This window comes from Streptodolium elevatio, from assembly GCF_040649515.1.
Lineage (GTDB): Bacteria > Actinomycetota > Actinomycetes > Streptomycetales > Streptomycetaceae > Yinghuangia > Yinghuangia elevatio.
Map to the genome: position 1 here is coordinate 1 of NZ_JBEZFP010000060.1, position 49,245 is coordinate 49,245.

At 71.0% G+C, this 49,245-nt stretch carries 41 protein-coding genes, 2 tRNA genes and 1 pseudogene; 35 read left to right on the plus strand and 9 right to left on the minus strand.

Annotated features, from left to right (window positions below; genetic code table 11):
- Positions 1-60: 60 nt before the first annotated feature.
- The 3 genes from AB0C36_RS22535 to AB0C36_RS22545 all read right to left on the minus strand — a co-directional run bounded on the left by AB0C36_RS22535 (position 61) and on the right by AB0C36_RS22545 (position 1,922).
- The gene (locus tag AB0C36_RS22535) at positions 61-549 is read right to left on the minus strand and encodes a glutathione peroxidase (protein ID WP_435839100.1); all 489 of its coding nucleotides are present in this window, start codon (positions 547-549) and stop codon (positions 61-63) included.
- A gap of 152 nt (positions 550-701) precedes the next feature.
- Positions 702-1,613: an NAD-dependent epimerase/dehydratase family protein gene (locus tag AB0C36_RS22540; RefSeq protein ID WP_358356672.1), complete on the minus strand. Its 912-nt coding sequence runs from the start codon at positions 1,611-1,613 to the stop codon at positions 702-704.
- 126 nt (positions 1,614-1,739) lie between these two features.
- Positions 1,740-1,922, minus strand: coding sequence for a hypothetical protein (locus AB0C36_RS22545; RefSeq protein WP_358356673.1), 183 nt, complete (start codon positions 1,920-1,922; stop codon positions 1,740-1,742).
- Between the two features lie 118 nt (positions 1,923-2,040).
- On the opposite strand from AB0C36_RS22545, the gene AB0C36_RS22550 reads away from it, so the two are divergent.
- Positions 2,041-3,291 carry an MFS transporter gene (locus AB0C36_RS22550; protein ID WP_358356674.1) on the plus strand — a complete coding sequence of 417 codons (1,251 nt, stop codon included), beginning with the start codon at positions 2,041-2,043 and terminating at the stop codon, positions 3,289-3,291.
- On the opposite strand, the gene AB0C36_RS22555 is transcribed toward AB0C36_RS22550, so the two are convergent.
- Positions 3,283-3,353, minus strand: a tRNA-Gly gene (locus AB0C36_RS22555). The two genes, AB0C36_RS22550 and AB0C36_RS22555, sit on opposite strands and share 9 nt — an antisense overlap.
- A gap of 146 nt (positions 3,354-3,499) precedes the next feature.
- On the opposite strand from AB0C36_RS22555, the gene AB0C36_RS22560 reads away from it, so the two are divergent.
- The 5 genes from AB0C36_RS22560 to clpX all read left to right on the plus strand — a co-directional run bounded on the left by AB0C36_RS22560 (position 3,500) and on the right by clpX (position 8,279).
- Positions 3,500-3,575: transfer RNA gene (locus tag AB0C36_RS22560), tRNA-Pro, on the plus strand.
- Positions 3,576-3,666: 91 nt separating this feature from the next.
- Entirely contained in the window at positions 3,667-5,028 is a 1,362-nt protein-coding gene (tig, locus tag AB0C36_RS22565; RefSeq protein WP_358356676.1) for a trigger factor, read from the plus strand.
- Positions 5,029-5,460: 432 nt separating this feature from the next.
- Positions 5,461-6,054 (plus strand): ATP-dependent Clp protease proteolytic subunit, encoded by a 594-nt coding sequence (locus AB0C36_RS22570; RefSeq protein WP_358356737.1) that lies wholly within the window; start codon positions 5,461-5,463, stop codon positions 6,052-6,054.
- 60 nt (positions 6,055-6,114) lie between these two features.
- The gene (locus tag AB0C36_RS22575) at positions 6,115-6,789 is read left to right on the plus strand and encodes an ATP-dependent Clp protease proteolytic subunit (RefSeq protein ID WP_358356678.1); all 675 of its coding nucleotides are present in this window, start codon (positions 6,115-6,117) and stop codon (positions 6,787-6,789) included.
- Between the two features lie 206 nt (positions 6,790-6,995).
- Complete coding sequence (gene clpX / locus AB0C36_RS22580; RefSeq protein WP_358356680.1) at positions 6,996-8,279, plus strand: ATP-dependent Clp protease ATP-binding subunit ClpX; 1,284 nt, start codon at positions 6,996-6,998, stop codon at positions 8,277-8,279.
- Positions 8,280-8,401: 122 nt separating this feature from the next.
- Here clpX and AB0C36_RS22585 read toward each other — a convergent pair whose 3' ends face one another.
- A complete protein-coding gene (locus AB0C36_RS22585) occupies positions 8,402-8,728 on the minus strand; it encodes a rhodanese-like domain-containing protein (protein ID WP_358356681.1) in 327 nt (108 codons plus the stop codon).
- Between the two features lie 77 nt (positions 8,729-8,805).
- Here AB0C36_RS22585 and AB0C36_RS22590 point away from each other — a divergent pair, with 77 nt between their 5' ends.
- Positions 8,806-9,462 (plus strand): TetR/AcrR family transcriptional regulator, encoded by a 657-nt coding sequence (locus AB0C36_RS22590; protein WP_358356683.1) that lies wholly within the window; start codon positions 8,806-8,808, stop codon positions 9,460-9,462.
- Between the two features lie 102 nt (positions 9,463-9,564).
- Here AB0C36_RS22590 and AB0C36_RS22595 read toward each other — a convergent pair whose 3' ends face one another.
- From AB0C36_RS22595 to AB0C36_RS22605, 3 genes are all read right to left on the minus strand, one after another.
- A complete protein-coding gene (locus AB0C36_RS22595; RefSeq protein ID WP_358356684.1) occupies positions 9,565-10,275 on the minus strand; it encodes a hypothetical protein in 711 nt (236 codons plus the stop codon).
- A 576-nt stretch (positions 10,276-10,851) separates the two neighbouring features.
- Positions 10,852-11,469, minus strand: a complete 618-nt coding sequence (locus AB0C36_RS22600) for a hypothetical protein (protein ID WP_358356685.1) — start codon at positions 11,467-11,469, stop codon at positions 10,852-10,854.
- A gap of 169 nt (positions 11,470-11,638) precedes the next feature.
- Complete coding sequence (locus AB0C36_RS22605) at positions 11,639-12,412, minus strand: hypothetical protein (protein WP_358356687.1); 774 nt, start codon at positions 12,410-12,412, stop codon at positions 11,639-11,641.
- Positions 12,413-12,644: 232 nt separating this feature from the next.
- Between AB0C36_RS22605 and AB0C36_RS22610 the strand changes: the two genes are divergently transcribed.
- The 19 genes and pseudogenes from AB0C36_RS22610 to AB0C36_RS22700 all read left to right on the plus strand — a co-directional run bounded on the left by AB0C36_RS22610 (position 12,645) and on the right by AB0C36_RS22700 (position 37,289).
- Positions 12,645-15,269, plus strand: coding sequence for a valine--tRNA ligase (locus tag AB0C36_RS22610; RefSeq protein ID WP_358356689.1), 2,625 nt, complete (start codon positions 12,645-12,647; stop codon positions 15,267-15,269).
- Between the two features lie 206 nt (positions 15,270-15,475).
- Entirely contained in the window at positions 15,476-16,852 is a 1,377-nt protein-coding gene (gene folC, locus AB0C36_RS22615; protein ID WP_358356691.1) for a bifunctional tetrahydrofolate synthase/dihydrofolate synthase, read from the plus strand.
- A gap of 3 nt (positions 16,853-16,855) precedes the next feature.
- Positions 16,856-17,179, plus strand: a complete 324-nt coding sequence (locus AB0C36_RS22620; protein ID WP_358356693.1) for a DUF4233 domain-containing protein — start codon at positions 16,856-16,858, stop codon at positions 17,177-17,179.
- A 79-nt stretch (positions 17,180-17,258) separates the two neighbouring features.
- A complete protein-coding gene (gene ndk / locus AB0C36_RS22625) occupies positions 17,259-17,669 on the plus strand; it encodes a nucleoside-diphosphate kinase (protein ID WP_358356694.1) in 411 nt (136 codons plus the stop codon).
- Between the two features lie 330 nt (positions 17,670-17,999).
- Entirely contained in the window at positions 18,000-19,019 is a 1,020-nt protein-coding gene (locus AB0C36_RS22630; protein WP_358356738.1) for a rod shape-determining protein, read from the plus strand.
- 121 nt (positions 19,020-19,140) lie between these two features.
- On the plus strand, positions 19,141-20,142 hold the full coding sequence (gene mreC, locus AB0C36_RS22635) for a rod shape-determining protein MreC (RefSeq protein WP_358356695.1): 1,002 nt from the start codon (positions 19,141-19,143) through the stop codon (positions 20,140-20,142).
- A 3-nt stretch (positions 20,143-20,145) separates the two neighbouring features.
- Positions 20,146-20,649: pseudogene (gene mreD / locus AB0C36_RS22640) on the plus strand (rod shape-determining protein MreD); the annotation flags it as partial.
- 84 nt (positions 20,650-20,733) lie between these two features.
- Positions 20,734-22,980, plus strand: a complete 2,247-nt coding sequence (mrdA, locus tag AB0C36_RS22645) for a penicillin-binding protein 2 (protein ID WP_358356697.1) — start codon at positions 20,734-20,736, stop codon at positions 22,978-22,980.
- A complete protein-coding gene (gene rodA / locus AB0C36_RS22650) occupies positions 22,977-24,242 on the plus strand; it encodes a rod shape-determining protein RodA (RefSeq protein WP_358356699.1) in 1,266 nt (421 codons plus the stop codon). Before mrdA ends, rodA begins: the two co-directional genes overlap by 4 nt.
- An 822-nt stretch (positions 24,243-25,064) precedes the next feature.
- The gene (locus AB0C36_RS22655; RefSeq protein ID WP_358356701.1) at positions 25,065-26,273 is read left to right on the plus strand and encodes a glycosyltransferase family 4 protein; all 1,209 of its coding nucleotides are present in this window, start codon (positions 25,065-25,067) and stop codon (positions 26,271-26,273) included.
- Between the two features lie 32 nt (positions 26,274-26,305).
- Positions 26,306-27,001, plus strand: a complete 696-nt coding sequence (locus tag AB0C36_RS22660) for a UDP-N-acetylglucosamine acyltransferase (RefSeq protein ID WP_358356702.1) — start codon at positions 26,306-26,308, stop codon at positions 26,999-27,001.
- A gap of 74 nt (positions 27,002-27,075) precedes the next feature.
- The gene (locus AB0C36_RS22665; RefSeq protein WP_358356703.1) at positions 27,076-27,318 is read left to right on the plus strand and encodes an acyl carrier protein; all 243 of its coding nucleotides are present in this window, start codon (positions 27,076-27,078) and stop codon (positions 27,316-27,318) included.
- Positions 27,311-28,078, plus strand: a complete 768-nt coding sequence (locus tag AB0C36_RS22670) for an SDR family NAD(P)-dependent oxidoreductase (protein WP_358356705.1) — start codon at positions 27,311-27,313, stop codon at positions 28,076-28,078. The genes AB0C36_RS22665 and AB0C36_RS22670 overlap by 8 nt, the downstream gene beginning before the upstream one ends.
- Complete coding sequence (locus tag AB0C36_RS22675; RefSeq protein ID WP_358356707.1) at positions 28,075-29,559, plus strand: AMP-binding protein; 1,485 nt, start codon at positions 28,075-28,077, stop codon at positions 29,557-29,559. Before AB0C36_RS22670 ends, AB0C36_RS22675 begins: the two co-directional genes overlap by 4 nt.
- Positions 29,556-30,656 (plus strand): LuxE/PaaK family acyltransferase, encoded by a 1,101-nt coding sequence (locus AB0C36_RS22680; RefSeq protein WP_358356708.1) that lies wholly within the window; start codon positions 29,556-29,558, stop codon positions 30,654-30,656. The genes AB0C36_RS22675 and AB0C36_RS22680 overlap by 4 nt, the downstream gene beginning before the upstream one ends.
- On the plus strand, positions 30,653-31,927 hold the full coding sequence (locus AB0C36_RS22685; RefSeq protein ID WP_358356710.1) for an acyl-CoA reductase: 1,275 nt from the start codon (positions 30,653-30,655) through the stop codon (positions 31,925-31,927). Before AB0C36_RS22680 ends, AB0C36_RS22685 begins: the two co-directional genes overlap by 4 nt.
- The gene (locus AB0C36_RS22690) at positions 31,924-33,006 is read left to right on the plus strand and encodes a lysylphosphatidylglycerol synthase transmembrane domain-containing protein (RefSeq protein WP_358356712.1); all 1,083 of its coding nucleotides are present in this window, start codon (positions 31,924-31,926) and stop codon (positions 33,004-33,006) included. Before AB0C36_RS22685 ends, AB0C36_RS22690 begins: the two co-directional genes overlap by 4 nt.
- A gap of 72 nt (positions 33,007-33,078) precedes the next feature.
- Positions 33,079-35,181 carry a DUF2339 domain-containing protein gene (locus AB0C36_RS22695; protein WP_358356714.1) on the plus strand — a complete coding sequence of 701 codons (2,103 nt, stop codon included), beginning with the start codon at positions 33,079-33,081 and terminating at the stop codon, positions 35,179-35,181.
- A 185-nt stretch (positions 35,182-35,366) separates the two neighbouring features.
- On the plus strand, positions 35,367-37,289 hold the full coding sequence (locus AB0C36_RS22700; protein ID WP_358356716.1) for a TIGR03960 family B12-binding radical SAM protein: 1,923 nt from the start codon (positions 35,367-35,369) through the stop codon (positions 37,287-37,289).
- A gap of 24 nt (positions 37,290-37,313) precedes the next feature.
- On the opposite strand, the gene AB0C36_RS22705 is transcribed toward AB0C36_RS22700, so the two are convergent.
- On the minus strand, positions 37,314-37,709 hold the full coding sequence (locus tag AB0C36_RS22705) for a PPOX class F420-dependent oxidoreductase (RefSeq protein WP_358356718.1): 396 nt from the start codon (positions 37,707-37,709) through the stop codon (positions 37,314-37,316).
- Between the two features lie 104 nt (positions 37,710-37,813).
- Between AB0C36_RS22705 and AB0C36_RS22710 the strand changes: the two genes are divergently transcribed.
- From AB0C36_RS22710 to AB0C36_RS22750, 9 genes are all read left to right on the plus strand, one after another.
- Complete coding sequence (locus tag AB0C36_RS22710) at positions 37,814-38,197, plus strand: winged helix-turn-helix transcriptional regulator (protein WP_358356719.1); 384 nt, start codon at positions 37,814-37,816, stop codon at positions 38,195-38,197.
- A 376-nt stretch (positions 38,198-38,573) separates the two neighbouring features.
- Positions 38,574-40,154 (plus strand): hypothetical protein, encoded by a 1,581-nt coding sequence (locus AB0C36_RS22715; protein WP_358356721.1) that lies wholly within the window; start codon positions 38,574-38,576, stop codon positions 40,152-40,154.
- A 98-nt stretch (positions 40,155-40,252) separates the two neighbouring features.
- On the plus strand, positions 40,253-41,086 hold the full coding sequence (locus AB0C36_RS22720; protein WP_358356723.1) for a TIGR03936 family radical SAM-associated protein: 834 nt from the start codon (positions 40,253-40,255) through the stop codon (positions 41,084-41,086).
- 184 nt (positions 41,087-41,270) lie between these two features.
- Positions 41,271-44,813 carry an Rne/Rng family ribonuclease gene (locus AB0C36_RS22725; RefSeq protein WP_358356725.1) on the plus strand — a complete coding sequence of 1,181 codons (3,543 nt, stop codon included), beginning with the start codon at positions 41,271-41,273 and terminating at the stop codon, positions 44,811-44,813.
- 273 nt (positions 44,814-45,086) lie between these two features.
- Complete coding sequence (gene rplU, locus AB0C36_RS22730) at positions 45,087-45,404, plus strand: 50S ribosomal protein L21 (RefSeq protein WP_358356727.1); 318 nt, start codon at positions 45,087-45,089, stop codon at positions 45,402-45,404.
- A 5-nt stretch (positions 45,405-45,409) separates the two neighbouring features.
- Positions 45,410-45,664, plus strand: coding sequence for a 50S ribosomal protein L27 (rpmA, locus tag AB0C36_RS22735; RefSeq protein WP_358356729.1), 255 nt, complete (start codon positions 45,410-45,412; stop codon positions 45,662-45,664).
- An 89-nt stretch (positions 45,665-45,753) separates the two neighbouring features.
- Positions 45,754-47,196, plus strand: coding sequence for a GTPase ObgE (gene obgE, locus AB0C36_RS22740; protein WP_358356731.1), 1,443 nt, complete (start codon positions 45,754-45,756; stop codon positions 47,194-47,196).
- A gap of 37 nt (positions 47,197-47,233) precedes the next feature.
- Entirely contained in the window at positions 47,234-48,364 is a 1,131-nt protein-coding gene (gene proB, locus AB0C36_RS22745; RefSeq protein WP_358356733.1) for a glutamate 5-kinase, read from the plus strand.
- A 93-nt stretch (positions 48,365-48,457) separates the two neighbouring features.
- The gene (locus AB0C36_RS22750; RefSeq protein WP_435839102.1) at positions 48,458-48,901 is read left to right on the plus strand and encodes a DUF8830 family protein; all 444 of its coding nucleotides are present in this window, start codon (positions 48,458-48,460) and stop codon (positions 48,899-48,901) included.
- Positions 48,902-49,245: the final 344 nt, after the last annotated feature.

A 49,245-nucleotide genomic window follows, 5' to 3' on the forward strand; every position in this document is an offset into this window, starting at 1 on the left:
TGCGAGGTCGTCCGGCAACCGGCCTCGGTTGCGTGCGGGGGTACCACCGGGATCACCGGATCAGTCGAGGCGGCTCTCGATCGCGGCGACCAGCGCCGGGTCGTGGGGGTCGGTGGTCGGGCGGAACCGGCCGACGACCGAGCCGTCCGCGGCGACCAGGAACTTCTCGAAGTTCCACTGCACGTCGCCGGCCGCGCCCTCGGCGTCGGCGGTCTCGGTCAGCGCGGCGTACAGCGGGTGGCGGCCGTCGCCGTTGACCTCGATCTTCTCGGTCAGCGGGAACGAGACGCCGTAGGTGGTCGAGCAGAACTCCTGGATCTCCTCCGCGGAGCCGGGCTCCTGCCCCATGAACTGGTTGCAGGGCACGCCCACGACGGTGAAGCCCCGCCCGGCGTACTCCTTCTGGAGCTCTTCCAGGCCCGTGTACTGCGGCGTCAGGCCGCACTTGGACGCGACGTTGACCACCAGCGCGGTCTTGCCGCCGGTCAGGTCGCCGAGGGTGCCGGAGGTGCCGTCGAGGCGGGCGATGGACGTGTCGAGCAGGCTCACAGCCGCTCTCCCTTCCTTGTTTCCCCGGGCGTCAGGTCCGCGAGAACCCGGTCCGGAGGCGGACGAACGGGGGGCGCTCCATTGTCACCCCGAGATCAACGGTGTCACCGGGAGCCCCCGGAGCCGACCGTGCCGACCGGGCCCCGCCGGGGTCAGCCGGCCGCGCCCCACGCCTCGACCGTACGCCGGAACCCCTCGCGCCACGGAACCGTGCACGGCCCGGTGATCGAGGTGCGCTTGGCGGTGTCCTGGATCTGTCCGCGCAGCGTGCCCGGCTGCTCGACGACCTGGACCTCGGCCGGCTTCCCGGTCAACTCGCCGAAGTACGCCGACCACTCCTGCACGCTGACCGGCTCGTCGCCACCCCAGTTGACGACGGTCGCGGGCGTGGACGCCGCGGCGAGCAGCGCCTCGGTCTGGCCGTTGATGTCGTCCTGGTGGATCGGGCTGTACATGCAGGGGTCCCAGCGGGTGACCACCGGACGGCCTTCCAGGACCGCGGCCAGGTGGTGGGTCGGCAGGCCGCCGTTGGGGCCGTACGACGCGTTCATGCGGGCGATGGTCACCGGCAGGTCGAAGGCACGGGCGCAGAAGCGGGCCACCGCCTCCTCACCGGTCTTCGAGACGGAGTACGTCGGGGAGTGCACGACGTTGGCGTCGCCCAGTGGGGCGGTCTCCGCGTACACGTGCATCGGGTCCTCGTGGGGGCGCAGCACCGAGGCCGTCGACATCACCAGCGCGGCCTTGGCCTTGCGGCAGTGCTGCAACAGCAGGCCGGTGCCCTCGGCGTTCACCCGGAGCGCCTCGTCGTAGTCCAGACCAGGGGCCTGGAACGTCGCCAGGTGCAGCACGTAGGTGAAGTCCTGCGGAAGCTCGCTGTAGTCCGCCGCGCCGAGGTCCACCGCGCGCGTCGTGACGCCGAGGGCGTCCACCTTCGCGCGGTCGTCCGGGTTGGAGAAGCGGGCGATGCCCCACACCTCGTTGTCCTTGGCCAGGTACTCGGTGAGCGGGAACGCGATCTGCCCCGCCGGGCCGGTGATCAGGATCTTTTCGCCGGACAACATCGAGTGGCCTCCTTCGGGATGTGACGCTTCGTCATATCCGAGATCGGCCACCGAAACCAGGAGGACCCCGGCGTGACGCTCGACGCACCCGCGGTGCGGAGCGCCCTCGGGCCGGCAGGCGAACCTCTACCGCCCGCGGTTCGTGCGGTTCACGCCGGACAGCGACAACTGGACGCCGGCCTGGCTGACGCCGGGGCACACGTACCCGCTCCAATTGGGCGCGGTCGCGTGGTCGGGCGCCGAGAGCGCGGGGGCGCCGGTGGTCTCGGCGACGGCGGTGGCACGTCCGGCGGAGCCCGTCGAACCCAAAGACTAAAGAGCTAAAACGTTGCTCCTTACACGAGTAAGCTGAGGGACTGCTCCCTTTCCGTGGCATCCCACGCAAAGGGAGCGGTCCTGACCACTCGCGTACCTACGTGGAGCCCCTGTGCTGTCCCCCTACAGGCGAATATTCGAAGCGCCCGGAAGCCTCGCGTTCTCCGCGGCCGGGTTCGTCTCACGCATGCCGCTGTCGATGACCGGCATCGGGATCGTCACCATGCTCTCCCAGATGCGCGACTCCTACGGCCTCGCCGGCGCCGTCACCGCGGTGATGATGATCTCCGGTGCGGTCTGCGGCCCCCAGATCTCGCGCCTCGTCGACCGCTTCGGGCAGCGCCGCGTCGCCCTCCCCGCCACCGCCGTGACGCTCTCCGGCGGTGCCGCACTGCTGATCTGCGCCCGGCTCGAAGCCCCCGACTGGACCCTGTTCGTCGCCGCGATCCCGGTCGGCTGCATGCCCACCTTCGGCTCGATGGTCCGCGCGCGGTGGTCGCACATCTACCGCGGCGACCCGGAACGCCTGCACACCGCCTACTCGTTCGAGTCCGTCGTCGACGAGATGTGCTTCATCCTCGGCCCGATCCTCGCGGTCGGACTGTCCACCGCGGTCTTCCCCGAGGCCGGCGTGCTGGTCTCCGGCACCTTCCTGGCCGTCGGCGCGGTGCTCTTCTGCGCGCAGACCAGGACCGAGCCGCCGGTACGCGCCCCCGACGGCACGAAGCACGGCTCCGCGATCCGCTCGGCCGGAGTGCGCGTGCTGGTCCTCACCTACATAGCCACCGGCGCCATCTTCGGCTCCATCGACGTCGTCACCGTCGCCTTCGCCGAGGACGAGGGGCACAAGGCCCTCGCCAGCGTCGCCCTCTCGGTCTACGCCCTCGGCTCCTGCGTCGCGGGCATCGCCTTCGGCATCATGAAGCCCCGCGGCACCGGCGCGGCGCGCTTCCTCACCGGCGTCCTCGTGATGTCCGCCAGCATGGTCCCGCTGCTCTTCGTCACCAACCTGTGGTTCGTCGGCGCCGCCCTCTTCCTCGCGGGCCTGTCCGTAGCGCCGACCATGGTCACCACGATGTCCCTCGTCGGCGACTTCGTCCCGGCCCGCCAGCTCACCGAGGGCATGTCCTGGACCATCACCGGCCTCGCCGTCGGCGTCGCGGCCGGCTCGTCCATCGGCGGCGTGGTGGTGGACGCCCACGGCTCAGCCGCCGGTTACTCCGTCCCGGTCGTCGCCGCGGCCGCCGGCGCCCTCATCGCGCTGGCCGGAAGCCCCTGGCTCCGCCGCCCGACCCCCGGGGACGCAATCGGCCCCGACACCGCGTCTCCGCAGGTCAGGGCCGATATGTCACAGAGCGGATGACGAGAATCGAACTCGCGTAATCAGTTTGGAAGACTGAGGCTCTACCATTGAGCTACATCCGCATGTGCCGCGACGCTCGGCTTTGGGCCGGGCGTCCGGGCATTAGAGTACCGGATCGGCGGGGGCGCGTGCGGGCAGGCACGCGACGAGGCGTTCACCGGGCAGTGCAGACTGTACCGTGGCGTCCTCTAGACTCTTCCGAGCGCCACGGGGCGTAGCGTAGTGGCTAGCGCGCCTGCTTTGGGAGCAGGAGATCGGGAGTTCGAGTCTCCCCGCCCCGACCATGCGTCCTGGTGGCGGAGCCCCCAAGCGCACCGCTACAGACCATTTCCATCTGGCCGGAAGTACCGCCGCCCGCAACAAGGAGACCCAACCGTGAAGAGCGCCGTGGAGACTCTGAACCCCACTCGGGTTCGGCTCACCGTCGAGGTTCCCTCCGAGGAGCTCAAGCCCAGCCTCGATGCGGCGTACAAGAAGATCAGCCAGTCGATCACGGTGCCGGGCTTCCGCAAGGGCAAGATCCCTTCGCGCATCATCGACCAGCGCTTCGGCCGCGAGGCGGTCTTCGTCGAGGCGTTCGACGACATTCTGTCGTCGTCGTACGGCAAGGCCGTCGAGGAGAACGAGCTCCGCGTGCTCGGCCAGCCCGAGGTGACCGAGGTCACCGAGGTCGGCGAGCTGTCCAACGGCGCGGACCTGAAGTTCATCGCCGAGGTGGACACGCGTCCGACCATCGAGGTGCCGGAGTACGAGGGCATCGAGGTGTCCGTCGACGACCTCGCGGTCACCGACGAGGACATCGACGAGCAGATCGACCAGCTCCGCGACCGCTTCGGCTCGCTGAAGGCCGTCGAGCGCGCCGCCGAGAAGGACGACACGGTCGTCATCGACCTCGAGGCGAAGGTCGACGGCGAGGTCCTGGAGGACGGCGTCGCGTCCGGCATGTCGTACGTGGTCGGCAGCGACACCATGATCGACGGCCTGGACGAGGCCGTGACCGGCCTGTCCGCCGGCGAGGAGAAGGCGTTCTCGACCGAACTCAAGGGCGGCAGCGGCGAGGGCCAGACCGCGGACGTCACGGTCAAGGTCACCGCCGTCAAGACCAAGGAACTTCCCGAGCTGGACGACGACTTCGCGCAGCTCGCGAGCGAGTTCGACACGCTGGACGAGCTCAAGGCCGACATCAAGGGCCGCCTGGAGCACACCAAGGCGCACGACCAGATCAACGACGGCCGCGACAAGGTCCTCGAGAAGCTGCTCGAGCTCGTCGAGGTGCCGCTGCCGGAGAAGGTCGTCGCCGAGGAGATCGACCAGCGCAAGCAGCAGATGGACCAGCAGCTCTCGATGATGGGCGTCACGCTGGACAAGTGGCTGGAGATCCAGGGCCAGACCGCCGAGGCGTACGACGCCGAGTTGCAGGACAGCGTCGCCAAGGGCATGCGGGTGCAGTTCCTCCTCGACGAGATCGTCAAGAAGGAGCAGATCTCGGTCAACCAGGACGAGCTGACCCAGCACCTCATCGCCCGCGCCCAGCAGTCCGGCATGAGCCCGGACCAGTTCGCCCAGCAGGTCATGCAGGCCGGGTACGTCCCGGTGCTGGTCGGCGAGGTCGCCCGCGGCAAGGCGCTGGACGTCATCGCGGCGGCGGCCAAGGCCACCGACGCGTCGGGCAACGAGGTCGACCTGGCCAAGGACCTGCACGCGGGCGACGAGGGTCACGAGCACCACGACCACTGAGCGTCCGAGGACTTCGGGCGGGGGTCGGAGCGGCCGCGGACGATCGCGGCGATCTGACGCACCGTCCGATCGCTTGAACGCCGGGGCCCGGCCGCTTCCCAGCGGCCGGGCCCCGACGCATTGGGTGCGTCCCCGGACACGCCCCGGGTACCGCCCGCCCCGCTGCACGGTGTAGCCCATCGGCCCGCGCCCCGCCCGGAAATCGGACCGATGCGCTGTGGGCGAACAGCCCGGCGTCGGGGATGGCCACAGCGGATCAGCGCGTTAGGGTCGCTGTACGAGGGGACACCGCCAGGCGTCCGTGCCGGAACCGGGCAGGACCGGTGCCCCCGCAAAGGTCGACTTCAGGACGGCTCGGGTTGCCGTCGGAAACGAGCAGGTGGATACGTGACGAATCCGCAGATCGTGACTCCGGGACTCGCGGTGCCCGCCATGCGCGCACCTCAGGGCGGTATGGGGCTCGACGACCAGGTCTACAACCGGCTGCTGCGCGAGCGGATCATCTTCCTCGGCGCGCCGGTCGACGACCAGATCGCGAACGCGATCTCGGCGCAGCTGCTGCTGCTCAACGCCGAAGACCCGGACAAGGACATCTCGCTGTACATCAACTCGCCGGGCGGCTCCGTCACGGCGGGTATGGCGATCTACGACACCATGCAGTTCATCAGCAACGACGTGTCGACCGTCGCGATGGGACTGGCGGCCTCGATGGGCCAGTTCCTGCTGACGGCCGGTGCGCCGGGCAAGCGCATCGCGCTGGCCAACACCGAGATCCTCATGCACCAGCCCTCCGCGGGCCTCGGCGGTGCCGCGTCGGACATCCGCATCCAGGCCGCGCAGCTGCTGCGCCTGAAGAAGCGCATGGCCGAGCTGATCGCCGAGCACTCCGGGCGCACCTACGAGGAGATCGAGCGCGACTCGGACCGCGACCGCTGGTTCACCGCCGGCGAGGCCAAGGATTACGGTCTGGTCGACCACGTGGTCACCAGCGCCCGCGAGGTCCCGACCAACGGCAGCGCCAGCTGATCCGCCGGCGACAACCCGCAGCCGAGTCAACCAGCATTGCCGTCCGGAGGATCTGAACCCATGACCGACCTGTCCTTCCCCACCCCGAGGCCGGACGCCCAGTCGCTTTTCACCGGGCGTCCCGACGGCCGCTACATCGTCCCGCAGTTCGAGGAGCGCACCTCCCAGGGCATCAAGCGGTACGACCCCTACGCCAAGCTCTTCGAAGAGCGCATCATCTTCCTCGGCGTCCAGATCGACGACACGTCCGCCAACGACGTGATGGCCCAGCTGCTCACGCTGGAGTCGATGGACCCGGACCGCGACATCTCGATCTACATCAACTCGCCCGGCGGCTCGTTCACCGCGCTGACCGCCATCTACGACACGATGCAGTTCGTGCGCCCCGACATCCAGACGGTGTGCATGGGCCAGGCGGCCTCGGCCGCCGCGGTGCTGCTCGCGGCCGGCACGGCCGGCAAGCGAATGGCGCTGCCGAACTCCCGCATTCTCATCCACCAGCCGTACAGTGAAACTGGGCGTGCGCAGGTTTCCGACCTGGAGATCCAGGCCAACGAGATCATGCGCATGCGCACGCTGCTGGAGGACATGCTTTCCAAGCACAGCAATCGTCCGATCGAACAGGTCCGCGAGGACATCGAGCGGGACAAGATCCTCACCGCCGAAGAGGCGCTGGCGTACGGCCTCATCGACGAGATCACCTCCCCGCGGAAGTCCCCCCGGTCGACCGGATGACGGCGGCATCGGCCGGTCGGGAGTGTCGCGACCGGCCGATGGACCCTCTCCCGAGGGGGGCGTTCGCGGTTCGAGGGGGCACCGGCCCCTCAAAATGACCGCGGACGGGCCAAAACCAGGGGATGGGCGTTTGCGGCGGGGTACCGTCGAAAGACCAGGCACCAGGTCCGGTTCCTACCGGGGCCCAGGCGAAGGAGATGCACCTCGTGGCACGCATCGGTGACGGTGGCGATCTGCTCAAGTGCTCGTTCTGCGGTAAGAGCCAGAAGCAGGTGAAGAAGCTCATTGCCGGTCCGGGTGTGTACATCTGCGACGAGTGCATCGACCTGTGCAACGAGATCATCGAGGAGGAACTCTCCGAGTCCTCCGAGCTGAAGTTCGAGGAACTCCCCAAGCCACGGGAGATCTGCGAATTCCTGGACGGGTACGTGGTGGGCCAGGAGGTCGCCAAGAAGGCGCTCTCCGTGGCGGTCTACAACCACTACAAGCGCGTCCAGGCCGGCGAGAGCGCCAAGGGCGGCGGCCGCGACGACGGCGTGGAGCTGGCGAAGTCCAACATCCTGCTGCTCGGCCCCACCGGCTGCGGCAAGACGCTGCTGGCCCAGACGCTGGCCCGGATGTTGAACGTCCCCTTCGCCATCGCCGACGCGACGGCGCTCACCGAGGCCGGCTATGTCGGCGAGGACGTCGAGAACATCCTGCTCAAGCTGATCCAGGCCGCCGACTACGACGTCAAGAAGGCCGAGACCGGGATCATCTACATCGACGAGGTCGACAAGATCGCCCGCAAGAGCGAGAACCCGTCGATCACGCGCGACGTCTCCGGCGAGGGCGTGCAGCAGGCACTGCTCAAGATCCTGGAGGGCACCACCGCGAGCGTCCCGCCGCAGGGCGGCCGCAAGCACCCGCACCAGGAGTTCATCCAGATCGACACGACGAACGTCCTGTTCATCGTGGGCGGCGCGTTCGCCGGTCTGGAGCGCATCATCGAGGGCCGGGTCGGCAAGAAGGGCATCGGCTTCGGCGCCCAGATCCGCTCGAAGCGCGACATCGACATCGCCGACGCGTTCGGCGAGGTCATGCCGGAGGACCTGCTCAAGTACGGCATGATCCCCGAGTTCATCGGCCGCCTCCCGGTGCTGACCTCGGTGCACAACCTGGACCGCGAGGCGCTCATCTCGATCCTCACGGAGCCGAAGAACGCGCTGGTGAAGCAGTACCGGCGGTTGTTCGAACTCGACGGTGTGGAGCTGGACTTCGAGATGGAGGCGCTGGAGGCCATCGCCGACCAGGCGATCCTGCGGGGCACCGGCGCCCGCGGCCTGCGCGCCATCATGGAAGAGGTCCTGATGTCGGTGATGTACGAGGTGCCGTCCCGCAAGGACATCGCCCGCGTCGTCATCACCCACGACGTCGTCCTCAAGCACGTCAACCCGACGCTGGTGCCGCGCGAGATCGTCAAGCGCGAGCGGCGCGACAAGAGCGCCTGAGCCCACTTCGCGACAAGGCCCCGCATCCCGGCGACCGGGATGCGGGGCTTCTGTGTGTCTGCCGCCCTGTGCTTCTTGCGCTGTGCCCTGTGCTCCGTGCGCTGTGCTCCTTGAGCTGTGCGCTATGCGCTTTCGGTCGGCAAGCCGGCCGCGACCCAGTCCTCGATGCCCTCGCGGTACTTGCGGACGTCCGCGTACCCGAGCCGGACCAGCGCGTCGGCGACCTGGCCGCTGTTCGGGCAGGCGGGGTTGCTGCAGTAGGTGACGACGGGCCGGGTGCGGTCGGGTAGCCGCTCGGCCGCCCGCTCGGCGACTTCGGTGGGGTGCAGCGGTATCGCGCCGGGGAGGTGCTGCTTGGCGTGGTACTCGCCGCCGAGTGCGTCGACGACGGTCACCGCGTCGTCGGCGATCGCCGAGCGCAGTTCGTCACGGGTGATCAATGCGGTCATGGCTGGACGCCTCCAGTGAAGTGGACTATGGTCCGGTTGTGCCCGATGAACTTAACGGACCGCAGTCCGCTTCGTCAATGCGTGGGCGCGACGCCGCCGACGCCGCCGCGCCGACCACGCTGTCCGTCGCGTCCGTCACCTCCGGCCCGCCGCGCCGCGAGCGGGCGGACGCGGCCCGCAATCGCCGCCGCATCCTGGACGCCGCGGGGGAGTTGTTCGCCGCACACGGCGTCGAGAACGTGAGCATGGACGCCGTCGCGGCGGCCTCCGGCGTGGGGAAGGGCACGCTGTTCCGGCGCTTCGGCGATCGCGCCGGGCTGGCCGCGGCGCTGCTCGACGAGCGCGAGTCGGTGCTCCAGGAGGCGATCCTGCGGGGCCCGGCCCCGCTCGGGCCGGGGGAGGGAGGCGACGAGCCGGAACCCGCCGACCGGGCGGAGGCGTTCGTCCGGGCGTACCTGGACTACGCGTTCGAAAACCTTGAGCTGGTACGCGCCTCCGAGACCGCGTCACCGGGCGCCCGCTACCGCATCGGCGCCTACCGGTTCTGGCGGCACCACCTCACGTTGCTGATGACCGCAGGAGGACACCCGCCGCAGACCGCCGAACTGCTCGCCGAGGCGCTGCTCGCGCCGCTCGGCGCGGACCAGTTGACCGCGCAACAGGCCGAGGGCCGCGAGCCGGCCGCCATCGCGGACGCGGTGGCCTGGCAGGCGCGCCGGATCACCCGCGCATAGCGGTCGGCGGTCAGCGGTTGGCCGCGCCCGCCCAGCCGTGGCGGCGTGCCTCGCCTGCCGAAAAGAACGTGCCGTCAGCCGTGTGCTGCCGGTCGTGTCCGTTCACCCCTCGCCGCGCGACCCGGTGAGGTAGATGCCTTCCATCCGCGCCACGAGGCCCGCAATCGTGTCGGTGCTGCTGCCGAAGAGCATGCGTGTGTCGTCGCCCCACAGGCACACGACGGAGCGCGGCCCGGTCCAGCAGCGCATGAGGCCGGGCTGCCGCCACAGGCCTGCGGGCAGATCGCTCTCGACGGCGGCCTCCGACGCGGGCACGAAGTCCCGTACGAAGTCGGTGGGCTCGACGTCGCGGCGCACACCGGTCGAGAAGAGCGTCCCGTCCGAACTCCGGCTCTCCTGGTAGACCATCGTGCGCACCTCGTCGAAGTCACGGGCGAACGCACCGGTGATGTCCTGGACGGAGGGCGGCGCTTCGTCGTCCGGTACGCCCGGCACCCCGCCGACCGACGACGGCAGCGCGAACGGCTCCGCCACCGCGGCCGGCCGGGAGGTGCCGGGCGGCGCCCCGCTGCCCGCCGGGGCCGGGGCGGGAGCCGTCGCCGCGGCGGAGCGGGAGGGCGCGGATTGCTCGCGCCCCGACTTGTCGTCGTCGCCGAGCACGACGAACAGGATCACCACCGCGGCGGCGACCACCACCAGGGCTCCGCCGATGCCGGCGACGAGCGCGGTCCGGGCCGCGGACGTGCGGCGCGGGGGTACTGGGAACTGGTATCCGGGCGGGCCGTACGGCTGCTGCCCGGGAATCTGGGACACACCCCCGGGCGGAAGCGCGGGACCGAACGCGGGGCCGAACGCGGCGCCGTACGACGGACCGTACGCGGATGGTGCGGCAGGGGACGGGAACCCGGGCCCGGGCTCGACAGGAACTCCCTGCCTGACAGGACTGACAGGACTGACAGGACTGACAGGACTGACAGGTCCGACAGGCCCGGCGGTCCCCGCGGGTCGCTGCGCGGACGGCTCCGCGGGCATGACCCAAGTCCGGGGCAGCGGCGGTGGCCCCGGATCCGCCGGCGGCGGCACGGCAGGCGGCTGCGCGGGGGCCCCGGATGGGCCGTCCGCTCCGGTCCCGGGGTGGAACTCGGGCGACGGCGAGCCGTCCTCACGGCGTTCGGGCCAACCCCCGTGGTCTGTGCTCATGGGCCTCGCGGCGCGCGCGGTGCCGCGGCGCGCCGCACCTCCTCTCGCGACGGCGGGCACCGCACCGGTTCCGGCGACCGCTTGCCCGATACGTTTGTCCGAGGCGTCGGTGCCAAATATCTGCCGCCACGCCTGACAGCTGCGTTCGCCAGCTGCTTCTGTCACCTACGTCTGCCAGATACGTGCCCGCTAGCGCGCGTTCGTCACCGCCGCCCGCATGTCCCGTGTGGTCCTGGCGAGTTCGTCCTGCGAATCGACGTTGTCGGCCCCCGCGAGGGCGAGGACCGAGCCCACGGTGCTGTCATCGGCCCACACGCACATTTCGAGTGTCAGGTTCTGCCTCGGATACTCGACCGGATGGCACTGCAGGAGGCCGCCGAGCGGTCCCGCGTCCTGGCGCCGTACAGCAGCGGGGGCCACGCGGGCGTCGGATGCCCGGAGTTCCTCGTAGAACCGGTCCAGCTTGTCCTGTGCGGCACCGGAGCGCCGGTCCGCCGCGACGACCACGATGACGTCCGCGCGCGCCGCGCCGGCGCGGCCGTACGCGCCGGCCTCGCCCCTGCCGTCCAACGCCCTTCGCACTGCGGCGAGATCGACCGCGTCGTCCATGCGCGCCAGGCCCGCGGCGTCGGCGGGTAGCCGCGGCGGAGGCGGCTCGCCGCCTTCGGTGAGCCCGCCGATGAGGGCGACCGCTCCGATGACCGCGGCGACGGCCGCGGCCAGTCCGGCGAGCGCGAGCAGGGCGGAGCGCCGGGAAATCCCGGCGGCGCCGCGGCCCGTCGGCGGGACCGCGCCCTCGTGCGTCACGAACACCTCTGGCAGACACGCAAATGCGGACAGGTGGTCGCCTGCACGCTACCGCGCGGAGAGCGGCGGGCGCCTGCGCGTCCCCCGAACGTGCGGGGGCGCGTAGGCGCCCGATGCCGTGGTCGGCCACGTCGACCGGTCCGCCGGCTCACGGGTCCGCCCGAACGGGCTACTTCTCCAGATCGGTGCGCATCTCCACGAGCTTCTTCGCCGCCGCGTCCGCGGACAGCTTGTCGAAGTACGCGACCGCGACGGTGTTGTTGTCCGACCACGCGCAGATGGCCGCCGGGTAGGCGTCCTGCGCCGGCATGCACTCGACCGTGCCGCCCAGCGGGCCCGGGGCGTACGTCTTCATCGTGACGCCCTCCGGAACGCTGCCGCCGTCCCCGTTCACGTAGTCGATCATGCCGCGGACCATGTGCTCCACGCGCTTGCCGTCGGTCGTGGCGAGCCCGTCGACGCCCACGAAGAGCACTTCGCGCGGGCTGGTCGGCGTCTTGCCGTACGCGACCACGACGAGGTTGTTCTCGTCGGTCATCTCTCCCGGGTCGACCGGCACGTCCGAGGGCGCGCCGTCGCCGACCAGGCGCTCGTAGCCGCCGGTACGCGCGGCCGACACCAGGACGCGCGGCCCGGACTTGCCGCCCGAGTCGGGGGACGCGGCCCCGGTCGGCGTCTTCGTCCCGCCGGGCTTCTTGGCGGTCGCGTCCGTCGCGCCCGGAGACGCGGCCGGGGAACTGCCGGGATCCGAGGCGTCCGCCGAAGGCGCCGATCCGGACGGCTCGGCCGAGATCGTGGGCGTGCCCTCGGCCTTGTCCTTGTCATCGCCGGGCATCTCACATGCGGTCAGCGCGAGCGTGCCCAGCATCGCGGCGGCGAGCACAAGCGTGGAGACACGAACGGACGTACGAGCAGACGTACGAGTGGAAATGCGAGTGCGCACAGGGTCCCCCCAAGGACGAGTCCGGTGCCGGATCCGCCCGGCGTCCTCCCCATGGCCCCCCAGGGTCGGCCGCCTGTCCGGCTCGGCTCCGAACATTAGCGCTCCGACCAGGTGTTTTCCTTACCGAGGCAGGCCGGTGACAGCACGGTGACAAACCGGTGACGCCGACGCCGTGCCCGCTGTGTCCGTGCGGTGCCGAAGAGGGGGTCCGCCTTCCGTAGACTTGGGTGCTGTGACCGAGACTTCTTCCTCCGCAGCCGCTGCCGAAGCGCAGACCCTCTCGTCCCAGTACGCCCCTGCCGAGGTAGAGGCCAAGCTGTACGAGCGCTGGGTAGCCGCGGGCTACTTCGAAGCCGATGCGAAGAGCACGAAGCCGGCCTACACGATCGTCATCCCGCCGCCCAACGTCACCGGATCGCTGCACCTCGGCCACGCCTTCGAGCACACGCTGATCGACAGCCTGACGCGCCGCAAGCGCATGCAGGGCTACGAGACGCTGTGGCAGCCCGGCATGGACCACGCCGGTATCGCGACGCAGAACGTCGTCGAGCGCGAGCTCGCCAAGGAGGGCCTGTCCCGCCACGACCTCGGCCGTGAGGCGTTCGTCGAGCGCGTGTGGCAGTGGAAGGACGAGTCGGGCGGCAAGATCCTCGGCCAGATGCGCCGCCTCGGTGACGGCGTCGACTGGCGCCGCGAGCGCTTCACGATGGACGAGGGCCTGTCGCGCGCCGTCCAGACGATCTTCAAGAACCTGTTCGACGACGGCCTGATCTACCGGGCCGAGCGCATCATCAACTGGTGTCCGCGCTGCCTGACCGCGATCTCCGACATCGAGGTCGAGTACCAGGACGACGAGGGCGAGCTCGTCTCGATCCGCTACGGCAGCGGTGCCGACGCCATCGTCGTGGCGACCACGCGCGCCGAGACGATGCTCGGCGACACCGCCGTCGCGGTCCACCCGAACGACGAGCGCTACCGCCACCTGGTCGGCACCGAGATCGAACTGCCGCTCACCGGCCGCCGCATCCCGATCGTCGCGGACGAGCACGTCGACCCCGAGTTCGGCACCGGCGCGGTCAAGGTGACGCCCGCCCACGACCCGAACGACTTCGAGATCGGCCGACGCCACGACCTGCCGTCGATCACCGTCCTCGACGAGCGGGCCGTCATCACCGCGCACGGCCCGTTCCAGGGGCTCGACCGCTTCGAGGCCCGCTCGGCGATCGTCGCCGCGCTGCGTGCCGACGGCCGCATCGTCGCCGAGAAGCGCCCGTACACGCACTCCGTCGGGCACTGCTCGCGCTGCAAGACCACCGTCGAGCCGCGCCAGTCGATGCAGTGGTGGGTCAAGGTCGGCCCGCTCGCGCAGGCGGCCGGCGACGCGGTGCGCGACGGCCGCGTCGCGATCCACCCCAAGGAGATGGAGGCCCGCTACTTCGGCTGGGTCGACAACCTGCACGACTGGTGCATCTCGCGCCAGCTGTGGTGGGGCCACCGCATCCCGGTCTGGTACGGCCCGAACGGCGAGGTCGTCTGCGTCGGCCCGGACGACGAGGCGCCGTCCGGCGAGGGCTGGCACCAGGAGCACGACGTCCTCGACACGTGGTTCTCGTCGGGCCTGTGGCCGTTCTCCACGCTCGGGTGGCCCGAGCAGACCGCCGACATGGAGAAGTTCTTCCCCACGTCGGTCCTGGTCACCGGTTACGACATCCTGTTCTTCTGGGTCGCCCGGATGATGATGTTCGGGCTGTACGCGATGGACGGCACGCCGCCGTTCCACACCATCGCGCTGCACGGCATGGTCCGCGACCAGTTCGGCAAGAAGATGTCGAAGTCGTTCGGCAACGCGGTCGACCCGCTCGAGTGGATGGACGCGTACGGCACCGACGCGCTGCGCTTCACCCTCGCCCGCGGCGCCAACCCGGGCACCGACGTCCCGATCGGCGAGGACTGGGTCCAGGGGTCGCGCAACTTCTGCAACAAGGTCTGGAACGCGACCCGGTTCGCGCTCATGAACGGCGCCACGGTCGAGGGCCCGCTGCCGCCCGCCGAGGAGCTGTCCACCGTCGACCGGTGGATCCTCTCGCGGCTGGACGCGACCGTCGCCGAGGTCGACGCGCTGTACGAGGACTACCAGTTCGCGAAGCTGACCGACGCCCTCTTCCACTTCGCGTGGGACGAGGTCTTCGACTGGTACGTCGAGCTGTCCAAGATCACCCTCCAGGCGGGCGGCGCCCCGGCCGCGGCGACCCGGCGTGTCCTCGGCCACGTCCTCGACGTGACGCTCCGCCTGCTGCACCCGATCATCCCGTTCGTCACCGAGGCGCTGTGGACGGCGCTGACCGGCGGGGAGTCGCTGGTGGTCGCCGAGTGGCCGCAGCCGGCCGACCGCCGCGACCCGGCCGCCGAGGCCGAGGTGACGACGCTTCAGCAGGTCGTCACCGAGGTCCGCCGCTTCCGCGGGGACCAGGGCCTCAAGCCGGGCCAGAAGGTCCCGGCGCGGCTCACCCTCGGCGGCACCGCGCTCGCCGCGCACGAGGCGCCGATCCGTACGCTCGCCCGACTCGAACCGGACGGCGAAGGCTTCGCCGCCACCACGTCGTTCCCGATCGCGGGCGCGCTGGTCGAGCTGGACCTGTCCGGCGCGATCGACGTGGCCGCCGAGCGACGCCGTCTGGAGAAGGACCGCGGGGCGGCCGAGAAGGTCAAGGAGCAGTGCACGAAGAAGCTCGCCAACGAGGGCTTCCTGAGCAAGGCGTCGGCCGAGGTCGTCGCCAAGGTGCGCGGCCAACTGGAGACCGCCGAGGCCGACATCGCGCGCATCGCCGGGCAGCTCGACCGGCTGCCCAAGGTCTGACGGAAACACCGTGCTCTGTGCGGACGGCCCTCCGGCGGGGGCGAACGGGCCGTCCGCACAAGGCGCACAGGGCGCACGCGTCACACGAGGACAAGGCGCGCGAGCCGTCCGAGCGGCAAGCCGCCGGAGGGCGGCACACCACCCGATGGCAGCGCACCGCCCGACCACGACGAACCACCCGATCACGACGAACCCGGTGACCACCAGTGACTGACCCCGCCGCCGACCTGCGCTCCGTGGAGGCCGAGCTGGTCGCCCGCTGGCCGGAGACCAAGATGGAGCCGTCCACCGCGCGCATCGCCGCGCTGATGGACGTGCTCGGCGAGCCGCAGCGCTCGTACCCCGTCATCCACATCACCGGCACGAACGGCAAGACGTCGACGGCCCGCATGGTCGAGGCACTGCTGCGCGCGTTCTCGCTGCGCACCGGCCGCTACACCAGCCCGCACGTCGAGTCGATGACCGAGCGCATCAGCCTGGACGGCGAGCCGATCAGCCCGGAGCGGTTCGTCGAGACGTACCGCGACATCGTGCCGTACGTCGGCCTGGTGGACTCCACCCAGCCGCTGCCCCTGTCGTTCTTCGAGGTGCTGACCGGCATGGCGTTCGCCGCGTTCGCCGACGCGCCGGTGGACGTGGCGGTGGTCGAGGTCGGCCTCGGCGGCTCGTGGGACGCGACCAACGTCGCCGACGGCACGGTGGCCGTCGTGACGCCGATCGCCGTCGACCACAGCGAGAAGCTGGGCAACACGCCCGCCGAGATCGCCGTCGAGAAGTCCGGCATCATCAAGCAGGGCGCGCTCGCGGTCCTCGCCCAGCAGCCGCTGCAGGCGGCCGAGACCCTGCTGCGCCGCAGCGTCGAGGTCGGCGCCACCGTCGCGCGCGAGGGCATGGAGTTCGGTGTCGTACGCCGGGACCTCGCGGTCGGCGGCCAGATGGTGACCCTGCGCGGGCTGGCGGGGGAGTACGACGGCATCTTCCTCCCGCTGCACGGCGCCCACCAGGCGCACAACGCCGCCGTCGCGCTCGCCGCCGTCGAGGCGTTCTTCGGCGTCGGCACCGGTCAGCGCGTCGGCCTCGACCACACCGGCAAGCTCGACGTCGAGCTGGTGCGCGAGGCCTTCGCGGGGGTGACCTCGCCCGGGCGCCTGGAGATCGTGCGGCGCGGCCCGACGGTCGTGCTGGACGCCGCGCACAACCCGGCGGGCGCGCGTACCGCCGCCGAAGCGGTGGCCGAGTCCTTCGACTTCACCCACCTGGTCGGCGTGGTGTCCGCGATGTCGGACAAGGACGTGCGCGGCATCCTGGAGGCGTTCGAGCCGATCTTCGCGGAGATCGTGGTGACGCAAAACTCCATGCGCCGCGCGATGCCCGTCGACGAACTCGCCGCGCTGGCCGTGGAGATCTTCGGCGACGACCGGGTCGAGGTGGTTCCGCGCCTCGACGACGCGATCGACGCCGCGGTGCGCCTCGCGGAGGAGGAAGGGGACCTGGGCGGCGCCGCGGTGCTGGTCACAGGTTCGGTGGTGACGGTGGGCGAGGCGCGGGTCCTGCTCACCGGCGGTCGGCAAGGGAGGGGATGACCCGTGCGTGCCCTGTGTTCCACCCATCTGATCGGCGAGGCGATCGTGATCTGCCTGGCCGCGCTCGTGGCGATGTCGCTCACCGACATCTCCACCGGGACGCTGTGGGCGGTGGCCGGTCCGTCGGCCGTCCTCTGCATTCTGCTGTGCGGCAAGTTGTCCGCGCCGTGGGCGGTGCCCGCCGGCTGGGCGCTGCAAGTCGCCCTCATCGCCGCGGGCTTCGTGGTCCCGATGATGTTCGTGGTCGGCGTGATCTTCGCGGCGATCTGGTACGCGTGCGTTCGGGTGGGCCGCACCATCGACGCCGCGAAGGCCGCGCACTCCTGACAACGCCGCCGTGACCCCCGATAGGCTCGGGGCGTTGAGTTGATCGAGCGTCAGCAATTCCCCCTTGAGGAGTCCCCCTTTGTCCGAGCGCACACTGGTCCTCGTCAAACCGGACGGTGTCCGGCGTGGCCTCGTCGGCGAGGTCATCGGCCGCATCGAGCGCAAGGGCTTCACCCTCGCCGCACTGGACCTGCGGGTGATGGACCGCGAGACCGTCGAGCGGCACTACGAGGAGCACGTGGGCAAGCCGTTCTACCCGAGCCTGGTCGAGTTCATGACGTCGGCCCCGTCGGTCGCGATGGTGGTCGAGGGCGAGCGCGCCATCGAGTCGTTCCGTACGCTCGCCGGTGCCACCGACCCGATCAAGGCCGCGCCCGGCACGATCCGGGGTGACCTCGCGACGGTCACACAGCAGAACATCGTGCACGGATCCGACTCCCCGGAGTCCGCGGCACGGGAGATCAAGAACTTTTTCCCCGGCCTCGCCTGACCGGTTGGAACCACGGCCGCGCGGGTTGACGCGCGTCACCGTACGACGGGGGTCTTCTGTCGCTTCGTGCTGCCCGGATTCCGTTTCGCCGTGGTCCGTTTGAGTGAGGGTTAGGCACGAAAAACTAAAAAAGACCCCATTGGCGTGCGTGGCACGTGTCGATCTGTCTGATGATCACGTCATCGTGGTTGGCAGGTGTTCCGCTCGGCGTGGCACGCCTACGATTGAGACCGGTCCCAGCCGTGCGCAGTAGGCCGGTTCACGTCCCCCGGCTGTAACACATGGCTGAAAAAAGCTCCGGAAGGCCCTGGTTGCTTCATGGCGAACAATTTGTCGTTCATCGGTCGTGACATGGCAGTCGACCTCGGCACGGCCAACACGCTGGTGTACGTCCGTGGGCGCGGGATCGTGCTCAACGAGCCTTCCGTCGTCGCCAAGAACACCAGTACGGGCGGCATCCTCGCGGTCGGCGCCGAGGCGAAGAAGATGATCGGCCGGACCCCCGGCAACATCGTCGCCATCCGGCCGCTCAAGGACGGCGTCATCGCCGACTTCGAGATCACCGAGCGCATGCTCCGCTACTTCATCCTGAAGGTGCACCGCCGCCGCTACCTCGCGCGTCCGCGCGTCGTGGTGTGCGTGCCGAGCGGCATCACCGGGGTAGAGCGCCGCGCCGTGGTCGAGGCCTCCAGCCAGGCGGGCGCGCGCAGCGTGCACATCATCGAGGAGCCGATGGCGGCCGCGATCGGCGCCGGGCTCCCGGTCCACGAGGCCACCGGCAACATGGTCGTGGACATCGGCGGCGGCACCACCGAGGTCGCGGTCATCTCGCTGGGCGGCATCGTGACCGCGCAGTCGATCCGCGTCGCCGGCGACGAACTCGACATGGCGATCATCAACTTCGTGAAGAAGGAGTACTCGCTGCTGCTCGGCGAACGCAGCGCCGAGGAGATCAAGATGTCGATCGGGTCGGCGTACGACCTCGGCGACGACGCGCACAGCGAGATCCGCGGCCGCGACCTGGTCAGCGGCCTGCCGAAGACGATCGTCATCTCCACCGCGGAGGTCCGCAAGGCCGTCGAGGAGCCGGTCAACACGATCATCGACGCGGTCAAGACCACCCTCGACAAGTGCCCGCCCGAGCTGTCCGGCGACGTCATGGACCGCGGCATCGTGCTGACCGGCGGCGGCGCGCTGCTGCGCGGCCTCGACGAGCGCCTGCGCGCGGAGACCGGCATGCCGATCCACATCGCCGACAACCCGCTGGACTCCGTCGCGCTCGGCGCGGGCAAGTGCGTCGAGGAGTACGAAGCCCTGCAACAGGTTCTCGACGCACAACCGCGTCGCTAGCCGCCACGCTCCGGACCGGCCCGTCCGCTCGGTTCGGATCCGACCGGCCGGCACGCCGGCCACGTAGTCACCGGGTCATGCCAGGAACACCAGGAATGCCAGGAAAGGGGCGGGGCGCATCGTGAGGGACTCCCGCCGCAGCCGCATGGTCCTCGTGCTGCTGCTCGCGATCTCCTTCGCCTTGATCACCGTGGACATCCGCGGCGGCCGGAATTCGCCGGTCTCGCACGTGCGGGACTGGGCCTCGGCGGTCTTCGGCCCGGCCGAGCGCGGCACCGCCAACGCGGTGGACCCCATCGCCGACGCCATCGACGCGGTGCGCGACGCGGGCAGCCACGAGGACGAGAAGAAGAAGCTGGAGGAGGAGAACGCCAAGCTCCGCCAGCAGTTGGAGAACATCGCACTGGACCGGGCGCGCGTCGCCGAGGTCGACAAGCTGCTCAAGGTCGCGTCCGCGGGCCAGTACCGCGTCAAGCCCGCGCGCGTCGTCGCGGTGGGTCCGGCGCAGGGCTTTTCCTGGACGGTCACCATCGACGCCGGCACCGGCGACGGCATCAAGGCCGACATGACGGTGATCAACGGCGACGGCCTCGTCGGCCGCGTCACGTCCGTCGGCCCGATGACCGCGACGGTCCTGCTGGCCACCGACCCCGGCTTCTCGGTCGGTTCGCGCATGGCCGGGTCGCAGGAAATAGGGATCACCACCGGGCAGGGCGACCGCCCCATGCGGCTGCAACTGCTCAACGGGCAGGCCCCGGTCAAGACCGGCGACCGCCTGGTGACCTTCGGGTCGCAGGGCGGGCGTCCCTTCGTGCCCGGGGTCCCGGTCGGCGAGGTGACCGAAGTACGCTCCACGCCCGGCACGTTGACCAAGACGCTCGAGGTCAGGCCGTTCGTGAAGTTCACCAGCCTGGACACCGTCGGCGTCGTGATCGAGCCGCCGCGCACCGACCCGCGCGACGCGGTGCTGCCCGCCCCGCCCGCGCCGCCGCCGGCCGCGCCGCCGGTCGCACCCGCCGCCGCGCCGCAGCCGTCCACCACGCCGCCCGCGACCGGCAAGCCGTCGGCCAACGGGCGGCCCACCAAGAAGCCCGTGACACCGAACGCGGCAGGGAGGGACTGACCGGTGGGAGCCGCACGTGTGCTGTACGCCGCCGTCCTCATCTTCGTCGGCCTGGTGCTCCAGGTCAGTGTGCTGGCCCGATTCGGCCTGCCGGGGGCGGTGCCCGACCTGCTGCTCCTGATCGTGGTCGGGATGGCGATGACGTACGGCCCGACCGCGGGCTGCGTCGTCGGCTTCGCCGCCGGCCTGTGCGCGGACCTGGCACCGCCGGCCGACCACGCCGCCGGGCGCTACGCGATCGTGCTGTGCATCGCCGGCTATATCGCGGGCCTGTTCGCCACGCGCAACCGCCAGTCGGTGATAACGCCCATCCTCATCGTCGTCTTCCTGGCCGCCTTGACCACCGCGCTGTACGCCGGAGTCGGCGCACTCGTCGGCGACAGCGCGGCCCGCGACGTCGGCCTCGGACACCTGATGTTCACCGCCGTCATCTACGACGCGTTGCTCGCCCCGTTCGTGGTGCCGCTGGTCATGGCCGGCGCACGCCGCACGGACCCGCAGCCAGTGCTGCCCATCTGACGCACCGCCCGGGCCGCTCCTCGGCCCGATCCGCACCGCCAGCCGAAGCCAGAACGTGGGAGTGATACGCCGATGATGCCCAGCCTGTCGAACGCGGGGCGTTCGCGCGGTGACGGTGCCCATGGCGTCCGGGCCCGGCTGATCATCCTCCAGGTGCTGGTGCTGTCCCTGGTGATCACGCTGTTCGGCCGCCTCTGGTACCTGCAGATCCGCCAGGGCGACGAGTTCACCAAGGCGGCCATCAGCAACAACGTGCGCCAGGTCGTCACCCCGGCGGTCCGCGGCTCGATCCTCGACGACAAGGGCCGCCCGCTGGTCGCCAACCGCACCACGCTGGTGGTGTCCGCGAGCCGCACCGAGCTGCTGAAGCAGCCCGACAAGGGCAACGCGGTCCTCGAGCGCCTCGCCGGGATCCTGGGCATCCCCGCCGACGAGGTCAAGATGAAGGTGCGGCTGTGCGAGCGCAACGTGCCGCAGCCGTGCTGGAACGGCTCGCCGTACCAGCCGATCCCGATCATGCAGGGGGCCACGACCGAGCAGGCCCTCGCGATAATGGAACACCGCGAGGACTTCCCCGGCATCACCGCCGAGCCGACCGCGGTCCGCGCCTATCCCGGCCCCGAGGGCGTCAACGCCGCCCACACGCTCGGCTACCTGTCGCCGGTCACCGACGACGAACTGGCCAAGCAGAAGGAGGCCGGCAAGAACGACCTGCAGCGCTCCGACCAGGTGGGTCGCAGCGGGCTGGAGCGCACGTACGACATCGACCTGCGCGGCAAGGCGGGCGTGACCGGGCTCGCCGTCGACAACGTCGGGCGCGTCACCGGCACGGTCTCCGAGACCCCGTCGGTGCCCGGCAACCACCTGGTCACCAGCATCGACGCGCGCGTCCAGGCGGTCGCCGAACAGCAGTTGCAGGAAGCCCTGTTGCGCGCCCGCGCCACCTTCGACGCCGGCAACACCAAGCGCAACTTCGCGGGCGACAGCGGCGCGGTGGTCGTGATGGACGTCAAGACCGGGCGCATCGTCGCCATGGCGAGTGCGCCGTCGTACGACCCGAACGTATGGGTGGGCGGCATCTCGAAGAAGGACTACGACGCGCTGACCAGCCCCAAGGCCGGCGTACCGCTGATGCCGCGGGCCATACAGGGCCAGTTCGCGCCCGGCTCGATCTTCAAGGTGATCTCCACGTCGGCCGCCGCCGAGAACGGCTACTCGGTCAAGAGCAACTACCCGTGCCCGTCCGGGATCACGGTCGGCGGCATCACGTTCAACAACCTGGAGTCGGCGAGCTACGGCGACATCTCGCTGGCCCGTGCGCTCGAAGTGTCGTGCAACACCGTCTTCTACGGCCTGTCGTACGACATGTGGCTCAAGGCGGGCGGCCTCAAGGGCAAGAACCACCCGATGGTCGACATGGCACGCGCGTACGGACTCGGCGCGCCGACCGGCATCGACATCCCCGGCGAGGTCCCCGGGCGCATCGTCGACCAGAGCGTGCGGCGCGCGGAGTGGGAGCAGAACAAGGACAACTGGTGCCGCCTGTCCAACGACCCCAAGATCACCGGACAGGAGAAGCTCGTCTACCACGAGAACTGCCTGGACGGCTGGCAGTTCCGCGCCGGTGACGCGGTCAACTTCGCGATCGGGCAGGGCGAGACGCTGGTGACCCCGCTGCAGATGGCACGCGTCTACGCGGCCATCGCCAACGGCGGCACGCTGTGGGAGCCGACGATCGGCAAGGCGATCGTGAGCCCCGACGGCAAGGTGGTCCGCGAGATCCAGCCCGAGGTCAGCAACAAGCTGCCGATAAGCCCGCAGGCGATCGGCTACCTGCAGACCGCGCTCAAGGGCGTGTCGGTGAACGGCACCGCGCGCGGCGTGTTCGCCGGGTGGCCGATGGACAAGCTGCCGATAGGGGCCAAGACCGGTACCGGCTCCGTGCAGAACAAGCAGTCGACGTCGTGGTTCGCGACCTTCGGCGGACCGGCCGACGGCCCGCAGTACGCGGTTGTCATGATGGTCAGCCAGGGCGGCACCGGCTCCGGGACGTCGGGTCCCAGCGTCCGCAAGATCTACGACGCGCTTTTCGGCGTCGACGAGAAGGGCAACATCGACCCGGCCAAGGCGCTCATGCCGGCCCCGCCGACCACACTGCCGAAGATCAACCCGGACGGGACGGTCGCGCCGGTCGCCGCGTACACCCTGGAACTCCCCGGCCAGGCACCGCCCGACGGCCCGCGCGCCGCGGTCGCCCTGGAACAGGTCGGTGCGCTGCCTCCCGAGCGGCTCCCGTACCGCGGGGGGAGGTACGTGTGAACCTCGGGCTGAAGATGCGGCAGAGCAAGCCCAAGGCCTTCGGGCTCGGCGGCCCGCCCACACTGCAGAAGCTGTCGCCCGCATTCGCCCAGCAGCGCCGCTCCTTCGCGGCGCGGGCGATCGAACGCGACGCCCCGGTACGCCGTCTGGACTGGGTGTTGTTCGCCGCGGCGCTCGCGCTGTCGGTCATCGGCTCGCTGCTGGTGTGGTCCGCCACCCGGCCGCGCACCCATCTGACCGGCGGCGACCCGCAGGCGTTCCTCAAGAAGCACGTGCTCAACCTGGCGATCGGCCTCGTGCTCTTCGTGATCATCGCGGTCGTGGGCCACCGCCGGATGCGCGTGCTGGTCCCGTTCATCGGCATCCTCGCCATACTGGGCCTCTTCGCGGCGCTCAGCCCGCTCGGCGCGACCATCAACGGCCAGAAGGCGTGGATCCTGCTGCCGGCGGGCTTCTCGCTGCAACCCGCCGAGCTCGCCAAGATCGGCGTGATCCTCGGCATGGCCATGCTGCTGTCCGAACGCGTCGACACAGGTGACGTCGAACGCCCGGGCAACCGTGCGGTGTTCTGGTCCGTCCTGCTCGCCATGACGCCGATCGGCATCATCATGCTGATGCCCGACCTGGGCTCCGCGATGGTGATCGGCGTCATCATCCTCGGCGTCCTGCTGGCGTCCGGTGCGCAGGCCCGGTGGATCGGCGGGCTGGTCTTCCTCGGCGCGGCCGGGGCGGTGGCGGTGTGGAAACTCGGGATACTGAGCCAGTACCAGATCGACCGCTTCTCGGCGTTCACCAACCCCGAACTCGACCCCGCGGGCGTCGGCTACAACGTCGCGCAGGCCCGCCTGGCGGTCGGATCGGGCGGCCTCACCGGCACCGGGCTGTTCCAAGGGAACCAGACGCAGGGGCAGTTCGTCCCGGAGCAGCAGACTGACTTCATCTTCTCGGTGGCCGGCGAGGAACTCGGCCTCATCGGCTGCGCCGTCATACTGTTCCTCTTCGGTGTCGTGCTGTGGCGCGGCATCCGCATCGCGGCGAACGCCGACGACCTGTTCGGCACGATCATCGCCGCGGGCGTGGTGGCGTGGCTGGGCTTCCAGATGTTCGAGAACATCGGCATGAACATCGGCATCATGCCGGTGGCCGGCCTGCCGCTGCCGTTCGTGAGCTACGGCGGGTCGTCCATGTTCGCGATCTGGATCGCCATCGGGCTGCTGCAATCGGTGCACATGCGCGGGGCCCGCTCGCTCACCCGCGCCTGAGGCGGGAGTTCGGCGACGCCGGGAAACCGCGCGGCGAGGGCGATCCGCGGTGAGGCGGCGTGACCGACGGCGTCGACGGGCCGGACGGGGCCGGCCAGGGGGCGTGACCGGGGGCGCAACGAGGGGGCGTAACCGCGGACGCCGTTGCGAAGTTGTCAGGGTGTGAACTCACCACGGCCCGGGCGGCCCGCTCCCACGTGGATGCCTCGCGGGCAGACCGCGGCGGGCGCCGCTCGGCCTCGGCCATCCGGCGCGCGCGTACGGCCGTTCGCTGCCCGGCGCCGGGTCTGGCTTGTTGTCGCTGCTCCGCCGGTCGCCGCGGCGGCAGGCGCGCCTGCCCGGGGGGTGGCGCGCGCCGAGTCTCGCTTTGGTCTCAGTTGTGTTGCTGTGCCTGCCACTTCCGTACGCGGACAGGGGCTGCCAGCTGCGGATCTTCAGCTCGTTCCCAGCCGTTGCGACCCCTTGTCAACCAATGGGGAGCAAGCGGGTACGAACGCCGATAATCCGTCTGCTACGTTGTCGGTAACGCCTACGTTTTCACCGGTTTGGCTGCGTCGGCCATCGCGGTGTTCGCGGCATGGCGCGTTACCCTCGGCACGCGCAACGCCCCAGTGGCGCCGGATGTATCCCGAAAGGTGAGTGTTCAGCCCGAAAGCCGTGCACATAGTCGCAGGTAGACCCTGGCATGAGCGCGGGGTAGCATCGCGCGTTAGGGGTGACGTCGAGCGGGGTAGGATCGCGCGTTAGGGCCGAGCGCCGACGCGAGCCCTCTTCACCACATGCCTGCGTATCGTTCCCACGTCGAGGATGTCCGAAGCCAACATGCGTATCGCTGTCGTCAACAATTTCTATCCGCCTCGGCTCGGGGGGAGTGCGCACTTTTCGGCCTCGCTCGCCCGGGGGTATGTGGAACAGGGCCACCAGGTAGTCGTGTTGACCGCTACGTACGGCGACGCGCCCAGCCATGAGGTGGTCGACGGCGTCGAGATCTACCGGCTGCCCGCGCGGTACCTGCCGCAACTCGGGCTCGCCATCGACTTCGACATCTCGTTCACGATGGGCCGCCGGAACCTCAAGCGGGTCTTCCGGATCCTCGACGACTTCAAGCCGGACGTCATCCACCAGCACGGGCAATTCCTCGACCTGTCCTGGCTTTCCGGGTGGTACGCGCGCAAGCGCCGCATTCCGGTGCTGCTGTCGATCCACACGATGCTGAAGAGCCCCAAGCCGCTCTTCCACGCGATCTTCCGCATGCTCGACGGGCTCGTGGTGCGCCCGACCCTGTCGATGTACAAGCCGACCCTCGCCGTGCAGGACCGCATCGAGGCCGACTACTGCATCGAGCGCTACAAGGCCGACCTCGCCGACATGGTCAAGACCGTCGTGCCGGTCAGCCCCGAGAAGTTCAGCGGGCCTCCGGCCCGCGACGTGCGCGCCGAGCTCGGGCTCGGCGACGTGCCGTTCATCGGGTCGGTCGGGCACGTCATCCCGCTGCGCGACCGGTTGCTGCTGGTCGAGGCGATGCCCGAGGTGCTCGCGAAGTTCCCGGACACCAAGGTGGTCGTGGTCGGACGCGTGTACTACGACGCGTTCCTCAAGCGCGCCGAGGAACTGGGCATCGCGGACGCGTTCATCTGCGTGGGCACCGTGCCGCAGGCGGACGTGCACTCGTACCTCGTGGCCGCGGACATCGAGGTGCACGACCTGTCCGGGCAGGGCGCCGGCACCGCGAGCCTGGAGGCGATGGCCAGCGGCACGGCGACCATCTTCGCGGGCACCGAGGACACCTACCTCGACATCCCGCTCAAGAACTGGCACAACACCCTGCTCGTCCGTCCGGACGACGCCCGCGGCCTCGCCGCCATGATCGTCGAGTTGCTCATCGACTCCGAGAAGCGCGGTCAGATCGCGAAGCGTCAGCAGGAGCTGGTGCGTGGGCGATTCAACCTCGATCGCGTCGTGGAAGACCACTTGCTGGCCTTCGAGAGGCTGGCCCGAGCCAAGCCGACCACGTCGTTGACCTCCCGGTGAAAGCCCGGCTTTGATACGTCAGGAACCACAACATGGGTAACCGCATTCATCCGACGGCCGTGATCGGGCCGGGGGTCGAAATCGGCGAGGATAATGTAATCGGTCCGTATACCGTCATTGTCGGCCCGTGCGTCATCGGCGACGGCAATTGGATCGGGCCCCATGTGTCGATAGGGTCTCCTGCGGAATTCCGGGGCGGCCCCCATCCCGCGGCCTGGGACGGGGAGCTGGACGGTTTCGGGATCGAGATCGGCAGCCGGAATTACTTTCGCGAGTTCGTCACCGTGCACCAGGGAACCAAGCGCAAAACCAGTGTCGGCGACGACAGCTACCTGCTGGTCTACAGCCATGTGGGACACGACTCGACCCTTGGGAACGGGGTCACGCTGTCGAGTGCCGCACAACTCGGCGGTCATACCCAGGTCGGTGCGTACGCTAATATCGGCATGGGTGTAATGGTCCACCAGTTCGGGCGGATCGGCCCCGGTGCGATGGTGGGAATGGGCGCTTCCGTGCGACGCGAGGTACCGCCCTTTTCGATCACGGTCGGCAACCCGGCACGCACCACCGGCATCAATGAGATCGGGCTCAGCCGAGTGGGCGTCAACGGAGCGGCAGCCGCGGCCATGGGGGAGTATGTGAAGGGCCGCACCCCGGTCCCGGACGGTCTGCCCGACGACATCGCCGAGCTCCTTGCCGCCTGGGAGCGCAGCGCGCCCGTGGCGTGACGGCCTGGGCGCGTGTGCGGCCGGCAGAGCGCAGCAGACCTAATCGAACCGCCGAAGGCAAGAGAAGGGGACGCATGTCCACCAAGGAACGGCTGAAGGGCGTCTTCGCGTCCGCGCTCGACCTCGACCCCGAGACCACCAGCATCGAGGACCTCCGCTACCGCGAGATCGACAAGTGGGACTCCCTCGGCCACATGGTGCTGGTCGCGGCGATCGAGGACGAGTTCGACGTGCAGCTCGACACCGACCAGGTGATCGACATGAACGCCTTCAAGGTCGCGTACGACATGCTCCGGGAGATGGGCCAGGGTGACTGACAGCGTGACCCGCGACCGGGCGTTCGAAGGCCGGATCTGCGTGGTCACGGGCGGCACCAGGGGCATCGGGCACGCCACCGCCTCGGCACTCGCCGAGCAGGGCGCCACCGTCGTGCTGACCGGGCGCGACGAGGCGGCCGCGAAGGAACGCGCCGCCGAACTGGCCGCACAGCACGGCACCGTGGTGGCCGGCCACGCGCTCGACGTCACCGATTCGGCCCAGGTCCGCGCGTTTTTCACCGGAACGGCCCGCGAATACGGCGCCGTCGACTGCCTCGTCGCCAATGCAGGGGCGATGGAGGACGCGCTTGTCGGCATGATGCGCGACGAGCACATCTCCCGCATGCTCGACACCAACGTCGTCGGCACCATCACGTGCCTCCAGGCGGCGGCCCGCGTCATGATGCGCAAGCGCACCGGCTCGATCGTGCTGCTGGCGTCCATCGTCGGCGAGCGCGGCAGCGCCGGGCAGAGCGTGTACGCGGCGTCCAAGGGCGCCGTCACCGCCCTCACCAAGTCGACCGCGAAGGAACTCGGGCGCCACGGCATCCGGGTGAACGCGGTCGCCCCCGGCATGATCCGCACCGACCTGATCGCGAACGTCCCCGACGAGGTGGTGGAACGGCGTACCGCCGACACCGCGCTCGGCCGCGTGGGGACCCCGGAGGACGTCGCCCGCGCGATCCGCTTCCTGTGCGGTACCGACGCCGAATTCGTCACCGGACAGATCCTGGGGGTCGACGGAGGCATGGTCCTGTGACGAACGCGTCCGGCCCGGCCTCGCCCGGCACCTCCGACTCCGCCCAAGGCCCCGCGGAGGGGGCCGCCGACCCCGCGTCCGGCGGCACGCTCGCGGACCTCCTCGTCCACCCGGGCGTGACCCTCGTCGACGGGACCGACGGCAGCCGCCTCACCGGCGCGGACCTGCGCGCCCGGATCGACGAGGCCGCCGACCGCCTCGCCGGCCTGCCGGACGGCATCGTCTTCGCGCCGACCGGCCAGGACGTGCCCGGCATCCTCGGCTACCTCGGCGCGCTCTCCGCCGGGCGTGCCGTCCTGCTGCTCGACCCCGCGCTCGACCGCACCGCGCTCGAGGCGCTCATCGCCCGGTTCCGCCCGGCCGCCGTCACCGGCGCCGACGGGCCCACCCCGACCGGCTACCGCGCGGCGGTCGGCACCGGCTTCGTCCGCAAGGACGCCGACAGCGCGGGCGTGCACCCCGACCTCGCGGTGCTGCTGACCACCAGCGGCTCGACCGGCAACCCCAAGCTGGTCCGCCTCTCGCGCGGCGCCGTGCTGGCGAACGCGCGCTCGATCGCCACCGCGCTGGACCTCGGCCCCGCCGAGGTCGCGCCCACCAGCCTGCCGCTGCACTACAGCTACGGCCTGTCCGTGCTCAACAGCCACCTCGTCGTCGGGGCAACCCTCCTCGTCGACGCGAACGGCGTTCTGTCCCGCACCTTCTGGGAAGCGGTCGACGAGCACCAGGCCACCAGCTTCGCCGGCGTGCCGTACCACTACGAGATGCTGCGCCGCATCGGCTTCGCGCCCGCCGAGCACCCCGCGCTGCGCACCCTGACCCAGGCCGGCGGACGCCTGCGCGGCACGCTCGTCAAGGACTTCGCGGCCCGCATGGACGAGGTCGGCGGCCGCCTCGTGGTGATGTACGGCCAGACCGAGGCCACCGCGCGCATGGCCGTACTGCCGCCCGAGCGCCTCGCGGACAAGCTCGGCACCGCCGGACAGGCCATCCCCGGCGGCGAGTTCACCATCCGCCCGCTCGACGACGACGGCCCCGAGGACCCCGAGGGCATCGGCGAGGTCGTCTACACCGGGCCGAACGTCATGATGGGCTACGCCGAGTCCGAGGACGACCTCGCCCGCGGCGACGACCTCGGCGGCGTCCTGGCCACCGGCGACCTCGGCCGTCTCGACGACGAGGGATTCCTGACCATCACCGGGCGCCTCAAGCGCATCGGCAAGGTCTTCGGCACGCGCGTCAGCCTCGACGACCTCGAGGACATGCTGCGCGTGCACGGAGTCGCCGCCGCGGTCCCCGGCGACGACCGCATCATCGTGTGGCTCGAAGGCGCCGACAAGGACGGCTGCCGGGCGGCCGGCCGGGCGCTCGCCGAGCGGCTGCGCGTCCACTCCTCGGGCTTCGACGTGCGCACCGTGCCCGCGCTGCCGCTGCTGGCCAGCGGCAAAATCGACTACCGCGCACTGGAGGCTGGGGTATGACCGGCGCCGCAGCGGACTTCGTCTTCGGACGCACGCAGGCCGAGCGCGAGAGCGTCCTGCTGCCCGAGCTCCTGGCCCTGACCGAGCACCACCGGGCCAACTGCGAGCCGTACGACCGCATCCTGTCCGCACTCGACGTGCCGTCCGGCCGCGCCGCCGACCGCATCGCCGACCTGCCCTGGCTGCCGGTCCGGCTGTTCAAGCACCACGACCTGGCCAGCGTGCCGCGCGAGGAGATCTTCAAGACCCTCACGTCGTCGGGCACCACCGGCGCCGAGGTCTCGCGCATCTACCTCGACAAGGAAGCGGCCGGAAACCAGGTCCGCGCGCTTAGCCGGACGCTCCAGGCGGTGCTGGGCAAGCAGCGGCTGCCGATGCTCATGGTCGACAGCTCCGGCCTCGTCAAGAACCGGCTGTCGTTCTCCGCGCGCGGCGCGGGCGTGCTGGGCATGGCCGGGTTCGGCCGCAACCACGCCTACGCGCTGGACGCCGAGGAGCGGCCCGACCCGGACGCGATCGCGAAGTTCCTGACCGCGTACGGGGACAAGCCGTTCCTGATCTTCGGCTTCACTTTCATGGTGTGGCAGTACCTGTACGAGGTCTCTGTCGAACACGGCTTCGACCTGTCGAACGGCATCCTCGTGCACTCCGGCGGCTGGAAGAAGCTCGCCGACCGCGCGGTGGACAACGCCACCTTCCGCGCCCGGTTCGCCGCCGACACCGGACTCACGCGCATCCACAACTACTACGGCATGGTCGAGCAGATCGGCACCGTGTTCGTCGAGGGCCCGGAGGGCGACGCCCTGTACTGCCCGGACTTCGCCGACATCGTGGTGCGCGACCCGGAGACCTGGGCCGAGCAGCCGATCGGCACGCCCGGTGTGATCGAGGTCGTCAGCTCGCTGCCGCGCTCGTACCCGGGACACGTGCTGCTGACCGAGGACCTGGGCGTCGTGCACGGCATCGACGACGGCCACTGGCCGGGCAAGCGGTTCTCCGTACTCGGGCGCCTCCCGCGCGCCGAGGCGCGGGGCTGCAGCGACACGTTCTCGGCACCGCAGGACGTGCCGGAACCGCAAGGGGTGCAGGCCGCATGATGATCAGACAGCGCTTCCCGCAGGGGCCGCCGCGCGCGCTCCCCGACCTCCTCGCGGAGGTCGACGCGGAGGTCCCGGACGGTCCGCTGGTCGTGGGGGACCCGCGCATCGTCGACTTCCTCACCGCCTTCGGCCGTACGCTCCTCGACCCCGCGCTGGTCCGCCGCCACCCCGAACTGGCGCCGCTGGGCTTCTTCCTGCGCCGCGGCGAACTGGCCGCGCAGCTCACCCGGCTGAACGACCCGGGAGTCGGCGTCGGCGCGCACACCAAGATCCTGCGCTTCCCGCGCGGCCTGATCTTCCACGTCCCACCGGCCAACGTCGACACGATCTTCGTGTACGCCTGGGCGCTCGCCGCCCTCACCGGCAACCGCAACATCGTGCGCATCTCGCCGCGTTCGGGTGCCGCCGCCGAAGTGATCCTGGAGCGCCTGGGCACCGCCCTCGCGGACGCCCACCCGGCAGTCGCGGCGACCCAGCGGATGATCACGTACGACCGCGACGACCGCATGACCGAGGCCCTGTCGGCGGCCTGCGACCTGCGTGTCGTGTGGGGCGGCGACCAGTCGGTGCACGCCGTGCGCCGCGCCCCGCTGGCCCCCGCGGCCCGCGACCTGACCTTCCCCGACCGCGCGTCGTTCGCGGTCGTGTCGGCCGCCGCGTGGCTGCGCGCGACCCCGCAGGACCGCGACAAGGCGGTGCTGGACCTCTACAACGACAGCTACTGGTTCGACCAGGCCGCGTGCGCCTCGCCGCGCGCGCTGTACTGGGTCGGGGCAGATGCCGCCGCCGACGAGGCGCGCCGCGACCTGTTCACCCGCCTGGAGGCACTGCTGGCCTCGCGCGGCGAACTGCCCGACCCGGCGATGGCGGTGCACAAGCGCGTGGCGGCGTACGGCGAGGCGGCCCAGGGCCGCGCGTCCTCGCTCGGCTTCGCGGCCGGCGACGCGCTCGCCGTCCTGGAGCTCGCGCGCCCGCTGGACGTGCCGCGCGGCTGGCTGGGCGCCGGCGCGTTCCCCACGGCGACCGTCGCCCGGCTCACGGACCTCGTCCCGATGCTCGGCCGGAAGGACCAGACGCTGAGCCACTACGGGTTCGACGCCGACGAGCTGGCCGAGTTCGCCGCGGCCGTCGCGGGCCGCGGGATCGACCGCATCGTGCCCTTCGGGTCGGCGCTGTCGTTCGCCCCTATATGGGACGGCTACGACCTGCCGCGCGAGTTCACCCGGATCACCACACTCGGCACCGCTCCCACTCAGGCGCGGCGGTGACCAGCACGGCGACGGAACCCGTCGCGACCCCGGATTCCACGGCCAAGGTGTGGATGCGCAGAGCCGCGCGGCTCATCGCGATCATGCGCCCCTTCCTGCTTCTGCTGGCCATCGGCGGCATCGCGTACATGGCGTACAGCCACTGGGGCGAGGTCAGCGACACGCTGAGCAAGATGCCGTGGTACGGCGTCGCGGCGAGCGGGATCTCGCTGCTGCTGGGCATGACGTTCGGCTGGCTGACCTGGCAGACCCTGGTCGACAGCATGGGCCGCCCGACCGGATACGCGGTGGGCGCGCGCATCATGCTGGTCAGCCAGCTCGGCAAGTACCTGCCCGGCTCCGTCTGGGCGTACGTCCTCCAACTCGAACTCGGCCGCAAGGCCAAGGTGTCGCGTGCCCGGCTGTTCACCGCGACGCTGATGTACGTCGCGGTCTCGTCGATCATCTCGCTGGTCCTCGGCCTGATGGCGCTGCCGCTGCTGCTCGACGAGACTCCGCAGGCGGCGTGGGTCTTCCTCCTGGTGCCGGTGGGCCTGGTGTGGCTGCACCCGCGGATGCTCGCCAAGTCGGGCGAGTTCGTCCTCAAGCTGCTGCGCCGCCCGCCCGTCACGCTGCGCCTGACCTGGCCGCTGGTCGCCAAGCTGACCGGTCTGACGGTCCTGTCGTACGCGTTCCTCGGCCTGCACCTGTGGCTGCTCGCGAAGTCCGTGTCGTCCGCCGACCTGTCGATGGTCATGCTGTGCGTGGGCGCGATCGCGGTCGGCCTGACCCTGGGCGTGGTGGCGTTCATCCTGCCGTCCGGTGCGGGCGTGCGCGAGCTGGTCATCGTCGCCGCGCTGGCGTCCACGATGCCGCGCGGCGAGGCGGTCGCCCTCGCGCTGGTGTCGCGGCTCATGTTCACCGTCGCCGACGTGGTGTCCGCCGGTGTCGCGGCGCTGTTTGGACGCCGTGCGCTCAGCCGCACGGAGCGGGACGCGGCGGCGGCCGCCGGACCGGTGGACGCCGGTTCCGCGCCCAAGGCGGCGGCCGGCGTTTCCTCGGGATCCGGCACGGCGAACGAGCCGCCCGCGCGCGACTGACACGCCGCGGGTCACCGGAGCCAGGCCCCGCGCACCGGCCCCACCACCGCAGAGACTTCAAGGAGCACGTTGATGCTGATGTCGGCCGGCAAGCGCTTCCCCGCGGAGCAGTGGGGTACGGTGCGTCGGATCTGGCTGAAGCAGCCGTACGCCGTCCGCGTCGTGGAGCTGCTGGCCCTGGCGTGGCTGCTGCCGCTGGCGACCCACGCGGTCAAGGCGGACGCCCTGCTGCTCTTGGTGATGCTCCTGGTCACCTCGTCGCTGCTGCGGGCCGGCGGGACCCTGCTGGACCGGCTGATGATCGGCGCCGCCCTGCTGGCCGGCACCCTGCTGTCCTCCGGCCTGGTGTTCTCGGTCTGGCCGTGGGGCCTGGAGCCGGTGCCGGTCGCCGGCTTCATCCTGTCGGTGCTGGTCATCGCCGGCGCCGCGGCCAAGCGCACGCCGAGCCTGCCGCTGCGCCTGCGCGGCTCCGACCTGATGGTGGTCGGCGCGGCGGTGGCGGCCTGGCTGGTCGTCGCCTGGCCGGCCCTCGGCAGGGGCTTCAAGTGGAACCTGGCGTACTTCTCGATGAACTCCACCGGGGACCGCATCCGCCACTACACGATGTTCGACGCGATCCACACCACGGGCGGGTTCACGTTCATCAACCCGGATCAGGCCAAGCCCTTCCTGGACTCGGGTTTCGCGGAGAACTACCCGAACGGCGCCGCGTACCTCTACTCGTTCCTCGACATCTTCCTGCGCTCCGACGTCGACAGCGGCACGAACACCGGCGCCTTCCAGCGCTACTTCTGGTACGCCACGACCGGCTACGCGATCCTCGTGCTGGCCGTCGTGTGGGGCGCGCGCTGGGTCGCGGGCCCGGCCGTCGCCGGATGGCGGCGCGGTCTGACGCTCGGCGTGGTCGGCGGCTTCATGTGCTCCGGCATCATGATCTGGCTGGTCTGGTCGGGCTTCGACTCGGAGCTGATCGGCCTGGTCTTCCTGGTCATGGGCACCGCGGTCCTGGTCCGGTACCCCAACCGACCGCGCGAGCAGGTACTCCTGTTCACGATGGCCATCGTCGGCGTGGCGTTCTCGTATCCGCTCTTCCTGCCGGTCATGGGTGTGGGCGCGGTCGGAGCCCTGTGGCTGTTCCGGGCCCGTCTCCTGAACAAGTGGACGTTCATCGTCGCGGCCGCGGTGTCCCCGCTGGCCCTGATCCCGGCGCTGGCGCCCTACCTGTTCGGCACCCTCAACCCGTCCGAGCACCTGCTCGTGCCCGGGTTCGCCGAGCTGACCTCGCGCCGCATGCTGGCCGCCGTCGCCGTCGTGCTGATCATCGCGTACGTCTTCGGCAAGGCGCGCCGCTCGATCTCGAACCGCGCCATGGCCTGGCAGCTGTTCACGGTGGGTTCCGCGATGGTCCTGGTGACGGTGTACCAGCACCTGAAGACCGGCGCGAACTCGTACTACAGCGAGAAGTACGTGCACGCCGGGGTGCTGTTCGCCTGCCTGGCGGTCGGTCCGGCGATGCTCCTGCTCAACGTGCCGCGCGTGAAGCTCGCACTCGGCCACCGGCAGCGGCGCGCCGTCTCCGGGGTCGCCGTCGTGGCGGCGGCCCTCGCCGGGGTGCTGGCGACCGGGGCGATCGCGTGGAACAAGCCCGTCATGGTGGCCGGGCGCCCGGCGTACGACACCACGTGGGGCGCGGTCTGGATGGCCGGTAAGCCGCAGACCCAGACGCCGATCGCGCGCGAACTGCGCACCATGTACAACGCCGGCCTCATCGGCGACGGAAAGCCGACGCTCGTCATCGTCGGGTGGCCGTGGGGCAACGTGATCGCCAACCTGGAACTGGGGGCGATCAACCACCACCTCGGCCTGACGATGAAGATCGGCGAAGAGCTGCCCAAGCGGGGCGGCGAGAAGGAAGTCTTCACGTATTGGGCGGCCGCCCAGCGCTGGGTGGACAACCTGGAGACGTACATCCGGCAGACCGACCGCGAGCTGCGCATCGTGACGTTCGAGCCGCACGTGGCCACGCGCCTCCAGGCGGCAGTGGACCAGACTCCCGGCAGCAAGGTTGAAATCGTCTGGCTGGCGGACAAGTACGGCACCCGGGGCGTGATCCCGGCGCCGGCACCCCCGCCGCCGCCCGCACCGGCTCCGGTTCCGGCACCGGTCAAGAGGTAGTCGGCGAAGGTGTTCGGCGGGCGCCGGGCGCGGGGATGATCCGCACTCGGCGTCGGCGTACGCGCCTGCTGCCGCACCGGCTCGCGCGCCGCCCTCCGGCGACGCAGTCCGGGAAGGTTCGGGCAGGCGTTAGGCTGGGAGGCTGTTCCCCCATCTCTCACCCCGCCCCCGCCGGAGGCTGCGCCATGCCCGTCGAGTCGGTGTTCCCGCGCCTGGAGCCGCTGCTGCCCCGCGTGCAGAAGCCCATCCAGTACGTCGGAGGGGAGCTGAACTCGACCGTCAAGGACTGGGACGCCGCCTCGGTGCGGTGGGCGCTCATGTACCCGGACGCGTACGAGGTCGGCCTGCCCAACCAGGGCGTCATGATTCTCTACGAGGTGCTCAACGAGGTCGCGGACGTGCTCGCCGAGCGCACCTACGCGGTGTGGCCGGACATGGAGAAGCTCATGCGCGAGCACTCCGTCCCGCAGTTCACCGTGGACGCGCACCGCCCGGTCGGCGCGTTCGACGTCTTCGGCATCAGCTTCTCCACCGAGCTCGGCTACACGAACCTCCTCAACGCCCTCGACCTGGCGGGCATCCCGCTGGAGGCGAAGGACCGGACCGAGGACCACCCGATCGTGCTGATCGGCGGGCACGCGTCGTTCAACCCCGAACCGATCGCGGACTTCATCGACGCCGCGGTGGTCGGCGACGGCGAGCAGGCGGTGCTGCAGATCACCGACGTGATCCGGGCGTGGAAGGCGGAGGGTTCGCCGGGCGGGCGCGACGAACTGCTGTTCCGCCTCGCGGTCACCGGCGGTGTGTACGTCCCGCGCTTCTACGACGTCGACTACCTGGACGACGGCCGCATCCAGCGCGTCGCGCCGAACCGCTCGGGTGTGCCGTGGCGCGTGTCCAAGCACACCGTCATGGACCTCGACGAGTGGCCGTACCCCAAGCAGCCGCTGGTCCCGCTGGCCGAAACCGTGCACGAGCGCATGTCGGTCGAGATCTTCCGGGGCTGTACGCGCGGCTGCCGCTTCTGCCAGGCCGGCATGATCACCCGTCCGGTGCGCGAGCGCAGCATCACCGGCATCGGCGAGATGGTCGAGAAGGGCCTCAAGGCGACCGGCTTCGAGGAGGTCGGCCTGCTGTCGCTCTCCTCCGCCGACCACACCGAGATCGCCGAGGTCTCCAAGGGCCTCGCGGACCGGTACGAAGAGGACAAGATCGGCCTCTCGCTGCCGTCCACCCGCGTCGACGCGTTCAACATCGACCTCGCCAACGAGCTGACCCGCAACGGCCGCCGCAGCGGTCTGACGTTCGCCCCCGAGGGCGGCAGCGAGCGCCTGCGCAAGGTCATCAACAAGATGGTCAGCGAGGAAGACCTGATCCGGACGGTCTCCACCGCGTACGGCAACGGCTGGCGCCAGGTGAAGCTGTACTTCATGTGCGGCCTGCCCACCGAGACCGACGAGGACGTCCTGCAGATCGCCGAGATGGCCAAGAAGGTCATCGCCAAGGGCCGCGAGGTCTCCGGCAACCGCGACATCCGCTGCACCGTCTCGATCGGCGGCTTCGTCCCCAAGCCGCACACGCCCTTCCAGTGGGCGCCGCAGCTCGACCACGCGACCACCGACGCGCGGCTCCAGAAGCTCCGCGACGCGATCCGCGCCGACCGCCAGTACGGCAAGTCCATCGGCTTCCGCTACCACGACGGCAAGCCGGGCATCGTCGAGGGCCTTCTCTCGCGGGGCGACCGCCGCGTCGGCAAGGTCATCCGCGCCGTCTGGGAGGACGGGGGCCGCTTCGACGGCTGGAGCGAGCACTTCAGCTACGAGCGCTGGATGCGCTCCGCCGAGAAGGCCCTCGCGGACGACCCCGTCGACGTCGACTGGTACACCACCCGCGAACGCGACTGGAACGAGGTGCTCCCCTGGGACCACCTCGACTCCGGCCTCGACAAGGACTGGCTGTGGGAGGACTGGCAGGACGCCCTCGACGAGGTCGAGGTCGACGACTGCCGCTGGACCCCCTGCTTCGATTGCGGCGTATGCCCCCAACTGGACACCGAGATCCAAATCGGCCCCACCGGCAAGAAGCTCCTGCCGCTGTCGGTCAAGTAGCGCACGGTCGGGTTGCGCGGGGGATCAGACCGAGAAGCTGTTCACCTTGGTCGGGGTCACGCGGACGACCACGCGGGCGATCTCGTCGGGCTCCGGCGGCGGGGCCTCGCCCAGGTACCTCAGCGAGAGCGCGAGCGGCAGCTCCTTCGCCGGGTCCGGGACGATCTCGGCGGTGCCCCGGAGCTCGACCGAGTGGTACGGGTTCTCCAGGTCGAAGACCGTGACGCTGACACGGGGGTCGCGGCGCAGGTTGCGTACCTTCGCCCGGCCCTCGGTCGCGGAGAACACGAGCGTGTCGCCGTCGCGCTGGTACCAGACCACCGAGGCCTGAGGGCCGCCGTCGGCGGTGAGGGTCGACACGGTCGCGAAGTTCTTGCCGTCGAGCAGCTTGCGTGTCGGCTCGTCGAGGTTCGTGGACATGGTGCTCCCGCTTCCGTTGGTGCGATTCGCGCGCCCCTTGGGGCACTTCTTGTTACGGCCCCCATCTTGGGTGACCATGGGGGCCGGCGGAAGGAGGCACTTTCATGTCACGGCGGAACATCTGTGTAACGGAGTCGGCGGAGGTCACCCAGGCATGCCGGGTGCTCGACGTGCTCAACCGGGTGAGCGGCAAGTGGAGCATCAGCATCCTCATGGAGGCCCACCACGGGCCCGTGCGCTTCACCGAGTTGGAGCGGGCGATCCCCGGCGTCAGCCGCCGCATGCTCACCCTGACGCTGCGCGGCCTGGAACGCGACGGCCTGCTGACCCGCACGGTGTATCCGACGGTGCCGCCGAAGGTGGAGTACGAGGCGACCGGGATGGCGCGGGAGCTGTACGAGTACCTGTCCGGACTCATCGCATGGGCCGAGCGGCACGAGCCGGCCGTGGCTGCTTCGCGGGACGCGTACGACCGCGCGGCCGACTGAGCCGAGGGCGCGTACGTCGTTCGGACCATGCGTTTTTGCTGTGGACTGGTGCTCGTGAGGCGGTTCGGGGCGCGGGGGTCACGCTGATCGGCAGCCGGGTTCTGCGGCGTGCTTGGACCGCGGTGTTCGAAAAGGGGGATTTGGCGGGCGGGGTCCGGCTTGGGGACATTGACGGTTCGTGTACCGTTCCGGGCTTCGGTGGAACCAGCGGCTCGGACCGACACGTCCTGACGGGGTGTCAAGGCTTTCGGGGGGAGGGCGCATGACACAGGGGGACTCTGGCTCGGGGCACCGCCCCGGGTGGGTCGGCGACACGCCTGCGGACGACGAGGCGACACGTCGGGTTGTGCTCGGAAAGGACGAACGTCCACCAGCGGTGACGGGTACGGATGTGCCCGAGGCGCGGCGGCCGTCGGAAGTCGATCTCGTCAAGCGCGACGACGCCCCACCGGATGCGCCCGCGGCCGAAGAGCCGGTCGAGGACGCTGCGCCCAAGGCACCCGGGTGGTTGTTGTGGCCGCTTCGGGTGATCGCGTTTGTCGTGGTTGTGCCCTTCCAGTTGGTGCGGGGTGCGGCGCTCGCGGTTTGGGGCGGGATCAAGGCGTTCGGACGCGTGCTCGCGGTGCCGTTGAAGGGCATTTGGCGCGTGATCGCCTGGCCGTTCGTGCACCTGGGCCAGGCGCTGCGCTGGTGCGGACGCATGATCGCCTGGCCGTTCCGGCAGTTGTGGCGCGGACTTGAGGCCGTCGGCCGCGGGTTCGCGTGGGTGTTCCGCAAACTTGGCGCGGGGCTGCGCGCCGTCGGCCGTGGACTGCGGCGGCTCGGCGGCGTCCTCGCGTGGCCGTTCGTGCAGCTGTGGCGCGGGCTGGTGTGGCTCGGTGGTTGGCTCGCGCGCGGGCTGGTGCTGCTGGGCAAGGGGCTCGTGTGGCCGTTCGCGCAGATCTGGCGCGGGCTGATGTGGCTCGGGCCGTGGCTGGCCCGCGGCATCGCGACGCTCGGCCGCGCGTTGGCCTGGCCGTTCGTCAAACTCTGGGCCGGGCTGCGGCGCCTCGGGCCGTGGGTGCGCCTGGTGCTGCGGTCCTTCGGGGCCGTCCTGGCGTGGCCGTTCGTGCAGGTGTGGCGCGGTCTGTGCGCGCTCGGGCGCGGACTGCGTGCGGTCGGGCGTACGGCATTGGACTGGCTGGGCCGCGCATTCGTGTGGCTCGGGCGCGGCTTGGTGCTGCTGGGCAAGGGGCTCATCTGGCCCCTCACGCAGATCTGGCGCGGGCTCATGTGGCTGCGGCATCCGCTCGCGGCTGTCGGTCGTGGCATCTCTGCCGCCCTGGCCGCGCTCGGAGGCGCCCTCGTATGGGCGGTCCGCATGTCGGCGCTGGTCCTCACCTGGCCCTTCCGCCAATTGTGGCGGGGCCTGTGTTGGCTGGGACGGGGAGTGCGCGCGCCTCTGGTCTGGGCCGGCGGCGCGGTGGCGAAGGCCGGCCGCTGGGTCGTCAAAGCGGTCATATGGCCGTTCCGCCAGGTCGGGCGCGGCGTGCGCAAGGGCGGCGGCACGCTCGGCCGTGCCCTGAAGACCGCTTTCGTGTGGGCCGGCAACCGTTCCATGCGTGTCCTGCGCTGGCTGTGGCGCGTGATCTCGTGGCCGTTCGCGGCCGGATGGCGGTACGTCGTCCTGCCAATCGGCCGGGCGATGCGCGAAGCGGTCCGGTGGGCCGGACGCGCGGCGGTCAAGGTGTGGCGCGTGCTGGTGTGGCCGTTCACCGCGGCGTACCGCGCGGTGCTCGCCCCGATCGGCCGTGCCGCGAAGTCGGCGTTCGGTGGCGTCGGGCGCGCGGCGCGGTCGGCCGTACGCGCGACGCGCCAGGCCGCGGCCGACACGCGCGCCGCCATCCGCGAGGCCCGGAAGAGCGTCGGCCAGACCGTCAAGGACGTGACCCGCTCGATGCGGCGCGGCGGCCGGTGACGGCGGGGTCCGCGCGGGCGCGTGCTCCCCGTACCCTGGAGCCAGAGTTCATCCCTGATATCGCACTACTTGAGGACTGAGTAGCCCTGGCACGCCGAATGCCCGAAGGACCGCCGCCCGCTCCGGCCGTCCAGAAACTGCGCCTGCGCTACGCCAAGCGCGGCCGCCTGCGGTTCACCAGCCACCGGGATTTCCAGCGCGCTTTCGAGCGGGCGCTGCGTCGTTCCGAGGTGCCGATGGCCTACTCCGCGGGCTTCACGCCGCACCCCAAGGTGTCGTACGCGGGCGCCGCGCCGACCGGCGTGGCCAGCGAGGCCGAGTACCTGGAGATCTCGGTCGTGCGGCGCTGCGAGCCGGACGAGCTGCGGGCACTCCTCGACTCCTCGCTGCCGCCCGGCCTGGACGTGCTGGAGGTCGTGGAGGCGGCGCCCGGCAACCTCGCCGAGCGGCTGCAGGCGTCGGTGTGGGACATCCGGCTGCCCGACGTCGAGCCGGAGACGGCGCGCAAGGCGGTCGAGGCGTTCATGGCCGCGGAATCGGTCGAGGTCGAACGCATGACCAAGAACGGCATGCGTGCCTTCGACGCGCGGGCCGCCGTGGCCGCGCTGGACACGGACGCTCCTTCCGCCGCGTCGGACGGGGCGGATGGGTCCCATGCGTCCGATGATGAGATTGACGCAGGTCACCAGGGTGTCGATGGGAGCGGCGACCGACCCTGTGCGATACTGCGACTGGTTGTACGGCACACCACACCCGCCGTCCGACCCGACGACGTTCTGTCCGGTCTCCGCTTGGTCGCCGACCTCGCGCCGCCCGTTCCCGCCGCGGTGACTCGCTTGGCGCAGGGGCCGCTCGACACCGCGACCGGTGCGGTGACCGATCCGCTCGCGCCCGAGCATGCGGTGACCTCGACGGGGAACGAGGAGCTGTAGACACGGGGCGGAGCCGAAGCCACGGACCGCCGTCGACGCCTCGGCCCGGAACTACCGGGTGCCAGGGGCGCATTCCGACAGACTTTCGTCGGCCCTGCCAGGTGCGGGGTCGGCGAGCGAGAGACGAGCTTCTGTGCGGCGCCCTCCTTGGAGCGCCCGGAAGCGTGACGGGAGACAGACCCGCATGCTCGAGAACGAGCCGAACGGTGCGGCGTCCGACGACGCCCAGCCGCACGACACCGCGACATCCAACGACTCCACATCCACCTCGGACACGGGTGCGGGCGCGCCCTCGGCGGACGCCGGGGCAGAAGCCCCCGCTGCCCCCGCGCGGCGCCGCCGCCGGGCCGCGAGCCGACCGGCCGGGCCGCCCAAGCCCAGCACCGGGACCGACGACACGACCGACAGCACCAACACCACTGACACGCCCGACACGGCCGGCGCCCCTGCCGACGCCGATGTCGCACCGGCCATAGCTGCGGCCGCGGACACCCCTGCCGCCGAAGCGGCACCCGAGCCGACCGGCGAGCCGGACGCGGATGCCGCGGCGGAGGAGGAGGCGGCCGAAGCGGAAGCCGACGTGGCCGCCGAAGCCGCGCCGGAGCCGGAACCCGAGCCAGCACCGCGCCGGGCCCGGCGTACCCGCAAGCGCGTGGCCGCCGAGCCCGAGGCCGAGCCCGCGACCGCCGCCACCGCCGAGCCCGAGACGGCCGCGCCTGCCGACGCGCCTGCCCCCGTCGAGGAGGCCGCGGCCGAAGAGGCCGAGCCGGCGCCGCGCCGGACGCGGCGTACCCGCAAGCGCGCGGCCGCCGAGCCCGAGCCCGAGTCCGTGCCGGCCGAGACCGCGGCGGAGACCACGCCAGAGGCGACCCCTGAGGCCGCCGAGCCGGAGCCCGAGGAGGCGCCGGCACCCACGCGTACCCGCCGTGCGGCGCCTGCCGTCTTCCAGCCCCTGTTCCAGGCCCCGGAGGCCCACACCGCCCGCGCGGTCACGCCGGCGGCCGCCGTGGCGGACGACGAGCACGACGACGCGGAGGAGCCGGCCGACGAGCCGCGCACCCGCCGCCGCCGTACCCGCCGCAACCCGGCCGCCGAGGCCGCCGCGAGCATTCCCGGCGTGACCGTCGCCGGTCCGGGCGCCGGGCGCCCGGCGGCCGAGGACGACGCCGAGGCGGAGGCCGAGGGCGCCGAGGGCGAGGCCGACACCGACCACGACGCCGAGGGCGACGAGTCCGGCGACCGCCCGACCCGGCGCCGCCGCCGCGGTGGCCGCCGCCGTCGGGGCCGCGACGCCGAACGGGCCGACGGCGAGAACGAAGGTGACGAGTCCGACGAGTCCGACGAGGACGCCGAGGACGCCGAGCCCCGTGCGAGCGACGCCCAGGGCGCCGACGAGGACGACGACGACTCGGCGACCACCACCAGCCGTCGCCGTCGCCGTCGGCGCCGCCGCGACGGTGCCGACGGCGAGTCGCCCGCCGCCGACGACCCCGAGCGCACGGTGGTCAAGGTCCGCGAGCCGCGCGCCCGCCGGGCCGACCGCGCAGCGGAGGGCGAGGACGTGGGCGACGGCGTGCAGAGCGTCAAGGGCTCGACGCGCCTGGAGGCCAAGAAGCAGCGCCGCCGCGAAGGTCGCGAGCAGGGCCGCCGCCGCGTGCCGATCATCACCGAGGCCGAGTTCCTGGCCCGCCGCGAGGCGGTCGAGCGCGTCATGGTGGTGCGCCAGACCGGTGAGCGCACCCAGATCGGCGTGCTGGAGGACGGCGTCCTCGTCGAGCACTACGTGAACAAGGAGCAGGCCACCTCGTACGTCGGCAACGTCTACCTGGGCAAGGTCCAGAACGTGCTGCCGTCCATGGAGGCCGCCTTCGTCGACATCGGCAAGGGCCGCAACGCGGTGCTCTACGCCGGCGAGGTCAACTTCGACGCGGGCTCGCCGCGCCGCATCGAGGCGGTCCTGAAGGGCGGCCAGTCGGTCCTGGTGCAGGTCACCAAGGACCCGATCGGTCACAAGGGCGCCCGCCTCACCAGCCAGGTCTCGCTGCCGGGCCGCTACCTCGTGTACGTGCCCGAGGGCACGATGACCGGCATCAGCCGCAAGCTGCCGGACACCGAGCGCGCGCGCCTGAAGACCATCCTCAAGAAGATCGTTCCCGACGACGCGGGCGTGATCGTGCGTACCGCCGCCGAGGGCGCGAGCGAAGAGGAGCTGGCGCGCGACGTCACCCGTCTGCAGGCGCAGTGGGAGGACATCAAGAAGAAGGCGGCGACGGCCAACGCGCCCGCGCTGCTGTACGGCGAGCCGGACATGACGGTCCGGGTCATCCGCGACATCTTCAACGAGGACTTCACCAAGCTCGTCGTCTCCGGCGACGAGGCGTGGGAGACCGTGCACAACTACGTCGCGCACGTGGCCCCCGACCTGGCCCCGCGCCTGTCGAAGTGGTCCAGCGAGACGGACGTCTTCGCGACCTACCGCGTCGACGAGCAGCTGATGAAGGCGCTCGACCGCAAGGTGTGGCTGCCCAGCGGCGGTTCGCTGGTCATCGACCGCACCGAGGCGATGGTCGTGGTCGACGTCAACACCGGCAAGTTCACCGGGCAGGGCGGCAACCTCGAAGAGACGGTCACCCGCAACAACCTGGAGGCGGCCGAGGAGATCGTCCGCCAGCTCCGGCTGCGGGACCTCGGCGGCATCATCGTCATCGACTTCATCGACATGGTGCTGGAGAGCAACCGCGACCTGGTGCTGCGGCGCCTGCTGGAGTGCCTGGGCCGGGACCGTACGAAGCACCAGGTCGCCGAGGTGACCTCGCTCGGCCTGGTCCAGATGACGCGTAAGCGGGTCGGCCAGGGGCTGTTGGAGGCGTTCTCCGAGACGTGTGACAAGTGCAACGGGCGCGGTGTGCTCGTACGCATGGACACGCCCGAGCAGAAGTCCGGCGGCTCGAGCCGCCGCCGCCGGGGCAAGGGCGGCGGGAACGGCAACGGCAACGGCGCCCACGAGCACACGCACGACGAGCCGGCCGAGACGGTCGCGGCCGACGAACCGATCGAGATCATCGACGTGGTCGATGTCGAGGACGCCGTCGACACCGACGAGCCGATCGAGGTCGTGGAACTCGTCGAGAGGGACGCCGACAGCGAGGCCGACACCGAGGTGCCGGTCGAGGCCGAGGCCGAGATCGTCGTCGCGGCGGAGTCGGAGCCGGTCGAACTGGTCGAGCCCGCCGAACTGGTGGAGTCGGCCGGGGCCGCGTCGACCGAGTCTGCGGACGAAGCCGCGGAGACGGTCGAGGCCGGCAGTGCCGAGGCCGATGCAGACGCCGAAGAGGCCCCGAAGAAGGCCGCCAAGCGCGCCCCGCGCAAGACGGCCGCCAAGAAGACCGCGGCGAAGAAGACGGCGGCCAAGAAGACCGCCGCCAAGAAGTCGACCCGCAAGACCGCCGCCGGAGCGGATGCGGCCGACACCGCATCGACGGACTCGTCGCCGGCCGAGTCGGCCCCGGCCGAGCAGGCACCCGCCGAACCCGCGGCCGCGCCCTCCGGGGACTCCGCGGCACCGGAGGAGCAGCCCGCAGCACCGGCGAAGCGCACCCGCAAGGCGCCGCGTCGGGCCACCCGCCCGGCCGGTGCACCGACCGCTGCCACGCCCACCGAGGGCGGGGCCGCGGACGGCGCCGAGCCCGCCGCCGAGCCCGTCTCGGCGTCCGCGCCCGGCAACTAGCCAAGCGGTACGACGTCGGCTGGGAAAGCGGCGGCATACAGCGACACCCACGTCGGGGGTCGGGCCCAGGTCCGGCCCCCGACGGGTCCCGCGCCGCGCGGCCGGGACCCGGTTTGACCGGGTGCGGAACTGATCCGTACTCTTGACCCTCGGCATGTTTATGCCAAGTTCCTGAGCACCCACCTCCCGGCGTCTGCGCCGGGGGAGGCCGCCCGGCATCGGTCGGAGACGGCTGGCGTCAGGGACTCCGATCGAACAGAGAGCGAGTTCGCGGTGTACGCGATCATTCGCGCCGGCGGTAGGCAGCACAAGGTTGCCGTCGGCGATGTCTTCCAGGCCGACCGAGTGCAGACTGCGGCCGGCGAGACCGTCGAGCTTCCCGTCCTGCTCCTGGTCGACGGCGAGTCCGTGACGAGCGACCCGTGGGTCCTCGCCGGTGTGAAGGTGACGGCCGAGGTCGTCGACCACACCAAGGGCAAGAAGATCGACATCCTGAAGTACAAGAACAAGACCGGCTACCGCAAGCGCATGGGTCACCGCCAGCAGCACACCCAGCTGAAGGTCACCGGCATCGAGACCGGGAAGAAGTAGAGGACATGGCACACAAAAAGGGCGCATCGTCCACCCGTAACGGCCGTGACTCCAACGCCCAGCGGCTCGGCGTGAAGCGTTTCGGCGGCCAGGTCGTCAACGCGGGCGAGATCATCGTCCGCCAGCGCGGCACGCACTTCCACCCGGGTGCCAACGTCGGCCGTGGCGGCGACGACACCCTGTTCGCGCTCGCCGCCGGTGCGGTGGAGTTCGGCACGCGCCGCGGACGCCGCGTCGTGAACATCGTCCCGGCGGCCTAAGGCCCAGGGACCCCCTTGCTCGACCCGAAGGCGGACCGGATCCACGGTCCGCCTTCGGTCTTTGCCGCAAAAAACTGCTGGAGGTACAAGTGACCACCTTCGTCGACCGCGTGGTTCTGCACGTAGCCGCGGGTAACGGGGGCCACGGGTGTGCCTCCGTCCATCGCGAGAAGTTCAAGCCGCTCGGCGGCCCCGACGGCGGCAACGGCGGCCGCGGCGGCGATGTGTCGCTCGTCGTCGACCCCAACGTCACGACCCTCCTCGAGTACCACCACTCGCCGCACCGCAAGGCCACCTCCGGCAAGCCCGGCGCGGGCGGCAACCGCAGCGGCGCCGACGGCAGCGACCTGGTGCTCGCCGTCCCGGACGGGACCGTCGTCAAGCGCCTCCTGCCCGGTGGCAAGGAAGAGGTCGTCGAGGACCTGGTCGGCAACGGCACCCGCTTCGTCCTGGCCCAGGGCGGCCGCGGCGGCCTCGGCAACGCCGCGCTGGCCTCGCCGCGCCGCAAGGCCCCCGGCTTCGCGCTGCTCGGCGAGCCCGGCGAGGGCGGCGACTACGTCCTCGAACTCAAGACCGTCGCCGACATCGCACTCGTCGGCTACCCGAGCGCGGGCAAGTCGAGCCTGATCGCGGCGCTGAGCGCGGCCCGCCCGAAGATCGCCGACTACCCGTTCACCACGCTCGTGCCCAACCTCGGCGTGGTGACCGCGGGCGACGTCGTCTACACCGTCGCGGACGTGCCCGGCCTCATCCCGGGCGCGAGCCAGGGCAAGGGCCTCGGTCTGGAGTTCCTGCGGCACGTCGAGCGCTGCAAGGCGCTCGTGCACGTGCTCGACTGCGCGACGCTGGAGCCGGGCCGCGACCCGATCAGCGACCTCGACACCATCGAGGCGGAGCTTGCCGCGTACGGCGGCCTCGACGACCGGCCGCGCATGGTCGCCCTCAACAAGACCGACATCCCCGACGGCCACGACCTCGCCGACCTGGTGCGCGCCGAACTCGAAGGCCGCGGCCTGAAGGTGTACGAGGTCTCCGCGGTCAGCCACAAGGGCCTGCGCGAGCTGTCCTTCGCGATGGCCGGCCTGGTCCAGCAGGCCCGCGACGCCGCCCCGCCGCCGGAGGCGACCCGCATCGTGCTGCGGCCGGCCGCCGTCGACGACAGCGGCTTCACCGTCACCCGGCGCGGCGACGCCTTCATCGTGCGCGGCGCCAAGCCCGAACGCTGGGTGCGCCAGACCGACTTCGCCAACGACGAGGCGGTCGGCTACCTCGCGGACCGGCTCGCCCGGCTCGGTGTCGAGGAGGCGCTGTTCGACGCGGGTGCGCGCCCCGGCGCCGAGGTAGTCATCGGCGACGACGAGTCCGGCGTCGTCTTCGACTGGGAGCCGACCGTCGCGACCGGCGCCGAGATGCTGGGCCGCCGCGGTGAGGACCACCGCTTCGACGAGCAGCGCCCGGCCGTGCAGCGCCGCCGCGAACGCGAGTCCATCCGCGGCGAGTACGAGGAATTCGACCCCTTCGGCAACGAGTGACCGGCCCGGCCATGGCCGGGGGAGTGGAGCACCGCGCATGTCAGTCCCTGATCGGCGTGAGGACGTCACCTCCGCACGCCGCATCGTGGTCAAGGTCGGCTCGTCGTCCCTGACCACCGCCGCCGGCGGCCTCGACGCGGACCGCGTCGACGCGCTCGTCGACGTGATCGCCGCGAAGCGCGCCGAGGGAGCCGAGATCGTCCTCGTCTCGTCCGGCGCCATCGCGGCCGGCCTCGCGCCGCTGGGACTCGACCGCCGACCGCGCGACCTCGCCACCGCCCAGGCGGCGGCGAGCGTCGGACAGGGGCTGCTGGTGGCCCGCTACACCGCGTCCTTCGCGCGGTACGGCCTGCGGGTCGGCCAAGTGCTGCTGACCGTCGACGACATGACGCGGCGTACGCACTACCGCAACGCGTACCAGACCCTGGACCGCCTGCTGAACCTCGGGGTGCTGCCCGTCGTCAACGAGAACGACACGGTGGCCACCGAGGAGATCCGGTTCGGCGACAACGACCGCCTCGCCGCGCTGGTCGCCCACCTGGTACGCGCCGACCTGCTGGTGCTGCTGTCCGACGTCGACGGCCTCTACGACGGCGATCCGGTACGCCACACCTCGTCCCGCATCCCCGAAGTCCGCGGTGCCGCCGACCTGGAGGGCGTCGAGATCGGCAAGGCCGGGCGGGCGGGCGTGGGCACCGGCGGCATGGTCACCAAGGTCGAGGCCGCCCGCATCGCGACCACCGCGGGCATCCCCGTCGTGCTCACCGCGGCCCGCCACGCGTCCGAGGCGCTGACCGGCAAGCAGACCGGAACCTTCTTCCACCGCACGGGTGTACGCGGTGCCGACCGCCTGCTCTGGCTCGCCCATGCGACCACCGCGCGCGGCCGCTTGGTCCTGGACGAGGGCGCGGTCGGCGCGGTGGTCGAGCGCCACAAGTCGCTGCTGCCGGCCGGCATCACCGCCGTCGAGGGCGGGTTCGTCGCGGGCGACCCGGTGGACCTTGTCGACGAAAACGGTCACATCATCGCCCGCGGGCTGGTCAACTTTGATGCTAAGGAACTCCCCGGGCTCCTGGGCCGCTCCACCCACGAGCTGGCCCGGGAAATGGGGCCGGCGTATGAGCGCGAGGTCGTGCACCGCGACGACTTGGTGCTGTTGCGCCGCTGACGCACGCGACGCGGGGGCGGCACTGTGCAGGCCCCGGCGGCAGGGACCACGCCGCCGGGGAGCCGCCCCACGTCATCGACGGGAGGCGGACCAGTGCAGGGACGTGGCAGGGAACTGCCCTGGGAGGCCGCGCCGTCGGTGCGCCCGAACGCGACGCCGGAGGGCGGCCTCGGCGGGGACGAGGCGATCCGGGTCGAGGAGACCCGGATGTGGCACATCACCCTGACCGTCGCGGGTGGTGCGGTTCCCTCGGACGAGATACGCAGAGCGCTCGAACGCCTCGCCCACGACCACCCGTTCCTGCTCGCCGGCCGCTACGCCGCCGACCACGCCGAGATCCGCTACTGGGAAGAGGCCCGCGACCTCCAGGACGCGGCGGCGCTCGCCCTGCGCCTGTGGGGCGAACACCGCCGCTCGGCGGGCCTCCCGCCCTGGGAGATCATCGGTCTTGAGGTCGTCGACCGCGGTACGTGGCAGCAGCGCGCCAAGTCGCCGGGCGGCGGCCCGATCGTGCCGGGCGGTGTACAGCCGTTCTAAGCGGCCTCGGGGAGACCGCTTGGGCCGCGACTTCCAAGTCCGGTTGGGCCGCCGGGCCCGCGAACCGCGGCACGCTCCGGGCCCGCGCCGGGCCCGGCGCGGGCCTCTTTCGCCCGCCCAAGTCGCCGTGTGGCGGACCTTGCCGCCAGGCCCCGGCTCGCACGCACCACGGCCCGCGGGCTCCCCGACGGGACGTTGAAGACCCCCCGGGTCTACTTGTCTGCCTCCGCCAAGTGCGCGTACGTGCCACGTAGTTCGCGTTTGAGGATTTTGCCGCTGGGGTTTTTGGGGAGGGTGTCGGTGACGATGATGTATTTGGGGACTTTGAAGCCGGCGAGGTGTTC

Excerpts from the sequence above, each read along its gene's own strand:
- AB0C36_RS22540 (WP_358356672.1), bottom strand. The coding sequence starts at position 1,613 with ATGTTGTCCGGCGAAAAGATCCTGATCACCGGCCCGGCGGGGCAGATC.
- AB0C36_RS22570 (WP_358356737.1), top strand. The coding sequence starts at position 5,461 with ATGCGCGCACCTCAGGGCGGTATGGGGCTCGACGACCAGGTCTACAAC.
- AB0C36_RS22575 (WP_358356678.1), top strand. The coding sequence starts at position 6,115 with ATGACCGACCTGTCCTTCCCCACCCCGAGGCCGGACGCCCAGTCGCTT.
- AB0C36_RS22585 (WP_358356681.1), bottom strand. The coding sequence starts at position 8,728 with ATGACCGCATTGATCACCCGTGACGAACTGCGCTCGGCGATCGCCGAC.
- AB0C36_RS22590 (WP_358356683.1), top strand. The coding sequence starts at position 8,806 with ATGCGTGGGCGCGACGCCGCCGACGCCGCCGCGCCGACCACGCTGTCC.
- mrdA (WP_358356697.1), top strand. The coding sequence starts at position 20,734 with ATGATGCCCAGCCTGTCGAACGCGGGGCGTTCGCGCGGTGACGGTGCC.
- AB0C36_RS22655 (WP_358356701.1), top strand. The coding sequence starts at position 25,065 with ATGCGTATCGCTGTCGTCAACAATTTCTATCCGCCTCGGCTCGGGGGG.
- AB0C36_RS22660 (WP_358356702.1), top strand. The coding sequence starts at position 26,306 with ATGGGTAACCGCATTCATCCGACGGCCGTGATCGGGCCGGGGGTCGAA.
- AB0C36_RS22665 (WP_358356703.1), top strand. The coding sequence starts at position 27,076 with ATGTCCACCAAGGAACGGCTGAAGGGCGTCTTCGCGTCCGCGCTCGAC.
- AB0C36_RS22680 (WP_358356708.1), top strand. The coding sequence starts at position 29,556 with ATGACCGGCGCCGCAGCGGACTTCGTCTTCGGACGCACGCAGGCCGAG.
- AB0C36_RS22685 (WP_358356710.1), top strand. The coding sequence starts at position 30,653 with ATGATGATCAGACAGCGCTTCCCGCAGGGGCCGCCGCGCGCGCTCCCC.
- AB0C36_RS22695 (WP_358356714.1), top strand. The coding sequence starts at position 33,079 with ATGCTGATGTCGGCCGGCAAGCGCTTCCCCGCGGAGCAGTGGGGTACG.
- AB0C36_RS22700 (WP_358356716.1), top strand. The coding sequence starts at position 35,367 with ATGCCCGTCGAGTCGGTGTTCCCGCGCCTGGAGCCGCTGCTGCCCCGC.
- AB0C36_RS22705 (WP_358356718.1), bottom strand. The coding sequence starts at position 37,709 with ATGTCCACGAACCTCGACGAGCCGACACGCAAGCTGCTCGACGGCAAG.
- AB0C36_RS22710 (WP_358356719.1), top strand. The coding sequence starts at position 37,814 with ATGTCACGGCGGAACATCTGTGTAACGGAGTCGGCGGAGGTCACCCAG.
- AB0C36_RS22720 (WP_358356723.1), top strand. The coding sequence starts at position 40,253 with ATGCCCGAAGGACCGCCGCCCGCTCCGGCCGTCCAGAAACTGCGCCTG.
- AB0C36_RS22725 (WP_358356725.1), top strand. The coding sequence starts at position 41,271 with ATGCTCGAGAACGAGCCGAACGGTGCGGCGTCCGACGACGCCCAGCCG.
- rpmA (WP_358356729.1), top strand. The coding sequence starts at position 45,410 with ATGGCACACAAAAAGGGCGCATCGTCCACCCGTAACGGCCGTGACTCC.
- proB (WP_358356733.1), top strand. The coding sequence starts at position 47,234 with ATGTCAGTCCCTGATCGGCGTGAGGACGTCACCTCCGCACGCCGCATC.